This window comes from Aeromicrobium sp., from assembly GCF_049587115.1.
Classification (GTDB): domain Bacteria; phylum Actinomycetota; class Actinomycetes; order Propionibacteriales; family Nocardioidaceae; genus Aeromicrobium.
Genome location: NZ_JBAVDI010000049.1, coordinates 1 through 50,469, shown reverse-complemented (window position 1 = coordinate 50,469; position 50,469 = coordinate 1). Strand labels below are relative to the sequence as shown.

Genomic DNA, 50,469 nt, shown 5'->3' with positions numbered 1-50,469 from the left:
GCGTCGAGCTCGGCATCCGTGAGCAGGTGCGATTCGTGCCGACCGTGGACCAGCGCGGGCTGGCGCAGTGGTACGCCGCTGCTGCGGTGGTGTGCGTGCCCTCCTACAACGAATCGTTCGGCCTGGTCGCGCTGGAGGCGCAGGCCTGCGGCGCGCCGGTCGTCGCGGCCCGCGTGGGCGGACTGCCGACCGCCGTCTCGGACGGGGTCACGGGGGTCCTTGTCGACGGGCACGATCCGGCTGACTACGCCTCGGCGCTGCACCCGTTGCTGACCGATCCTGAGCTGCGCGAGGCGATGAGCCAGAAGGCTGTTCGCCACGCCGAAGGCTTCGGCTGGGACGTCACCGCCGACCGCACGCTACAGGTTTATGACGAAGCGATCGATTCGCACCGCACCGAACAGGAGGCCCAGGCATGACCGATGTGCGCGCCACGATCGTCGACGCCCTCAAGGCGGCGGAGCTCGAGTACACCGAGCACTCGTCCGGGACGTTCGAGATAACGCTGCCGGGGGAGCGCAAGCTGCAGACGACCTGCCGGCTCGAGATCGGCAAGCACGCGCTGGGCGTTCACGCCTTCGTGTGCCGCAATCCCGACGAGAATCACCAGGCGGTGTATCGCTGGCTGCTCGAGCGCAATCTCAAGATGTTCGGTGTGGCGTTCGCGGTCGATTCCGCAGGAGACATCTATCTGGATGGTCGGCTGCCGCTGCATGCCGTGACCGGCGACGAGATCGACCGGGTGCTCGGGGCCGTGCTGACCTACGCCGATGAATCGTTCAACACTCTCCTCGAGCTCGGATTTGCGTCGTCGATCCGCAAGGAGTGGGAGTGGCGGGAGTCGCGGGGCGAGTCGACCCGCAACCTCGACGCCTTCAAGCATCTACGCCCCGAGCGCTGATCTGCCAGCACTCGGTGGGAGCGCGAGTAGCCGGGTCCAGCGGGCGGGGCGAGGAGGAGTCGCTGGCCATCGCCGACATCTTGTCCTGAGTCGATACCGTGGGATGCGATGAGTGCAGATCGCTATCTCCCCGAGCAGCCATGAAGGCGACGATTTTCGTCGACGTCGTCGACCCCTGGGCGTACATCGGAGCCACCCGATTCGAGCGGGCCGCCGCGATGTTCTCGATCCTCACCGGCGAGCCGGTCGAGCTCACCCTGCGGGCGTTCCAGATCGAGCCGGATGCGCCCAGCGACGGCCGGCGGTTGATGGATGCGGCGACGGACGAGCTCGGCGGTCTGGACAAGGCCGAGCTGCTCAACGTCCAGGTGACCGCAGCGGCGCGGATCACCGGCATCGATCTCAACTTCGACGAGGCCGTGCGGGCCAACTCCTTCGACGCGTGGCGATTGCTGACCTGGGCCGACGAGGTCGGTCCCGGCCTGCAGCGTGACCTCGCCCACCAGCTGTGGCGGGCGCACTTCCTGGAAGGTGCCGACATCGGCGATCCGTTCACGCTGGCGACTCGCGCCGCTCTCGTCGGCCTCGAGCTGGAGACCGCCGAAGGATTGCTGGCGAGCACCGAGTACGCCGATGAGGTGCGCACCCAGGTTGCGACCGGTGTCGCGCTCGGGATCACCCAGCTGCCGTACGCCGTGATCGAGCAGCAGTGGACCCTCGCCGGCGTCCACTCGCAGAACGACTACGTGCAGGCACTCACCCAGATCCACCAGGACTGGAAGGCCGCTGGCCCGACCTCCGAGTGAGGCCCTAGGCTCGTGGCCATGAGCACCCTGATCCTGCTGCGTCACGGTCACAGCGAGTGGAACGCCAAGAACCTGTTCACCGGTTGGGTAGACGTCGACCTCAACGAGCAGGGTCTGACCGAGGCCTCCCGCGGCGCAGAGCTGCTGGCGGAGGCAGGGCTCGCGCCCGACGTACTTCACACCTCCTTGCTGCGCCGGGCGATCCGCACGGCCGAGATCGTGCTCAACGGCATCGACCGGCACTGGATCCCCGTGCACCGGTCCTGGCGGCTCAACGAGCGTCACTATGGTGCGTTGCAGGGCAAGGACAAGAAGGCCACGCTCGCGGAGTTCGGCGAGGAGCAGTTCATGATGTGGCGTCGGTCCTACGATGTGCCGCCACCGCCGCTGGACGATGACTCCGAGTTCAGTCAGGCGTCCGATCCGCGCTATGCCGTCCTGCCCGACGAGCTGCGCCCGCGTACGGAGTGTCTGGCCGATGTCCTCGACCGGATGCTCCCCTACTGGTACGACTCGATCGTCCCCGATCTGCTCGACGACCGCGTGGTCCTGGTGACCGCGCACGGCAATTCGCTGCGGGCGCTGGTCAAGCATCTGGACGGTCTCAGCGAGGACGCCGTCGTCGGCCTCAACATCCCTACCGGCATCCCGCTGGTCTACGAGCTCGACGACGACCTCCGGCCGACGGTGGCCGGTGGCACCTATCTGGATCCCCAGGCTGCCGCTGACGCCATCGCGGCCGTGGCCAACCAAGGCCGCTGACCGGAGTCGTCCGCAGGCTCAGGTGTCGTACTTGTAGCCCAGGCCGCGCACGGTCGTCAGCGTGAGGGGGTTGGCCGGGTCGGCCTCGATCTTTGCCCGCAGGCGCTTGACGTGCACGTCCAACGTCTTGGTGTCGCCCACGTAGTCCGCACCCCAGACCCGGTCGATGAGCTGTCCGCGGGTCAGCACTCGGCCGGGATTGCGCAGGAAGTACTCCAACAGCTCGAATTCCTTGAGTGGGAACTTCGTCTCCGTGCCATCGATCGTGACGAGATGCCGGTCGATGTCCATGCGGACACGGCCCAGCTCCAGCGAGGCGTTGTCGTCGACCTCGTCCGCCGTGCCGCGGCGCAGCACCGCCCTGATCCGCGCGACGAGCTCGCGAGGCGAATACGGCTTGGTCACGTAGTCGTCGGCACCAAGCTCCAGTCCGACGACCTTGTCGACCTCGGTGTCCTTGGCGCTGACCATGATGATCGGTACGGAGGAGATCTGACGCAGCGCACGACACACCTCGGTGCCGGACAGGCCCGGCAGCATCAGGTCGAGCAGCACGATGTCGGCGCCGCCCCGGTCGAACTCGGTCAGCGCCTCGGGGCCGGTCTCGGCGATCGCGACCTCGAAGCCTTCCTTGCGAAGCACGTACGACAACGCCTCGCTGTAACTTGTCTCGTCCTCGACAACCAGTACCTTCGTCACGCGTGCTCCTCATCCATGTCGTGTTGGTGGGCTGGCAGCACCAGCGTGAAGGACGAGCCGAGTCCCGGCTCGCTCCAGACCTCGACCGTGCCGCCATTGCTGGCCGCGACGTGCTTGACGATCGACAACCCCAGGCCGGTTCCACCGGTCGCCCGAGCCCGCGCCGGGTCGACGCGATAGAAGCGCTCGAAGATCCGGTCCAGCTCGTCGCCCGGAATGCCGATGCCGTTGTCGGTCACGGTCAGGCGAATGTTCCGGCCGTCGGCCTGCGCCGTGACAGTCACCCGCGAGCCGTCGGGGCTGTAGGTCACCGCGTTCTCGACCAGGTTGCTGACCGCGGCGTGCAGCTGCGCACGGTCGCCATGGACGTACAGATCAGGTTCGACCGAGCTCGCGAGGTGAATCTTCTTGTGCTCGGCCTCGGTGGCCGAGTGTTCTGTGGCCTCCGAGACCAGCTCGCCGATCTTGATCGTCACGGCTTCGTCGCTCAGCGTGTCGTTCTGCAGCCGGGACAGGTCGATGATCTGCTGCACGAGGCGGGTCAACCGCTCGCTCTCAAGGTGCATGCGCCCGGAGAACCGGAGGACGGCCTCGGGATCGTCCTTGGCTTCGCCGACCGCTTCGGCGAGGAGGTTGAGCGCTCCGACGGGAGTCTTGAGCTCGTGGCTGACGTTGGCGACGAAGTCGCGGCGGATCGACTCGACCTGCTGCTCCCGGGTCCGGTCGTCGGCGAGGACCAGGATCAGGCGCGAGGTGAGCGGCGCGACTCGGGCGTGGACGTGCGACGTCGTGCCGCGCCGGGGTTGCAACGAGATGTCGGCCTCGCGGACCTGGCCGTCACGGCGCACCTGGCGCACGAGCTTCATCAGCTCGTCCGGCGCGAGACGGTCATGGTGCACGATGCCCATGGCCACGGCTGGCGCGGATGCCTTGACCACGGTGTCCGAGGAGTCGACCAGGACGGCAGAGGAGGACAGCACGGACAGGACCAGCTCGGCACCCGACGGCACGAGCGGCGCCGGTTCTGGCGCTCCCGCGGCTCGGCGCTCGCTGAAGCGCCAGAGGTACGCGATCATCGCTCCGGCGACGACTCCGATCGCTCCGGCGATCAACATCCCTGCGCTGGTGTCCACACGATTGATCGTAGGGGGCAAGGTGCGGGCGGCGTCCACTGTGGAGGCTGCGACGACGGTGCTTTCGGTTGCTGTTCACGGCGCGTTCACCGTGGGTCGCCCATTATTCACGCCCGCTCACTAGGGTGGGGGCATGCGTGATCAGTATTACGAACAACTTGATGCCATCGTCGACGACCTGGTGAACCTGACCGGGACCGTCCGAAATGCCGTTGCCAATGCGACCAAGGCGCTGCTCGAAGCGGACGCTCAGGTCGCCGAGTCCGTGATCGCCGGCGACCGCGACATCGACGAGGCGACCGAGATCATCGAGGAGCGAACCCTGCTTCTGCTCGCCACTCAGCAGCCGGTCGCAACCGACCTGCGGCAGCTTGTGGCGACCCTCCGCATGCTCACCGACCTGCAGCGCATGGGCGACCTGTCCGTGCACGTGGCCAAGGTCGCTCGGCGCCGCATGCCGGATTCCGCGGTGCCTGCACACCTGCACCCGACGATCGTTTCGATGGCTGCGGTGGCCGACTCCATGATCGAGGCGGCGTCCCGAATCGTGGCCAATCGCAACGTCGACGCAGCGAGCCAGCTCGAGGCCGAGGACGACGAGATGGACCGCCTTCGCAAGGAGCTGCTGCGTGCGTTGCTGGGTGGCGACTGGACCTATGGTGTCGAGCCGGCCGTCGACCTGGCGCTGCTGGCTCGCTACTACGAGCGTATCGGCGACCACGCTGTCTCGATGGCTCGCCGCGTCGTCTACCTGGTGACGGGCCGGATCAACTGACCCGGTGCCACGAACGAAGAACCCCCGCTGCCTGCAGGCAGCGGGGGTTCTGTCTGTTCGGGTTGGGGCTACTCCGAGCCCTCGCCGCTGACGTCGGACGGCGCAAGCCCATCGCTGCCGGCAACCTTGGCGTACTCGGGGGTGCGGGCCACGACGGGCGCCTGGATCGTGACCGGTGCTGCGTCGCTGAATGTCAGGGTGACCCGGACGTACAGGCCGGCAGTGGCGCCGTCCGCGACCTGAAAGCCGCCGGCGTCTGACGCCCCGCCGACCGTGGTCAGGTCGCCCGCCGGGAGCGGAAGCGACATCTTGGCGCTACGTACCGGCAGCGTCTTGCCGTCGAGCGTCGTGACGGCGATCGAGGAGAGGGTCTGGTCGGACTCGGTGTTGTTCGCGATGCCCGCGGACAGGGTGGCGGACTTGTCCTCGTTCATGACGAACAGCGTGCCGAGCACGTCCATCTCGCCACGATGGTTGGCACCGACCGCGGGCTGATAGACCTGATTGGTCTGGGCGTTGAATCCCGTGCCACATCCGCCGAGGGTCAGGGTGGCTGTCACGGCGAGGGCGGTGGCCGCGAGGCGGCGACGTCGTACGGTGCTCACCAGATCACTGCTTTCGGTCGGTGGTCGATGTGTTCGCAGGGGCGCCCACGATCGTATCCGAGGACGGCCGCGGCCTGCCCTTTGACCTGCCGCGACTACGTCTGCTATGGCGCTGAAGGACTGAAACGGCAGGGATGGTTGTCGGCCGCACATGTTATCCTTGTCACCTACGAAGGGTGTTTTCTCTATGACTTTTACTGTCGGCGAAACCGTTGTCTATCCCAATCACGGTGCGGCAGTCATCGAGGACATTGAGACTCGGACGATCAAGGGCGAGGAGCGTGAATACCTTGTCCTGCGGATTGTCTCCCAGAACGATCTGGTCGTGCGTGTCCCCGCGTGCAACCTCGATCTGGTCGGAGTTCGCGATGTTGTCGACGAAGCGGGACTCGAGCGTGTCTTCGGGGTGCTGCGTGCCGAGCACGTCGAGGAGCCGACCAACTGGTCGCGGCGCTACAAGGCCAACCTCGAGAAGCTGCACTCCGGTGACGTGCTGAAGGTCGCCGAGGTCGTTCGCGACCTGTGGCGTCGCGACCACGAGCGCGGACTGTCGGCTGGCGAGAAGCGCATGCTCGCCAAGGCCCGCCAGATCCTGGTCTCCGAGCTCGCGCTGGCCGAGAAGACCAACGAGGACAAGGCCGAGACCCGGCTCGACGAGGTCCTCGCCTCCTGAGCTGATCGACCGAACGCAAGCCCCCGTCTCGACGAGACGGGGGCTTCGTCGTGTTCGGGTGGTTCGCGGGGTCCAGCGAATCAGAAGGTCAGCGGGGCAGGACCAGGGCGGTGGCGATCGCCGCGATGCCCTCGCCGCGGCCCGTGAGCCCGAGGCCGTCCGTGGTGGTCGCCGAGACGCTGACCGGGGCGCCGATCGCGTCGCTGAGGACCCGTTGAGCCTGCTCGCGTCGCCGTCCGATCTTCGGGCTGTTGCCAATCACCTGCACCGATGCGTTACCGACGATCCAGCCGAGCTCACGCAGGCGCCGGGCCGTCTCCTCGAGGAAGTCGATCCCTGAGGCGCCGGCCCATTCGGGGTCGCTCGTACCGAAGTGGCTGCCGATGTCGCCCAGCCCGGCCGCACCAAGCACGGCGTCCACGATCGCGTGCGCCGCGCAGTCGCCGTCGGAATGTCCATCCAACCCGTGCTCCTCATCCGGCCACTCCAGGCCGGCGAGCCACATCGAGCGTCCGGGCACCAGTCGATGGATGTCTGTCCCGATGCCGATGCGCGCGGATGTCACAGGTTGATCATGCCGTACGTCCGGCGGACCCGGGCAGGGCACGGGAGAATGAATGGGTGAGCTCTCGACGAAACACCGCCAGCGGAGTTCTGGCCGCCATCGCCGCGATCGCCGCGAGCGAGGCACTGGCCGCGCTGCTCGATCTGCGAGAGTCCCCGGTGCTTGCAGTGGGCCAGTCGGTCATCCGACTGACGCCCGGCGCACTTGCAGAGGCGATCATCGGCGTCGTGGGGCAAGCCGACAAGCCGCTCGCCATCGGCGGCGTCGTGCTGGCGATCGTGGGTCTTGGTGCCCTGGTGGGCCACTGGTGGTCCGCCCACCGACTCAGGTCGTTCCTGCTGGTGGGCGTGCTGGTCGTGCTGGCCTCGGCCGCCGTCCTGTCCCGCCCCTACGGGACCGCGGCCGGGGTGTTCGCCAGTGTCGCGGCGGGCGTGGTCGTGCTGGGCGTGCTGCAGCTCCTGCTGCGCGACAATTCCGAGGATTCGGCCGATCTGTCTCGCCGGTCGTTCTTGCGCACGTTTGCGGTCCTCACCGTCGCGACGGTCTTCATCGGAGCCGCCGGGCAGGTGCTGGCCTCGAGGCACCGACGTCGTCAGGCGGTCGAACGTGTCCGCGGCTCGCTGCGACTGCCGAAGCGGACGTCATCGGCCCCGGCCGGCGCCGATCTGGAGATAGCCGGGCAGGGTCCGTGGCTGACGTCCAACCGAGACTTCTACCGCATCGACACGGCGTTGTCCCCGCCCCTGATCGATCCCTCGCAGTGGTCGTTGCGCATTCATGGCATGGTCGACAACGAGCTGACCCTGACGTACCAGGACCTGCTCGATCGCGGTCTCGAAGATGCATGGATCACGATCTGCTGCGTCTCCAACCCGGTCGGTGGAGACCTGATCGGCAATACCGTCTGGGGCGGAGTGAGGATCGACGGGATCCTCGAGGAGGCCGGCATTCAGGCCGGCGCGGACGCTCTGCTGTCGACGTCAGACGACGGGTGGACGTGCGGCACCCCACTCTCTGCGCTGACCGATGGCCGGAACGCACTGCTGGCACTGACGATGAACGGTGAGCCGCTGCCGATCGTGCACGGATTTCCGGTTCGCCAGGTCGTCCCCGGCCTGTATGGCTACGTCTCGGCGACCAAATGGGTGGTGGACTGGGAGGTGACCCGCTTTGCGGACTTCGAGGCCTACTGGACGCAGCGGGGGTGGGGAGAACGTGGCCCGGTGAAGACCGAGTCGCGGATCGACGTGCCCAGTGGTGCGCAGCCCATCGAGACCGGGACGACCACGGTCGCCGGAGTCGCCTGGGCGCAGGGAGTGGGCATCGCGGGCGTCGAGGTGCGTGTCGACGAAGGCCCGTGGCAGAAAGCCACTCTCGGAGCGGTCCCGAATGTCGACACGTGGGTGCAGTGGACGTACGACTGGTCGGCGACCCCCGGTGACCACACGATCGAGGCGCGGGCGACGAACGCCGACGGCGAGCCGCAGACCGGCGTACGCGCCGATGTGCTGCCCGATGGCGCGACGGGCTATCCAGGCATCAGCGTGACGGTGGCCTGAGGCTCACCACCGCGCGGTGTCTGCGGGGAGGGCGCGGCTCTTGGGGCGGATGACGTACACGACGCCTCCGCTGCCCTGGAGCCAAGCCTTCTCGAACTGCGCCCGGGAGTAGATCCGACGCACGGTCGAGTTCGTGGAGGCCGCGGGATCGTTGACGATGACGCGGCCGGAGGAGGAGAAGCCGCGGATGACGAGCAGGTGGCCCGGCGTCGAGGAGATCGGCGCCCCGGTCATGCCGCCCTTGGGATACGCGACGGATGCGACCAGCGGGATGCCGGCCTTGATGAATGATTCGGCTTCGCGCAACGAGTACAGCTTGGTCACGAAGGTGTCGAGTGAGTAGCCCGCGGCATACGCCGTGTTGAACGGCCAGTTGCCTGTGCCGTCGTATCGGTCGTCGAAGGTGTAGCGCGCCGCGTGGTCGACGAAGCCGTCCGCGTATCTGGTCCACGCGTAGTCCTTCGCCGTCGGACCGCGGCCGAAGTACCGCATGACCATCGAGGTCGAGGTCGGCGAGCACCACGCCTCACCGCCACCGCCCCACTGTGGGTACTCGCCGCGATGGATCATCTGGGACGAGCGCGGGACCGCGAGATCTCTGGTCGAGGTCATGGTCGTGGTGCTGGTGGCGATGGAGCGGGCCGAGAAGTTCGAGGCGACGCCGTTGACGGCGTACAACGTCGGCTGGTCCGGATCGCCGACGTGCCGCATGAGCATGACGCGGATCTGCCAGCCGTCGAACGTCTTGCCGCTGTTGGCGATGATCGTGTCGGTCGAGAGCCGGGCCAGATCGTCGCTCTGCGCGGACAGGGACGTCCGGCGGATGTCCTGCGTACCCAAGGCGTAGCGCGCCACCGTGTCCCAGCTGCCGATCGTGCTGCCGCTGCGGACCCGCACGTCGATGCGAGCCCAGGTGCCGTCCGGCGTGCCGATGCTCCAGGACGGGATCAGCGTCCGCGCCGAGAAGCCCGTGCTCTTCCACGGCGAGGTCCAGTATCCGCGGTGGTAGTGGCGCGGCCCACCACTGACTCGGGGGTCGTCGTACACAATGACCGAGGTCCCCGGGCCGAGCGTCATGGCACCGGTCTTGGCCGCCAAGCCGACCGAGGTGCCCCGAGCGAAGTCAGAGGTGCTGGTCCACCGGGCGAAGACGGCTCGGTCAGAGGTCGCCGCCGACACCGAGGTGGCAGGCAGGAACGCGACGCCGAGCGCAACCGCGAGCAGAAGCCGGGGAAGAGTGCGCATCGGCCCATGGTAGGTCAGCAGTGGGGCAGGTGGGGCGGATGTGACTGAAGTTCCTCGGCCGCGGGCCCGCTCGATCGCGGGTCTGGAGCCGATAGGGTTGTCCCGTGGCATTCCAGCTCTACGACACTGCGTCCAGGCAGATCAGCGAACTCGTCCCGGTGCATCCCGGACGTGTCTCGATCTACCACTGTGGCCTGACGGTGCAGGGCCCCCCGCACATCGGCCACATCCGCAAGGAGGTCGTCTTCGACGTGCTGCGTCGTTGGCTCGAGCGCTCCGGGCACGAAGTCACGATCGTCGCGAACGTGACCGACATCGACGACAAGATCCTGGCCCGCGCCGCCGAGCAGGACAGGCCGTGGTTCGCGGTGGCCTACGAGAACGAGCGGGCGCTGCATGCGGCGTACGAGGTGCTGGGCTGCGTGCCCCCGACCTATGAGCCTCGGGCGACCGGTGTCGTGCCCGAGATGATCGAGATGATGCTCACGCTGATCGAGCGAGGTCACGCATATCCTGCCGCCGATGGCTCCGGCGACGTCTACTTCGACGTGCGCTCGTGGCCTGAGTATGGCGTGCTGTCCAATCAGCAGATCGATGACATGCAGGCGGCGGAGGATGCGCCGCCCGAGGGCAAACGAGACGCTCGCGACTTCGCGTTGTGGAAGGGCAGCAAGCCCGGTGACCCCGCTTCGGCCTCGTGGCCGACGCCCTGGGGTCGGGGTCGTCCAGGTTGGCACCTGGAGTGCTCGGCCATGGCGTCGAAGTATCTCGGCGACGAGTTCGACATCCACGGTGGTGGGCTGGACCTGCGCTTCCCGCATCACGAGAACGAGCTCGCGCAATCGCGTGGCGCTGGGCAGCGGTTCGCCCGGGTGTGGATGCACAACGCGATGCTCAACCTGTCCGGCGCCAAGATGTCCAAGTCGGTGGGCAACACGTTGATGGTCAGCGAGGTCGTCAAGCGAGCCCGCCCGATCGACCTGCGTTACTACCTTGCGGCTTCCCACTACCGCTCGATCGTCGAATTCTCCGAGGAGTCGCTCGCCGAGGCCGCCACGGCGTTCCAACGGATCGAGGGATTTGTGCGCCGCGCCGCTGATCTGGTGGGGCCCGGCGAGCTGGGCATTCCTTGCGCGGACTTCGTCGCAGCGATGGACGACGACCTGTCCGTACCCACGGCCCTGGCGGCTGTCCAGGCCGTGCTGTCGGAGGGCAACAAGCTCCTGGCCGGGGGCGTGAGCGACACGTTGCGGGGTGTCCTGGGGAGCGTACGGGCGATGCTCGACGTGCTCGGTTTGGATCCGCTGTCCCCGACGTGGGACCGTGGGGGTGACGATGCGGCGTACGCGCAGGTGATCGACTCCCTCGTGGGTGGGCTGCTGGAGCAGCGCCAGGAGGCGCGAGCCAGCAGAGACTTCGCTGCCGCGGACCGGGTCCGTGACCAGCTCACGACCGCCGGCATCGAGATCGAGGACACTCCGCAGGGCGCGAGATGGTCCGTGAAGGGCGACAACTGACATGCCAGGCAACAGCAAGCGCAAGGGCGCGATCAAGAAGACCGGCAAGGGCAACCCCACGGCCGGATCGGGTGGACGCCGCCGCCAGGGTCTTGAGGGCAAGGGTCCGACCCCGCGGGCGGAGGATCGTCCGAACCACAAGATCTACAAGATGAAGAACGCGACCCAGAAGCGTGAGGCCGCACGGCCCAAGCGCAAGCAGGGCGATGCTGCCGAGTGGGTTGCCGGTCGCAACTCGGTGCTCGAGCTGCTCAAGGCGACCGTGCCGGTGCACGCGCTGTATGTCGCCGAGGGCACCGACCGCGACGAGAAGGTCCGCGAGATCTTCAAGCTCGCCGCCGAGCAGCACGTCAGCCTGCTCGAGATCGGTCGGATCGAGCTCGACAAGCTCACCGGTGGTGCGGTGCACCAGGGGATCGCGGCGAAGCTCAATGCGTACGAGTACGCCAATCCTCAGGATCTGCTCGACTTCGCGGCCGAGCGCAACGAACCCGCGCTCATCGTGGTGCTCGACGGCGTGACCGACCCCCGCAACCTCGGCGCGATCATCCGCTCCGCCTCGGGCTTCGGGGCCCATGGCGTCGTGATCCCCGAGCGGCGGGCAGCTCAGATCACCGCAGCGGCGTGGAAGACCTCGGCCGGGGCAGCTGCCCGGGTGCCGGTGGCTCGCGTCACCAATCTGACCCGCACCCTCAAGCAGTTCCAGGAACAGGGCTGCATGGTCATCGGCCTGGCCGCTGACGGCACGGTCGACGTGGCGCAGTCGCAGATGGTCGACGGTCCGGTCGTCGTCGTCATCGGTAGCGAGGGCAAGGGACTGTCCAGGCTGGTCGGCGAGACGTGCGACGAGATCGTGTCGATCCCGATGAGCACGGGCTTGGAGTCGCTGAACGCGGGCGTCGCCGCCGGTATCGCCCTGTACGCGATCGCCCAGGTTCGCGGCTGACCGAGTTGATCTGCGCGGCGGGTCAGCCCAGCACGCGGTCCAGGTAGGCGTTGCTGAAGGTGCGCTCGGGGTCCAGCTCGTCGCGAACCTGCACGAAGTCGTCGAACCGGGAGTATGCCTGCGCAAAGTAGCTGGCCCCGAGCGAGTGGATCTTGCCCCAGTGCGGACGTCCTCCGTGCGCTGTGAAGATGTCCTGTGCCGCCGCGAAGTACGAGCGGTAGTCGGTGCGCCAGTACTGATGTACGGCGACGTAGCAGTTGTCACGCTCGTGACCGGTCGACATCCACACGTCGTCCGCGGCGGTGAACCGCACCTCGATCGGGAAGGAGACCTTCTCGTGGCCCGCTTCGAACCACTGGCCGAGCTCGCGCAGGACCGATGGCAGGGCTTCGCGCGGCAACGCGAACTCCGACTCGCGAAATCGGACCGTGCGCGGTGACACGAACACGTTGTAGGAGTCGTCGACGTACTCACGAGCGCTCAGCGCCGAGCCCGCGATCGCGTTGACGCGGGGGATCCACGAGCGCTTGCGGGCCACGACTCGGTTGATTCCCTCAAAGGCGGTGTTGCTGAGGAACTCGTCGTCCAGCCAGTGCCGGAAACGGCTGACCGGCCGACGGGGTGTGCCGTCTGCGACCCGGTTGTTGCACTTGGTCAGCGCCTTCTCCGTGTGTGGGAACCAGTAGAACTCGAAGTGGTCGTTCTCCGCGACCAGCGAGTCGACCCGCTGAAGCACCTCCGGTAGCGCCATCGGCGCTTCGCGTGCGTGCAGCAGGAAGGCCGGTACGCACTGCAGCGTCACCTCGGTAACGATGCCGAGCGCACCGAGGCTGACTCGGGAGGCGCCGAACCAGCGGTGGTTCTCGTCGATCTCGAGCACCTCGCCGTCGGCGGTCACCAGCTGTACGCCGACGACTGCGGCGGAGATGCCGAACAGCCTCGCTCCGGTGCCGTGGGTTCCGGTCGAGACTGCCCCGGCGACCGACTGCGGGTCGACGTCACCGAGATTCGGCAGGGCCAGACCGAGGACCTTGAGCTTGGGGTTGAGCTCGTGCAGGGAGATGCCTGCCTCGACGCGAACGCGGCGGCTGTCCGAGTCGTGCGCGAGGATGCGGTTCATCCGCCCGAGCCGCAGGAGTATTCCGTCGGTCGCGCCGATTGCGGTGAAGGAGTGACTCGCCCCGACCGCCTTGATCGTCAGCCCGGCAGTGGTGGCCTCGCGCACGAGTCCCACAACCTCGGCGGTCGAGGCGGGATGGACGATGCGTACGGGGTGGGTCTGCTCACTGCGACTCCAGTTGGTCCAGGTCTGGGTCATCCGAAGTTCTTGCCCTCTCCGCGATAGGTGGGTGTGCGCGTTGTTCCGCCCCCTGGCGAGACGACTGCGACCTCGTCGAAGCGCTCGCACATCTCGCCGGCCTTGGCGTGCCGCATCACGACCCGATCACCGATGTGCAGGCGGCGCGCTGCGTCGCCCTTGACCGGACTCTGCACCTCGCCGGCGCCCTCGGTGCTGATCTGCTTGAGTCCGGCCGGCCAGACCGGTGTCGGTTGACGGTTCTTGTTGGTCGGCCCGGACGCGATGTAGCCACCGCCGGACAGCGTCGCGATGTCCGGCGACGGCTTGCGGGCCACCGAGAGCACGAAGTATGCCGCGGGGTGCGATTCGAAGGCGTCGTAGTTGTCGAACAGCGTCGGCGCGAACAGGCCGGAACCGGCGGTCAGCTCGGTGATCGCGGGATCTGCGCCGGTGACCTCGAGGCTGCCGGTGCCGCCGGCGTTGACGAGCTGGAGCGTGGCGTGCTCTGACACTGCGGTCACGACACGGGACCGGCGCTCGAGCAGGTCGGCGGCTGAGCGCTTCTTCACCAGGCGGATCGCGGCCGACGAGTCCGGCAGACCAGCGATCTGTGCGTCGTAGAACATGATGCCGACCAGATCGAATCCCGGCCGTCGTGCTGTCGCTGCGGCCAGCGCACCGGCCTGCTCTGCGCTGTGGACGGGGGAGCGACGTACGCCCAGGTGCGCCGGCCCGATCTTGAGGCTGGCGTCGACGTCGATGCACACGCGGATGGTGGGGTGGTGGCTGCCGAGCAGGCTGTCGATGTGGTCCAGCGACTCGGTGCTGTCGATCATGAGCGTGATCTGGGCCAGTCGACGCTCGTCCGCAACCAGATACTCCAGTGCAGGGCCACTGGTTGTCGGGTAGGCCAGCAGGATGTCGTCGACCCCGTTGTCCACGAGCCAGTTCGACTCCGACAGCGAGTAGGCCATCACCCCGGCAAAGCCGTCCCGTGCCAGCGCCGCGGTGATGATGGAGCGGACGCGCACCGACTTACTGGCGACGCGGATCGGCACGCCGTGGGCGCGGCGCACCAGATCGTCGGCGTTGGCCCGGAGCGACTGCTCGTCGATCACCGCGAACGGTGTGTCCAGTTCGCGAGTCGCCATGAGCAACCGTGCATAGGGTTCATTGCCGGAGTCTGCTGCCACGTCGTCAGTATGTCGCACCGTCGCGGAGCCAGCCGATCACCGATACTGGGCGGATGCGCGGGCTCACGGCACTCCTCCTGACAGCAGTCGTCTGCGTCGGATGCGCCAACGGCTCCCCTCCGCAGGCGAGCCCGACAACGGGGAAGGCAGCGATCAGCCTGGAGTCGCTCGGTGTGGACTGGCCCGCCGCGGGCGACGAGGTCGACCCGCCGAAGCTGCCCGCGGTTCCCGGCGGAATCAGCGAGGAGCTGATCGGGCGCATGGCGGGGATCCTGACGACGTGGGCCACGGCCGCGGCCCTCGACGACGGGGTGTGGCACGGCGCCGATCCGCTCGCGACAGTGAGCGCGGCCCTGCCCAAGACCGCGAGCGCGATGTTGCGCAAGCAGGTCAAGGGCGAGGTGTCGCCGCACCTCGCGGTCGCCAACGTCTTCGCGTCCGACGTGACGATCGTCGGCGTTCCGCGGATCACCTCGGCCTGGAAGTTGAGCAAGGCGAAGGACGATTCGGGCAGGCCCTACGCGCGCTTGGAGCTGCAGACCCGCACGGCGTACGAGGTACGGCTCGGCAGCGAGCCGTCTCGCGTCATCGGCCTGCTGCGGGTCCACGGCCTGACGGCCTATCCCGACACCACCGACGACTTCGGTGTGGCGGGAGGCTGGCAGGAGTTCGGCGCCGGTGACTGCTCGCTGGCGCTCGACGACGCCCTGCGGCCCGACAGCGACCTTGACCAGGCGGCCGAGGATCTCGCGACGTTCGTGAAGGTCGGAGACTCGGCGAAGCTTCGGATGCCTCCGTTGGGTGTGCAGGAGCAGGTGGACGCTGAGTACCTCAAGCGTTGCCGCGAGGGTCAGGTCTGACCTGAAGCGGTCGACCGGTTGTGCGAGCGCGGGGGTCTGGGACCCTCAAGTCGTCACCCACTACGATGGTGGCCGGGCCTCGGCCCGTACGCCTCTGTAGCTCAGTTGGTAGAGCGCCTCACTTGTAATGAGGATGTCGCGGGTTCGAATCCTGTCGGAGGCTCAGACTCTTCATCACGCTGGCTGCGGGCGGGTGATGACTCCTCGAACACCAGCAGGGTGCGGGTGCTGAGGACGCCCGGTATCGATTGGATCTCGTCGAGCACCAACCTGCGCAGGTCCGCATTGTCGCGTGCCCGCACCAGCATCACGACATCGAATTCTCCGCCCACGAGCGCGACGTGCTCGATGCCGGGCAGTGCTCGCAGCTCGTTGTGGATCTCGCGCCAGTTGGTCTGCCGCACATTCATCGTGAGGTATGCCGAGGTGCCCAGTCCGCGCGCGACCGGATCGATGATCGCGGTGTAGCCGGTGATGACGCCCGAACGGGTGAGCCGTTCGACCCGGGAGTAGGCATTGGCTCGGGAGATGTGTACCTGCTCGGCGAGCTGGCGCATCGAGAGTCGACCATCGGACTCGAGGGCCCCGATGATCTGCCTGTCGATGTCGTCGATCGGGGCTGCGGCCATCTGTCTCTCACTCCCGGTGTGACGTGCGTCATGGTGGATGTATGGCACGTTACAGGGCCGCCTGTCGAGACATCTTCTCGACTATGCGGGGGCGGTTGCATTCGCTTGGTATCCAAGCGCAAGGTTCTGTGAACACTAGTCTGCATCGAGAGGTGGTTCGCGTGTCGCATCGCGACCTCTTGCCGTCCGACCGGCCGGTCCAATTACTCACTCCCGACGGGGAGCGGATCGAGGACGGGGCGCACGCGTTCCCGGCCGACGACGACATGCTGCGGGCCCACGCGGCACTTGTCGTGGGTCGCCGCATCAACGATCAGGCGTATGCCCTGGTGCGGCAGGGCCGACTGGCGGTCTACCCGTCGTCGCACGGACAGGAGGCCTGCGAGGTGGCCGCAGCACTGGTCCTCGGCGAGCAGGACTGGCTCTTCCCGACCTATCGCGACACCGTCTCGATCGTTGCTCGCGGAGTCGACCCGGTCGGAGCGCTCGTGCTGCTCAAGGGTGACTGGCACTCCGGCTACGACCCCGTCAGCACGCGCGTCGCCCCGCAAGCCACTCCATTGGCGACGCAGCTCGTCCACGCGGTCGGAGTCGCGCATGCCGCCACGCTTCGCGGTGAGGACACCGTCGTCATGGCGATGTGCGGGGACGGCGCCACGAGCGAGGGCGACTTCCACGAGGCGCTCAACTTCGCCGCGGTGTTCAAGGCACCGGTCGTGTTCTTCGTGCAGAACAACGAGTACGCCATCTCCGTGCCGCTGGCTCGTCAGAGTGTCGCGCCATCGCTCGCTCACAAGGGCATCGGGTACGGCATCCCGGGGGAGCGCGTCGACGGCAACGACGTCGCGGCCCTGCTCGCGGTTCTGCGTGAGTCGGTCGAGTCGGCGCGGGCCGGAGGCGGTCCACGGCTCGTGGAGGCGCACACCTACCGGATGCAGGCCCACACCAATGCCGACGACGCGACCCGATACCGCCCGGACTCCGACGTCGCAGCGTGGCAGGACCGTGACCCGTTGCTGCGCAGCAAGGCCTATCTCATGAAGCGCGACCTCCTGAGCGATGCGCGGATGGCCGAGTTCGCCGACAAGGCCGAGCAGGTCGCCACCTCGATGCGCAAAGGCCTGATGACCGATGTCGAGCCGAATCCGGACGACCTGTTCGCCCACGTCTATGCGACGCCGACCCCACAGCTCATGGAACAGGCAGCGTTCCTCGCCGAAGAGCTGACCCGGGAGGAGGCTCGCTGATGGCCGAGCACACGAAGATGACGATGGCCCAGGCGCTCAACCAGGCGCTACGCGACGCGATGGAGGCCGATGACTCGGTTCTGATGTTCGGCGAGGACGTGGGCGCGCTCGGCGGAGTGTTCCGGATCACCGACGGCCTGACCGAGCAGTTCGGCGAAACGCGGTGCTTCGACACCCCGCTCGCGGAGGCCGGGATCATGGGCATGGCCGTCGGGCTGGCCATGAACGGCATGCGTCCGGTCGTCGAGATGCAGTTCGACGCCTTCGCCTACCCCGCCTTCGAGCAGATCGTGAGCCACGTCGCGAAGATGCGTAACCGCACCCGCGGCGCGGTCGGGATGCCGATCACTATTCGCATCCCGTACGCCGGTGGGATCGGCGGCGTCGAGCACCACTGTGACTCCTCCGAGGCCTACTACGTGCACACCCCGGGCCTGACGGTCGTTGCGCCCGCGACGGTCGCCGACGCCTACACGCTGATGCGCGAGGCGATCGCGTCTCCCGACCCCGTCGTGGTGCTCGAGCCGAAGAAGCTCTACTTCAGCAAGGACGAGGTCGATCTCGACGAGCCGCAGCCCGGCATCGGCCGCGCGGTCATACGGCGCGATGGCACTGACGCGACCCTGATCGCCTACGGCACCTCGGTACCGATCGCGCTCGATGCCGCCGACGCCGCAGCGGCCGAGGGGCGCAGCCTGCAGGTTGTCGACGTCCGGTCGCTCGTGCCGTTCGACGACGACACGGTGTGTGCCGCAGTGCGATCGACCGGCCGTGCTGTCGTCGTCGCCGAGGCTGCGGGCTTCGCAAGCGTGTCGTCGGAGATCGTCGCGCGCGTCACCGAGCGTTGCTTCCACCACCTGGCGGCGCCGTTGCGCCGGGTCACGGGATTCGACATCCCCTTCCCGCCGCCGAAGCTCGAGCACTTCCAGCTGCCCAGCGTCGACCGGATCCTGGACGCCGTCGACACCCTGCAGTGGGACGACCGATGAGCACCCAGACCTTCACCCTGCCCGACCTGGGCGAGGGACTGACCGAGGCCGAGGTCGTCCACTGGCTCGTTGCGGTCGGAGACGTCGTCGTCGTCGACCAACCGGTCGTCGAGGTCGAGACCGCCAAGTCGATCGTCGAGGTCCCGTCACCGTATGCGGGTCGGGTCAGCACGCTGCACGGGCAGGAGGGTGGCACGATCGACGTGGGACGACCGTTGATCTCGTTCCAGACGTCCGGGGACGAACCTTTGGTCCCTGCCGAGGTGGGCGAGCAGTACCGCGAGGAGGAGCAGGCCGGGTCAGGCAACGTGCTGATCGGCTACGGCACTCCTGAGAGCGCTGGCAGCGGACGGCGTCGCCGTCCCCGGGCCACCGAGTCCAACCCACCCGCTGCCGTGCCGCAGGGGGGCGCGGCCACGGGTGCGCAGTCCGTCCCGCGGGTCACCTCGCCGCTGGTGCGCCGACTGGCTCGCGAGGCGGGGCTCTCCGTTCGGCACATCACCGGGACGGGCATCGACGGTCTGGTCACCCGGCGTGACGTGCAGAAAGCGATCGATCAGGTCGATGGCGCGGAAACGGCTGTGGAGCAAGCCTCGGGCACCGGCGGCCGCACGGGGCTGGCCGTCGCGCGCCGCATCCCGCTGAGCGGATTCCGCAAGGCCGTCTCGACGGCCCTGTCGCGCAGCCGCAGCGAGATTCCGGAGGCGACGGTGTGGGTCGACGTCGACTTCACCGAGCTGTTCGCCATCCGTGCAGCGGCGCAGGCCGCCGGGAAGCCGGTGCCGGGCCTGCTGGCTTATCTCGCCCGGTTCACGGTCGCCGGTCTCCGAGCCCACCCCGAGCTCAATGGTGAGGTCGACACCGTGAAGGACGAGCTCGTGCAGTACGCCGGGATCAACCTGGGCCTCGCGGTCCAGACGGATCGCGGCCTGCTCGCACCATCGGTGCTCGACGCACACCTGCTGACCACGATGGAGCTCGACGTCGAGATCTGCCGGCTCACCGCGGCGGCTCGGGATGGGCGGGCGACGCAGGCTGAGCTCACTGGCGGCACCTTCACCCTCAACAACTACGGCGGGTTCAACGTCGACGGCAGCGCGGCGATCATCAACCATCCGCAGGTCGCGATCCTCGGTTTCGGCCGGGTCATCGACCGTGCCTGGGTCGTCGACGGAGAGCTCGCGGTCCGCAAGATCGCGCAGATGTCGTTCGTGTTCGACCACCGGGTGTGTGACGGCGGAACCGCAGCCGGCTTCATGCGGGTCGTCGCCGACGCAATCGAGTCCCCCGCCTCGGCCATCGCGAACCTCTGAAAGGAATGCCACGTGACCGTCGATGTCCTCGCCTCCTGGGACGGCGCGCTCTGCTCCACGCGGTACGACCGACGATGCGCGGTGGCGGCGGATCTTGTCGATCCATGCGGAGAACCTCGCTACGCTCAACGGCAGCTATTGGATTGGCCCCGACGTGGGCATGACCTCGGCTGACGCGACCCTCGACGACGTCTTCGGGTCCGCCCGGGCCCGCGGGATCAGCAGCGAGCAGGCTGCGCTCGACCTTGCCGCCGCGCGCCGCGGCGCCGCCCAACCGACCCGCTGAGCGGGTGACCTCAGCTGTCGAGGGTCTTGGCGACGAGGGTCAGCACGTCGTAGGTCGCGACGGGCTTGCCGTCGGCGTTGGCGACGACAGCGTCCCAGCGGACCTCGCCGTACTCGGCACTGTTGCGTGGGGTGATCTGCTTGACGGTGAGTGTCACGTCGATCGTGTCGTCAGCCTTGACCGGGGTCAGGAACCGGAGGTGGTCGACGCCGAAGTTGGCCAGGACCGGGCCGGGTTTGGGTTCGACGAACAGTCCCGCGGCGATCGAGACCACGAGGTAGCCGTGCGCGACGATCCCACCGAAGAGCGGGTTGGCAGTCGCCGCCTCGGCGTCCGTGTGGGCGTAGAACGCGTCGCCGGTGAATTCCGCGAAGTGCTCGATGTCGGCCAGGGTGATCTGCCGGGATGCCGACCGGATCGTGTCGCCGACCCGCAACTCGGCCAGGCTCTTGCGGAACGGGTGCTCGTCGTCGATGCGCTGCACCGAGCCCTTGATCCACTGCCCGGTGATCGCGGTGAGCATGTCAGGGGATGCCTGGATCGCCGTGCGCTGCATGTGGTGCAGGACGCCGCGAATGCCACCGAGCTCCTCGCCGCCGCCGGCGCGCCCGGGACCGCCGTGCACCAGCACCGGTAGTGGCGATCCGTGGCCGGTGGACTCAGGAGCGGCGTCGCGGTCGAGCACCAGGATGCGGCCGTGCCACGGGGCGAGCCCGAGCGTGACGGTGCGGGCGACCTCAGGGTCGCGTGTGATCAGCGATCCGGCGAGTGATCCCTGTCCGCGGGCGGCCAGTGCGATGGCTTCGTCGAGCGTCTCGTAGGTCAGCACGGTGCTGACCGGTCCGAACGGCTCGACGTCATGGGGCTCGGACGCGCCGGGCGCGGCCCGGAGCAGGATCGGCGACATGAACGCTCCGGTCTCTGCGTCGGCGTCTGCGACGTCCACGTGATCGGGATCGCCGAACACGATCTCGGCGGAGCCGCGCAGGGTCTGCACGGCCTTGCGCACCTCATCCCGCTGACCGAGGCTGGCGAGCGCGCCCATGCGAACGCCCTCGTTGGCAGGGTTGCCGACGGTGATCTTGGCCAGCTTGGCAATGATGGCGGCAACGACCTCGTCGGCCATCGCAGCCGGCACGATCGTGCGCCGGATCGCGGTGCACTTCTGTCCGGCCTTGACCGTCATCTCGGCGACCACGCCCTTGACGAACAGGTCGAGCTCCGCATCGTCGCCCGTGACGTCCGGGCCGAGGATCGAGCAGTTGAGCGAGTCGGCCTCGACGCCGAGCTGTACGCCGCCATGCAGCACCGCAGGGTGCTGGCGCAGCGTGGCGCCGGTGCTCGCTGAGCCGGTGAACGCGACCGAGTCCTGGGCGCCGAGCTGGTTGAGCAAGCCCTCCGGGTTGCCGCACAGCAGCTGCAACGAACCCTCGGGCATCAGCCCCGACTCGATGATGTGTCGCACGGTGAGCTCGGTGAGGTAGGCAGTCTGGCTGGCCGGCTTGACGATCGTGGGGAGCCCCGCGAGGAAGGCTGGCGCGAGCTTCTCCAGCATCCCCCACACCGGGAAGTTGAACGCGTTGATCTGTACCGCGACACCGGGACGCGAGGTCCACACGTGCTGGCCGACGAATAGCCCGGTCCTGCCGAGCTGCTCGGTGCCCCCGTCGAGGATCACGGTGTCATTGGGCAGCTCGCGGGTGCCCTTGCCGGCATAGCTGAACACCGTGCTGATGCCGCCGTCGATGTCGACCTGCGAGTCGCGCAGCGTCGCTCCGGTACGGGCAGACAGGGCGTAGAGCTCCTCCTTGTGCTCGCCCAGGTGCTTGGCGACGGCCTTGAGGATGGAGGCGCGCTGGTGGAACGTCAGTGCACGGACCGCTGGACCGCCGACCGTGCGCGCGTGGTCCACCATGGCTGCGAGGTCGAGCCCACTGGCCGAGATGCGCGCGACCTCGTCGCCGGTGGTGGCGTCGAGCAGGGGTGTGCCGTCATCGGTGGCGCGGAACCACGATCCGGCCGCGTAGCTCTCGAGCAGTGCACTCATGGGTCGTGAACCTTCCGTTGCGCGATCAGGATGCCGCGTGCAAGACTATTACAGACCGTTCGGTCAGTAAATGGTTGCGGACAAGAAAGCGGGAGGCGAGATGACCCTGGCACCCGTGATGGACCAGAGTGCGCTGCAGGCGTCGTTCGAGTCCACGATCGAGCAGCACGATCGCATCGAGCCGCGCGACTGGATGCCGGAGGCCTACCGCAAGACCGTGGTCCGCCAGGTCGCCCAGCACGCACACTCCGAGATCATCGGCATGCAGCCCGAGGGCGGCTGGATCACCCGCGCACCGTCGCTGCGTCGCAAGGCAATCCTGCTGGCCAAGGTGCAGGACGAGGCTGGTCACGGGCTCTACCTCTACTCCGCTTGCGAGACGCTCGGCGTCTCGCGCAACGAGCTGACCGAGATGCTGATCTCCGGGCGGCAGAAGTACTCGTCGATATTCAACTATCCGGCGCTCTCGTACGCCGACGTCGGCACGATCGGTTGGCTCGTCGACGGTGCCGCGATCTGTAACCAGGTTCCGCTGTGTCGCACCTCCTACGGGCCTTACGGTCGCGCGATGATCCGGGTATGCAAGGAGGAGTCGTTCCATCAGCGGCAGGGCTACGAGCTGTTGGCGACGATGATGCGCGGCACCGATGAGCAGCGGGCCATGGTGCAGGAGTCGGTCGATCGGTTCTGGTGGCCCGCGCTGATGATGTTCGGCCCGCCCGACGACGACTCACCCAACACAGCTCAGTCGATGGCATGGGGCATCAAGCGCAACACCAATGACGATCTGCGCCAGCGCATGGTCGACATGACCGTGCCGCAGGCCAAGGCACTCGGCGTCACCCTGCCCGACCCCGAGCTTCGGTGGAACCAGGAGCGTCAGTCCCACGACTTCGGCCAACCGGACTGGGAAGAGTTCAAGGACGTCATCAGCGGGAACGGGCCCTGCAACATCCAACGCATCGCGCATCGCAAGAAGGCCTGGGACGACGGCGCGTGGGTGCGCGAGGCCGCAACAGTGTTCGCAGCCCGGACCGAAGGAGTGCGCGGATGAGCGAGGAAGTTCAGGCCGAGTGGCCGCTGTACGAGGTGTTCGTCCGCGGCAAGCGCGGACTCAACCACGTGCACGTCGGTTCGCTGCACGCCGCCGATGACGACATGGCCGTGCGCCACGCACGTGACGTCTACACCCGTCGTAACGAGGGTGTCAGCATCTGGGTCGTGCGATCCGATGCCGTCACGGCCTCGAGTCCGGACGAGAAGGACCCACTGTTCGCGCCGAGCGGCGACAAGGTCTATCGCCACCCGACGTTCTACGACATCCCCGACGACGTCCCTCACATGTGATCGGGAGCTGACCATGAATCAGACCCCGGACCCGAGCCACGTGCCCGAGCATGACTCCGTCTATGACGGTCTGCTCGTCGGCGACGACTCGCAGTGGGCCTTCGGCACCGACTTCGAGGATCCTCTGGCCGGCGTCGACACGACCCCGCCGGACGGTGTCGACCTGCACGATCTGGCGGTCTACTGCCTGATGCTGGCCGACGACGCGCTGGTGATGTCGCAGCGACTGTCGCAGTGGTGCAGCAATGCGCCCGATCTTGAGGAGGACATCGCGCTGGCCAATATCGCGCTCGACCTGCTGGGTCAGGCCCGGCTTCTGCTGGCCCGCGCTGCGGCGGCTGACGAGACGATCGTCCCGATCCTGCCCGAGGGATCGCCGGTGCCGCCGGAGGATGCACTGGCCTACTTCCGCAGTGACCGTGACTTCCGCAACGTGCGGATGGTCGAGGCCGACAATGGTGACTTCGCGATGACGATGGCACGACTCCTGCTGTTCTCGACCTGGCGGCTCGCACTGTTCGAACGGCTCGCCACCAGCCGGGACCAGGTGCTCTCTGCCGTCGCGGTCAAGGGCGTCAAGGAGATGACCTATCACCGTGACTACGCCGCGCGCTGGTTCCTGACGCTGGCACAGGGCACCGCCGAGTCACGGCGCCGGCTGGTCGACGGTCTGGTCGCCACCTGGCCGTTGCAGACCGAGCTCTTCACGACTCATCCGGTCGAACGCTCCGTCGCTGCGGCGGGTGTCGGCGTGGACCCGGTGAGTGTCATGGACGAGGTCGACGTGCTGCTCAATCAGGTCTTTTCGGCCAGTGGCGTCGATCGCCCCGAGGTCGGTCCACTCGCTGGCGTCCGCGGCGAGACCGGACGCGACGGGCTGCACACCGAGGCATTCAGTCGGTTGCTCGCCGAGCTGCAGGTCGTGGCGCGGGCGCACCCGATGGGGGCCTGGTGATCGGTATGGTCGCAATGTCCTCACCCCCTCGCGGGACCGAGTCGATGCACATCGGTTCGACCGTCGCGCGTCGCGTCGTCGCGTCCGTGACCGATCCCGAGATGCCGATGCTGACCCTGGAGGACCTCGGGGTGCTCCGCGACGTCGAGGTGGTCGGCGACCGCGTCGTCGTGACGATCACGCCTACCTACTCGGGCTGTCCTGCGATGGCCACGATGCGGGACGACCTGGTGCACGCGCTGCACGACCACGGCTTCGACCAGGTCGAGGTGCGCGTGAGCCTGCACCCAGCCTGGTCGAGCGACTGGATCACCGAGCGCGGACGGCAGGCACTCACCGATCACGGCCTGTCGGCACCCGGCCCGGCCCCACGCCACGTCGGTCCGGTGCTGCTGTCGCTGCGGCCGACCCGTCGCACCCTGGTCTGCCCGCGTTGCGCATCGTCCGACGTCGAGCTGACCTCGGAGTTCGGCCCCACGGCCTGCAAGGCCCTCTATCGCTGCTCGGCGTGCCTCGAGCCGTTCGAGCACGTCAAGGAGATCTGATGACCTCGACCGGCACGACCACCGAGGAGACAGCCCCGGCGGGGGTGAGACCGCGAGCAGCTTTCCACACGCTCACGGTCACCTCGGTCGAGCGGCTCACAGATGACTCGGCGGCCATCACCTTCGATGTCCCCAGCGAGCTTCGACCCGTCTTCGACTTTCGTGCCGGTCAGTCGCTGACCCTGCGGCGCATGATCGAAGGTGCCGAGCAGCGTCGGTCGTACTCGATCTGCGCTGCGGTCGGCGCATCCCCGCGCATCGGGGTGCGCGAGATCCCCGACGGGTTGTTCTCGTCGTGGCTCGTGGGCGACGTGCGCCCGGGCGACCGGATCGACGTGCAGACCCCGACCGGCAGCTTCCGCGCGGATCCCGACGACGGCGGGCGCCACTTGTGCATCGCTGCCGGATCGGGCATCACGCCGATGATCTCGATCGCGTCGTCGGTGCTCGCGCACCCCGACGCCGAGGTGACGATGCTGTACGGCAACCGCACCAGCGGCTCGGTGATGTTCGCCGAGGAGCTCGCCGATCTCAAGAACCGGCACGGCTCGCGATTCGAGCTCGTGCACGTGCTCTCCCGCGAACCCCGGGACGTCGAGCTGTTCTCCGGTCGGCTCGAGGCGGATCGACTGCGCCGCCTGCTGACCGCGCTGGTGCCGATGGAGGCGCTTGACCACGTGTGGCTGTGTGGTCCGCTCGGGATGATCTCCGACGCCCGCGACGTGCTGGCCGAGCTGGGGGTGGCCCCCGAGCGGGTCCACTTCGAGCTGTTCTACGTCGACGAGCCGCCCCCGGAGCTGCATCGAGCCGATCAGGTGGTCTCGGGGATCACGAGCGACGTCACGATCGTGCTCGACGGACGCGCGACCACCGCACCGATGCCGCGCGACGAGAGTGTGCTCGACGGGGCCGCAGCGACCCGCAATGACCTGCCGTTCGCCTGCAAGGGCGGCGTGTGCGGCACGTGCCGCGCCCGGGTCACCTCCGGCGAGGTCGAGATGCGCCGCAACTATGCCTTGGAGGACGCCGAGGTCGAGGCCGGATACGTCCTGACCTGTCAGAGCCATCCCGTCAGCGAGAGCGTCACGGTCGACTTCGACGCGTGAGCACCCCCGAATCGAGGAGACGCAGATGAACCCACACGCGCTCGCCCGAGCCAGTGCCGAGCGGATGTGGGCCGGGGACCAGGCCAGTCGGCTGCTCGGCATGCAGGTCATCGATGTCGGACCAGGCTCGGCGCAGGTCTCGATGGACGTGCGTGCCGACATGGTCAACGGCTGGGAGGTCTGCCACGGCGGATTCGTCGCCTCACTCGCCGACACGGCGTTCGCTCTGGCCTGCAACTCCCATGGAGAGGTCACGGTGGCCTCCGGCTTCGACATCACCTTTCTGGAATCGGCTCATGCCGGCGACACCCTGCTGGCGACGGCAACCGAGCGCGCCTCCCGCGGCCGCACCGGGATCTATGACGTGACGGTCAGCCGGATCGCGGGTGACACCTCGCCGATGATCGCGGAGTTTCGCGGCCGGAGCCGCTCACTCGGACGCAACATCGCGGACCTCTAGGGCGACTCGCGCAGGCCCAACCCGTCGAACGCCAGCGTGGCGATCGACGTGGCCAGCACGTCCGTATCGACCGGACCGCCGGGGCGATACCACTCCACGAGGGAGTTGACGGTGCCGAACAGCAGACGGCTGATCAGGTCGGGCGGGATGTCGGCGCGCAAGGCGCCCTCGTCGACGGCAGCCTGGACCAGGCTCGCAAGCCGCTCGTCGATTCGACGTCGACGCTTCAGCGCGGCGAGCTCGACCTCGCTGTTGCCGTGCACTCGAAGCAGCAGGGTCACCGCCGGAAGGTGCGCGACCAGGATCTCGACCGACTCGTGCACGACGGTGCGCAGCCGATCGTAGGCGCTGGTGCCCGGGGCGGCCGCTGCGGCGGTGTCGACCGCGGCCGACAGGCCGTCAAGGGCTTCGTCGAGTGCCGCCGAGAGCAGGTGTTCCTTGCTCGGCACGTGGTGGTAGATCGCTGACTTGGTCAGGCCCAGCTCCTTGGCCAGATCGCCCATGCTGGTGCCGTCGTAGCCCTGCCGGTTGAACAGATCGATGGCACGCCGCAGCACAGTCTGCTGGTCGTACCCGGGTCGGCCGCGGCGCGGCGCTCCCGCTGGGTCCACCGACTCAGTCATGGCTCCAGCGTCTCACGAGGATGCTGTGACCTAGGCGAACGCCGACAGGCCGGTCAGCTCACGTCCGATGGTCAGCTGGTGGATTTCGGCGGTGCCCTCGTACGTCAGCACGGACTCCAGGTTGTTCGCGTGCCGCATGACGGCGTACTCGCCGGATATCCCGTTGGCCCCGAGGATCGTACGGGCCGTTCGGGCGATGTCGATCGCGACCCGGGTGTTGTTGAGCTTGCCGGCGCTGACCTGGGCCGGGGTGATGGTGCCGGCCTCCTTCAAGCGCCCGAGATGGACGCTGAGCAGCAGCGCGGTGCCGTGCGCCACGCTCATGTCGGCGAGCTTGGCCTGGGTCAGCTGGAAGGCGCCGATCGGCTTGTCGAACTGGATGCGGGTCGTCGCGTAGTCGATCGCCGCCTCGAGGCAGGATCGGGCCGCGCCGGTCGAACCGAAGATGATGCCGAACCGGGCCTCGTTGAGGGCGCTGAGCGGCCCGCGAAGACCTGTCACCCCGGGCAGCACCGCGTCGCCCGGCAGACGAACGTCCTCCAGCGTGATCTCGCTCGTCACCGAGGCGCGCATCGACATCTTGTGCTTGATCGCCCGACCCGAGAATCCGGGAGTGTCCGTCGGCACGACGAAGCCGCGGATCTTGTCGTCGGTCTGGGCCCAGATCACGACGACGTCGGCCACGCTGCCGTTGGTGATCCACATCTTCGAGCCGTTGAGCACCCAGTCGTCGCCGTCGCGCCGGGCACGGGTGCGCATGCCGTTGGGGTTGGATCCGTGATCGGGCTCGGTCAGTCCGAACGCGCCGATGAAGTCGCCGGCTGCCATGCCCGGCAGCCACTGCTGCTTGTGCTCCTCTGAACCGTAGGCGTGGATCGAGTACATCGCGAGCGAGCCCTGCACCGAGAACAGCGAACGCAGGCCACTGTCGATCGCCTCGAGCTCGGCGCTGGCGAGGCCGTACGCAGTGGGGCCGACGCCGGCGCAGCCGTATCCCGTCAGGTGCATCCCCAGCAGGCCGGTCGAGCCCATCTGCTTGGCGATGTCGCGCACCGGGAGCTCGCCGGACTCCGACCATTCCATGACGTGCGGAGCGAGCGCGTCGTGGGCGAATCGACGAGCCGTGTCGCGGATGGCTCGCTCTTCTTCGGTCAGCAGGTGGTCGACGTTGAGCAGGTCGTGACGAGAGTCCATGGGTTCACCTTCTCAGAGGCACTGACGCGGCGTCGGCCGGCTAGAGCTGGCGGCCGGCCCACGACCACGCGTAGACCCCGTCATCGGCCGCGAGCCCGCCCTCGCCGAGCTCCAGCGGGCGGAACGTGTCAACCATGACGGCGAGCTCGTCGAATGCCTCGACGCCGAGGCTCGCCTCGATCGCGCTGGGTTGCGGGCCGTGTGCGTACCCGCCCGGGTGCAGCGAGATCGAGCCGATCGCGATGCCTGAGCCCTTGCGCGCCTCGTAGTCGCCGTCGACGTAGAACATGACCTCGTCGGAGTCGACGTTGGAGTGGAAGTACGGCACCGGAACGGCGAGCGGGTGGTAGTCGACCTTGCGCGGGACAAAGTTGCAGATCACGAAGTTCTGGCCCTCGAAGACCTGGTGCACCGGCGGTGGCTGATGGATTCGTCCGGTGATCGGCTCGAAGTCCGCGACATTGAACGTGTAGGGGTAGAGGCAGCCGTCCCAGCCGACGACATCGAACGGATGGGTGTCGTAGGTCAGCGTGCTGCCGACGATGCCGCCCGGGCCGGAACCTCGATGCTTCACCAGCACCTCGACATCGCGGCCCTGCTGGACCAGCGGTGCGGTCGGGCCGTGCAGATCTCGCTCGCAGTACGGCGCGTGCTCGAGGAGCTGGCCGTAGCGGGACAGGTAGCGCTTGGGCGGTGCGACATGACTGTTGGACTCGATCGCGTAGGCCAGTACGACGCCGTCGGGGACCCAGCGGTGCGTCGTGGCGCGTGGGATCACGACGTAGTCACCGGGCCTGAAGGTGAGGCTGCCGAAGACCGTCTCGACCGTGCCGAAGCCGGACTCGATGAAGACGCACTCGTCTCCGATCGCGTTGCGGTACAACGCCGACGGCGCGCTGCCCACCGCGTAGGCGATGCGGACGTCGCCATTGCCGAGCACGAGCCGGCGGCCGGTCACCAGGTCGATGGTGGAGTGGTCGCTGCCAGCGAACAGCTCGGGCAGGCGAAGGTGGCGCGGCTTGAGCGGGTGGTTCGCGGTGGTCGTCTGGTCCGGGAGCTCCCAGACCTCCGAGGCGACGAGGGCGGACGGTACGCCGAGGTGGTAGAGCAGGGAGGAGTCGCTGGAGAAGCCCTCCTCGCCCATGAGCTCCTCGTGGTGGAGTGCACCTTCGGCGGTGCGGAACTGGGTGTGGCGCTTGGGCGGGATCGTGCCCACGCTGCAGTAGTAGGTCACGAGTCACTCCTGAAACCGAATAACGGATGAGAGTATCCGATAAACACACATTGCGATATCCTCCGAAGGGTGTCAACCCATCGCTGCTTCAACCGGCTGATCGACGATGCCGCGATCTTCCCGCCCGGCAATGCACCACTGGCCACCGCCGTCGCCGATCACCACGAGCATCGGGGCAGCGCGCATGCGTGGCTGGTCGGGCCACTGCTGGTGCGTGACCGCGACATCGCGGAGCTGGAGGAGCTGAATCACCAGCCGCTGCAGATCGGCGTCATCGCGACCTCCGGACCGGCCGAGCTCCACGAGGCCGTGCGCCGAGCCGCCAGTTCGCGTCACCTCACGGTGATCTACGTCGAGATCGCAGTTCCAGCCCACCCCGAGCTTCGTGCTGCGACGATCGACCTGCTTGGCGAGCTCGCGTGGGCGAAGGAGGGTCCCGTCGTCTCGATCGAGCTGCCCTTGCCCGGGGCCGAGGTGACAGCAGCATGGACCGCCGCAGTCGACGCGATTGGTGCAGCGGGACATCAGGTCAAGCTCCGGACCGGGGGAACGTCCGCCGAGGCACACCCCGGCGAGGCCGACCTCGCCACGGCGCTCGCGGTGCTGGTCGGTCGCAGACGCAGGTTCAAGCTGACCGCCGGCCTGCACCGGGCGGTCCGCAACACCCAGACCGGCACGGGCTTCGAGCAGCACGGATTCCTCAATGTGCTCGTCGCGGTGCGCGCGCTGCTGTCCGGGGCGAGCTCGGAGGAGGCCTCCGTGATCCTGACCGAGCGCGACCAAGGGGTGCTGGCTGCGATCGTGGCAGCGTGGGACGCTGATCAGATGGACGCCGTGCGAGAGATCTTCAGGGGCTTCGGAAGCTGCAGTGTCGGTGAGCCGTACGGCGAGCTCGTCGCCCTGGGGTTGGCCGAGTGAGCGCTGGATTCGGGCTGGCGCACCTGCCGTACGCGGCCGTCTCGCATGCTGGCCGTGAGTTCGTCGCCGTACGCCTGGGTGACGACGTCATCGATCTGGCCGCGCTGGCCGTGATCTCACCGCCACCGGCGGGCGTCGACGTATCAGTGCTGGCCGCTCCCGACCTCGGCGCGCTGATGGCGGCCGGCCCCGACACGTGGGCCGGGGTACGCGCGTGGCTGCAGGGCTCGCTCCTCTCCGGTCCGACGGCCGCGAGCATCCCGTTGGCCGACGTCGAGCCACGGATGCCGTTCGCGGTGGCCGACTTCGTCGACTTCTACGCCTCGCGGGAGCACGCGTCCAACCTCGGCCGGATCTTCCGTCCCGACGCAGAGCCGCTGCTGCCCAACTGGCGTCATCTGCCGGTCGGCTACCACGGGCGGGCCGGGACAGTCGTGCCGTCGGGCACGCCGGTCGCGCGTCCGAGCGGTCAGCAGCGTCCGGGCCCGGACGGCCGCCCCGGCTTCGGTCCATCACGAGCCCTCGACATCGAGGCCGAGCTGGGATTCGTGGTGGGCGCACCGAGTGTTCCGGGTCGACCGGTGGGCACGGGGGACTTCGACCAGCACGTCTTCGGCGTGACATTGCTGAATGACTGGTCGGCGCGCGACATCCAGGCGTGGGAGTACGTTCCGCTCGGACCGTTTCTCGGCAAGTCGTTCGCGACGTCGATCTCGCCATGGATCACGCCGCTCGCGGCCCTGCAGTCGGCGCGCGTCCCACTGCCGGGGCAGGACCCGGAGCCGCTGGACTATCTCATGGTCGAGGAGCCGGCCGGCTACGCGATCGACCTGGAGGTCGATCTCAACGGCACGGTGGTGTCGCGCCCGCCCTATGCGGCGATGTACTGGTCGCCGGCACAGATGCTCGCCCACATGACCGTCAACGGCGCCTCCCTGCGCACGGGCGACCTCTACGGCTCAGGGACGATCTCCGGTGCCGAACCAACCCGACGTGGGTCGTTGCTCGAGCTGTCGTGGGGCGGCGCTGAGTCATTCACGCTGGACGACGGCAGCACGCGCACGTATCTGGAGGACGGTGACACCGTGACGCTGCGCGCCACAGCAAGAGGTGCTGACGGCGAGCTGCTGACCCTCGGCGAGGTCACGGGCACGGTCATCGGCTAGCTGCCCGGGTGGCGAGGACTCTTCAGCATCAGCCGGACGTCAGGGCCTCGGACACGGCCTGCGCGGCTTTGAGCACCATCGGCTCGACGGCTGCGTCAATAGGGTGCAGGCTGACGATCCCGATCGACGCCTCGAGGCCGGGCACCCCCAGTATCGGAGCGGCCAGGCCCTCCGCGCCCGGTTGCAGCTCGCCGGAGGTGCTCGCCAGCGGAGAGGGGTCACCAGAATGCTGGCGTCCCAGCAGGATCGCCTTGCCCGCCGCCCCGGTGTCCAGCCGGTGCCGGGCGCCGACACGATAGGCCACGTGCAGGTCGCTGTGCCCGGGTTCGACCACCAGTAGTGCCACGGCGTCGTCGCCGTCGGCGATCGTCAGATGAGCAGTGGCTCGGCTCGCATCGGCCAGTCGGACCAGCTCCGCGTGTGCTCGCGACTTGAGCTCGGGGAGATACGCATGGCGAAATGCCATCATGCCGAACCCCGCCCCGAGCCGCCCCTGCTCGTCCCGCTGCAGCAGGTCGTGGTCCTCCAGCGTCACGATCAGTCGGTAGGCCACCGTGCGGCTGAAGCCGAGCGACTCGGCAATCTCGTTGATCGTGAAGCGGGAGCTCGATCCCGCGACGAGCGCCAGGATGCGCAGCCCGCGGTCCAGCGTCTGTGCCGTCTCGACCGCCATCGGGTCCTCCTTGGTCGTCAGGTGAGTGGGTGGCAGTGAGGAGCTGGATGGCTGCCATGTCGAGGCCTCGGGGAGCGGCACGTCGCGGGCCCGGTGCGGATCGAGTCGGAAGTCATGTCAGCGTCAGTCGTCGAGGGTCTCTGCGGCTTTGGAGTCGACCTTGGGCGCGAGGACGGAAACCGAGTCGTCGATGTGCTCGTTGGTGTAGCGAAGGATCTCCGCAATCGTGGCGGTGACCGGAACAGCCAGGAATGCGCCGGTGATGCCGAACAGCGTGCCTCCGGCCGTGACGGACATCAGCACCACCCCGGCATGGAGGTTCATGTTCTTGCCCTGCAACCAGGGCGACAGGACGTTGCCCTCGAGCTGTTGCACTCCGATGACGATGATGAGTGCGATCAGCGCGTCCTTGGGGTCATTGGTCACCAGGGTGACGAGGACCGCCAGGGCTCCGCTGACGAACGCACCGATGATCGGGATGTACCCACCGAAGAACGTGACGACTGCCAGCGGGATGGCCAGCGGAGATCCGAGGATGGCCAGGCCCACCCCGATGATGACGGCATCGATGAAGGCCACGAGGGTCTGGGTGCGGATGAAGCCGCCGAGGGTGTTCCACGAGCGGTTCAGCACCTCGGCCACGTGGGAGCCCGTGCGCGCACCGCCGAGCGTCGTGACCCATGGCAGGAACTTGTGGCCGTCCTTGATGAAGAAGAACGTCAACATCAGGATCAGGATCAGGTTGACGATCACCGAGGTCGCGGTGCCGATCGTCGAGAACACGCCTGAGCTGATCGCGCTGGCGCTGGATGCGACCTTCTCCTGCACGGCTTCGATCGCTCGGGTGATCTGGCCGTCGGACAGGTTGAGCGGCTCGCCGGTGACCCAGTCACGGATCTTTTGCAGACCGTCGGTGGCACCGGCGGCGACCTCGCCAGACTTGTCGGCGACCTGGGGGGTCAGGATCGCGACGATCCCCACGACGACCCCGATGAAGCTGAGCATGACCATCGCCGCGGCGAGCGCCGTCGGGACGCTGCGCGCACGCAGCCAGACCACCGGGGGAGCCAGGACGGTCGCCAGGATCAGCGCGAGAGACACCGGATACAGCACCATCCAGCTGTGGCCGATGATCCAGCCGATGACCCAGGCGGCCGCAGCGATGACGATGATGCGCAGTCCCCAACGCTGCATCCCCGCGAATCCCGCATCGATCACGACGCCACGGTCACGAATCTTCTCTTGTTCATTCACCTCCCCAGCCTAGTGGTCCAGCGACCAGTCGACTGGTTGCGCGCCCTGTTCGGCAAGCAGCTCGTTGGCGCGGCTGAAGGGGCGGGAACCGAAGAAGCCACGCGACGCGGACAGGGGACTCGGGTGGGCCGACTCGATTCGGGGCACGTCGCCCAGCAGCGGCGCCAAGCCTTGGGCCTGCCGGCCCCACAAGATGGCGACCAAGGGGGTGCCCCGGGCGGCGAGCGCGCGGATCGCCTGCTCGGTGACACCCTCCCAGCCCTTGCCGCGGTGGCTCCCGGCCGCACCGGGACGCACTGTCAGCACGCGATTCAGCAGGAGGACTCCCTGCCGCGACCACGGTGTCAGGTCGCCGTTCGCGGAGCGGGGGATCGCCAGGTCGGACTCGAGCTCGCTGAAGATGTTGCCCAGGCTGCGCGGCAGGGGTCGCACCTCCGGCGCGACCGAGAACGACAGGCCCATCGGGTGACCCGGGGTCGGGTAAGGGTCCTGCCCGACGATCAACACCCGCACCTCGCCCATGGGCTCGGCGAACGCCCGCAGGATGTCATCGGCGGCCGGGAGGTATGGACGGCCGGCGGTCGTTTCCGCCTCGAGAAACCGGCCCATCGCGGCGATCTGGTCCGCGGCCGGCTCGAGCGCGCGGGCCCAGTCCGGTGCCATGAGCTCGTCCAAGGGCCGGTTCACGTGTCCACCCTGCGCAGCGCCGACGGAGCCAGCAGCCCAGCAAGGAGGCAGCCGATGACAGGCACCGCGAAGGCGGTGGTCAGTGTCACCCAGTGGGTCAGGATCCCGATGATCGCCGGGCCCGCCAGCAACCCGAGGTAGCCGATGCCCGTGACGCGGGCGAGGTACGTGCCGGCTGCGGCCGGATCGATGTTGCCCGCCGCGCTGAAGAACTGGGGTACGCAGCCGGCCAGGCCGATGCCGAACACCGACCAGCCCACGATTGCGATGCCGGGATCCGGAGCCGCTGCCGCGCCGAGCAGCCCGGCCGCACCGAGGAAGGCGGCGCGCTGGACGTATGCGGCGGAGCCGATCCGTGCGACGATGCGGTCAGCGACGAGCCGCACCAGCGTCATGGTGACCGAGAACGCGCCGAATGCCCACGCCGCGACGGTCTTGCTGGCGCCGAGCGAGTCGTGCAGGTGCACCGTGCTCCAGTCGTAGGCGACTCCCTCGGCCAGCAGCAGCATGAACGCGAGCAGCGCCAGGACCGCGACGCGCAGGTTCCACGGCGAGCGCACCCGCGCGACGCCCGCGGCCCGGGTCGTTGCCTCGGTCGGAGCGAGCAGTGAGCGGCGGGCGGCGAGCACCACTGCGATGCCGACGATTCCGACCCCGGCAAAGCTCCACCGGACATCGGCGCCCGCGGCGATCAGTCCACCGCCAACCAGTGCCGCAAGCAGCCCGCCGAAGGAGAAGAAGGCGTGAAACGCGCTGATGATCGGCCTGGCGTAGCCCCGCTCGACCTCGACCGCCTGGGCGTTCTGGGCAACGTCGATCGCGCCGTTGAAGATGCCCAGGATCGCGAGGGCCACTGCGAGGTCCGTAACGCTCCTGGCGAAGGCGGGACCGACCAAGGTGACACTCAACGCGAGCCCGGCGACGACCGTGACGACTCGGCTGCCGAATCGGTCGATCAGCCGTCCGCACACCTGCATGCCGACCAGTGCGGTGCCGCCGAACAGGAGCAGCAGATAGCCCAGCACGACGGTGCTGGCACCGGTTCGTTCACGGATCTCGGGGATGTTCACGACCCACATCCCGAGCAGGAAACCGTTCAGCGCGAAGACCGCGAAGGTGGAGCGGCGTGCGCGGGACAGCAGCATGGGCCAACCCTATCGACGGGCGCTAGACTGCCCGGGCTGTGTCAGCCATCGCCGCTTATCGCGCTCTCCTGCGGATCGTCGGGCCCGCCTACATCCTCGTAGCCTTCCTCGGGCGAATCCCGCTTGCCATGAGCCAGCTCGGTGTCCTGGTGCTGGTGAGCTCCGAGCTCGACAGCTATGGCTCCGGTGGCGCTGCTGCGGGCATCCTTGCGATCGCGAACGCCGTCGGATCGCCGATCGCCGGCAGCCTGGCGGACCGGGTGGGTCAGCGGCCCGTCGTCCTGGTGCAGTCGATCGTCGGCGCGCTCGGACTGGCGGCGATCGTCCTGGTGACCGCCCCCGACGTTCCGCGCACGCTGATCTTCGCAGTGGCAGCCGTCACGGGCTTCGCCATGCCGCAGGTCGGACCGCTGGCACGAGTGCGCTGGCGGCCGATCACGCAGGATGCCGGCGACCAGCGCCGGCTCGTCGATGCTGCGTTCTCCTACGAGGGCGCTGCCGACGAGGCGTCATTCGTCCTGGGCCCGGCGATGATCGGGCTGTTGGCGATCATCGCCGAGCCGGCTGGCGCGCTGCTCGCCGCGGCCGTGATCCTCGCGGTGTTCGGCTCCTGGTTCGCGGTCCACCCGACCTCGGCCCTGGTGGCGAAGCGCTCGATGATCGGTGGGCCGGGTTCCGCGGCGTTGTGGTCGGTGGCCTTCGCAGTGCTCGTCGTCGCCCAGCTGTGCATCGGCACGATCTTCGGCAGCGTGCAGACGGGGACCGCGGTGCTGGCCCGGGCCGAGGGACATGCCGGAGTGGCCGGGCTGATCCACGCCGTGCTGGGCATCGGGAGCGTCACCGCGGGCCTGGCGATCACTGCGCTGCCCGAACGCATCCTCTACTCAACCCGCATGCTGGTTGCTGCCGTCGGTCTGTTGGTGCTCGCGTTGCCGCTCCTGCTGGTCGACTCGATCGGCGCGCTGATCGGAGTCATCGCGCTGCTGGGATTCGCGGTCGCGCCCTACATGATCAGCAACTTCGCCCTCGCGGGAATTCTGGTGCCGGTCCACCGGGTTGGCGCAGCGATGACGCTCCTCGCGGGTGCCACCGGCATCGGCTACGCATTGGGGGCGTCGGTCGCCGGCCGACTCGCCGACGCCGGGGGGCACACCCCGGCGTTCGCGGTCACGGTGGGTGCGGCGGGTGTGGCGGTGCTGCTGGCCGCGGTCGCCAACGGTGCACTGCGGCGCGCCCGTCCCTACTCCACCTGAGTCGGTGACGTCAGTGCCGCTGGTGCGTGCGCTTCCAGACCCCGATGGCGAGGGCGAGCGCGGCACGAGCTGCTGCCAACAGCGTGCCGAGCCACAGCAAGAACGTCAGCGACAGGGCGACGGGTGACTGGAGTCCCGACGACAGATCGGCGAAGAACCATCCGATCACGGCCGCGATCGTGGCGCGGCGCGCGATAGCGAGCTCCGCTCCACCGGGCCGACCCGCTGATCCCAGACTCATCGACACAGTCAACCGCGATCCGCGCGGATCGGCAGCGCGACTGGACGTGCCCGAGGATCAGAGGGCGTCGAGCGGGGTGACCTCCAGGCCGAGGGCTTCGCCGACCGGACTGTTGACGAGGTGCCCGTCGTGCGTGCTGAGTCCGCCAGCGAGGGCAGCGTCGCCCCGCACGGCTTGCTCCCAACCCTTGTTCGCCAGCGCCACGGCGTACGGGAGCGTGACGTTGGTCAATGCGTAGGTCGAGGTTCGCGGCACTGACCCGGGCATGTTCGCCACGCAGTAGAAGATCGAGTCGTGGACCTTGAAGGTCGGGTCGTCGTGGGTCGTGGGACGCGAGCTCTCGAAGCAGCCACCCTGGTCGATCGCAATGTCGACCAGCACCGATCCCGGCCGCATGGTCGCTACGAGGTCGTCGCTGATGAGCTTGGGGGCCTTCGCACCGGGGACCAGAACGGCACCGATCACCAGGTCCGCCTCGCGGACGGCCTTTTCGATCGCGAAGGAGCTGGACGCGACTGTCGTGATCATCCCGGCGAACCGCGCGTCTACCTGACGCAGCTTGCTGACGTCGAGATCGAGGATCTCGACCCTCGCGCCCATGCCGCGCGCCACCTCGGCCGCATTGACGCCCGACACGCCGGCGCCGATGACCACGACATCGGCAGGGTGGACGCCCGGTACACCGCCGGGCAGGACGCCGCGGCCCCCGTTGCTCGCCATCAAGTGCTGGAATCCGACCTGGGGAGCCAGCCGACCCGCGACCTCCGACATCGGGGCGAGCAGCGGCAGGGAGCGATCGGCCAGCTGCACGGTCTCGTAGGCGATCGATGTCGTGCCGGAGGCCAGAAGGGCATCCGTGCACTCCCGACTCGCAGCCAGGTGCAGGTAGGTGAAGAGGGTCTGCCCGCGGCGCATGCGGCCATACTCCGCAGCGATCGGCTCCTTGACCTTGAGCACGAGCTCGGCGGAGTCCCACACGCTGTCGGCGGTGTCGAACATCTTCGCGCCAGCGGCGACGTACTCGGCGTCGCTGATCGCCGAACCGAGACCAGCGCCACTCTCGATGACGACGTCGTGCCCGTGCCGGGTCAGCTCGTGCACGCCAGCGGGCGTGATGGCGACGCGGTACTCGTGGTTCTTGATCTCGCGGGGGACACCGACCAGCATGACTGCTCCTTGACGTGAAATGTGTCTTCATCGTGAAGTAAGTGCGGAATGCTTCGCAACTGTGCGAAGATGATTCGCCATCAAGATGATCTGACGTTGATCACGCTGAAATCCCGATCTCCGGAGTACTGATGCCGAATGATGTTCGCGGGCTCGATGAGGTCGACCAGGCGATCGTTGCGGCGCTGCGCAGCCACGGCCGCATGCCGAACAATGCCTTGGCCGAGCGGGTGGGGGTCGCAGCATCGACCTGCCTCACCCGGCTGCGCAGCCTCATCGACCGCGGTGTGATCGCGGGCTTCCACGCCGAGGTCGATCCGGCCTGGTTGGGGCGTCCGATCCAGGCCATGATCGCGGTGCGACTGCGCGGCGATGCCCGAGGCTCGATCAACGAGTTCTCAGATCGGCTGGCGGCCATGCCCGAGGTGCTCAACGTCTTCTTCCTCGCCGGCGCTGACGACTTTCATGTGCACGTCGCAGCCCGCGATCCTGATGACCTGCGCGCTTTCGTGGTCGACCACCTGAGCTCGGCACCCGAGGTGGCGCTGACCGAGACCAACCTGATCTTCGAGCACAAGCGGGGAGGCCTCGCCGACTGAGCCCGCGCAGCGCATTTCAGCGGCATGCAGTCGGCGGCCGTCGGCACGGTCAATCTGTCAGCTGGATGTCCTTGAACCAGGAATCGGTCGCGTAGTCGGTCTTCCACCCGAGCGCGAGATACAGCTGATCCGCCTTGGTGGGGGAGTCGTCGTCAACCTCGAGCCCGACCCGGTCCCGTCCGCGAGCTGCGGCGTCGGCGATAACGGTGCCGAGCAGGGCCTTGGCGACGCCTCGGCCGCGAGCCTCGCGGTTGACACCGATGTACTCGACGTAGGACCCCTCGACGCCGCCCTCCGGTGCGGCGAGCACCGAGCACACGACGGTGCCAGCGGCCACCGGCTCGCCGCCGTCCTCGACATCGACGTACGCCAGCCACCAGTGGTCCCACCGATGACCGGGCTCCTCGCGCAGTCGATGAAGGAACTCCGGGAAGCTCTCCCGGTAGGAGTTGAAGTGGTCCTCGAACGAGGACTCGAGCATCTGATGGACGATCTGCAGGTCCGCCGCGACGGGGAATCCGTTCTCGTGCCGTTCCACGGGCCGCACCGTGACGCCGGCCCGCGGCTCGAGGTCGGCATCCTCGGCAACCACCGGGCGGTTCATGTGCAGCCACGTGCGCCGTTTCGAGTAGCCCGCCCCCGCGAGCCAGTCGGCTTGGCGGGTGTCCTCGGCGAATGGGCTCTCGTCGAGTCGGGTCTCGACGACTCCGCGCATGCGCGCCATCGCGACCGCAGACTCCTCGGCCCAGGCGTAGAACTCAGCGGCGATCGTGTCGATCTCTGCGACGTCACGGTCGAAGTAACCCCAGATGAGCGCGCGACCCGCTGCTCGGTCGTGCACCGTTATCCAGGCTCGCGGGACGTCGTCTGCTCCGACGGCGACGAGCTGGCGGCGCGTCCATGATGCCTGTCCGGCAACCTCGGACTCGATCCCGGCGGGATCAATGTGTGCCTCGCCGGTCCCCTGGAGCTCATCGAGGTGTCGCAGATCGACCAGCGCGGCGATGTCGTCGTAGACCGGTGTGCGGGCCTGCCAGGGTGCGGGCAGCTCGGGCAGGTCGTGGGTGTGGTCGGCGCTCGTGGTGTCGGTCATCGTCCCCATTGTCTCCTGATGCGCGATCGGATCCGCTCAGTGGTCCGGCCGGGCCAGCAGCGCACCACGGGCTGCAGGCCATTCGGCATCGACCATCGAGAACAGCACGGTGTCACGCCAGGACCCGTCACGCCGGATGCGGTGCTTGCGCAGCACGCCTTCACGAACCCCGCCGATCCGGGCGACCGCGACCTGCGAGCGCTCGTTGAGGATGTCGACGTGCCACACGACGCGGGCGCAGCCCAGGTCGTCGAAGGCGCGGCGCAAGAGCAGTGCCTTGACCTCGGTGTTGATCCCGGTCCGCCAGAAGCGGCGGCCGAGCCACGTCGAGCCGATCGCGACGGTGCGGCCCAGAACTGCTCCGTCGTCTCGGTCATCTCGGGTACAGCACCCGGAACCGTTCGAGCACGACCGGCATGCTTGCGGAAAATCCGCGGTCATGGGCGGCGTGGGTCGAGAAGAACTGCTCGTGGCCTGCTCGCCAGAACGCCAGGGATCGGTCGCCCTCTCCCTCAAGGTGGGCATGCTCGGCGTCGACCTCGTCGAACGGCTTGACGTCGACGTGGGTCGTCTCGATCAGCCCGCGTGGATGTCCGGCACCGTCGAGCACGATGCTGAGGTCACCGACCCGTGGAACCTGCTCGTCGTCGTGCTCGTAGTCCCACAAGGCGCTGGCCGAGGCTGTCTTGGTTCCGTCGAGCACCAGCGCGAGCAGCTCGTCGGCCTGCTCGGGTGAGCCTCCGAATGCCCAGGCCGGCGGTGCCACCGCCTCGGCGGAGTACGTTCCCAGATAGCCGGGGACGGGATTGATGCGCGTCTGGTGCCGCGCCGCTGCCCAGAACTGGTCGAGCTCGTCACCGCTGGTCATCAGTGGGACGGCCGATCGAGCCGTGCGCTGATGGTTTCGATGGCGCCGGGCTGCAAGCGAGTCGGCTGCAAGCGAGTCGGGTCGAGCACGCGGGTCAGACCGGACGGGGGTGCTTGACGTGTGGATCGCGACTGGCGGTGAGCTCGCGCAGGAAGTTGGACGCCCACAGCTCGATGTCGTTCTCCATGACCTGCTTGCGCATCGCCTTCATTCGCCGAGCGTTTTCCCGCGGGCTGGCGTTGATCGCCTCGAGCATCTTGCTCTTCATCCCGTTGATGTCGTGCGGGTTGACCTGATAGGCCGACTTGAGCTCGGAGGCAGCACCCGCGAACTCGCTCAGCACCAACGCGCCCCGGTCGTCGTAGCGGCACGCGACGTACTCCTTGGCGACCAAGTTCATGCCGTCGCGCAGCGGCGTCACCACCATGACGTCGGCGGCACGGTAGAGCGCGGCCATCTCGGCGCGCGGGTACGAGGCGTGGAGGTAGGTGACCGGCTGCTGGCCGATACGCGCGACGTCGCCGTTGATGCGGCCGACGAGGCGGTTGATGTCGTCGCGCAGGATCTTGTACTGATCGACGCGCTCGCGCGAAGGAGTCGCGACCTGGACGAACACGGCGTCGTCGACATGCAGCGATCCTTCGCTGATGAGCTCGCCGAAGGCGCGCAGGCGCTGACGCAGGCCCTTGGTGTAGTCGAGCCGGTCGATGCCCAACAGCATCGTCTTGGGGTTGCCGAGGCTCTCGCGGATCTCTGCGGCTCGTGCGATGACCTCGGGCGTACGGGCAAGCTCCTCGAAGCCTGCAGCGTCGATCGAGATGGGGTAGGCCTGGGCCAGCACGGTACGGCCGTCTGGCAGGTAGATCATGTCGCGGTGTGTCTTGTGCCCGACCCGCTGACGAACCAGACGGACGAAGTTCTGCGAGGCCCCCGGCATCTGGAAACCGACCAGGTCGGCGCCGAGCAGTCCTTCGAGGATCTGCCGACGCCATGGAAGCTGCTGGAACAGCTCGGCCGGTGGGAACGGGATGTGCAGGAAGAAGCCGATGCGGAGGTCGGGCCGGAGCTCGCGCAGCATGCGTGGCACGAGCTGGAGCTGGTAGTCCTGCACCCACACGACCGCGTCGGGCTTGGCGATCTTCGCTGCCCGCTCGGCGAAGCGCTGGTTGACCTGGACGTAGGAGTCCCACCACTCGCGGTGATACGAAGGTGGAGCCACGACGTCGTGGTACAACGGCCAGAGCGTCGAGTTGGAGAAGCCCTCGTAGTACTCGCCGACCTCCTGCTCGCTCAGTGGCACCGGGACGAGCTGTAGACCGTTGTGGACAAAGGGCTTGAGCTTCTCGTCAGCGGCGCCGTGCCAGCCGATCCAGGCGCCACCGTTGCGGCGCATGACCGGCTCGAGCGCGGTGACGAGCCCGCCGGGGGAGGTCCGCCACATCGTGCTGCCGTCCGGGCCGGCCACCCGGTCCACGGGCAGACGGTTGGCGATCACCACGAAGTCTGCGGTGCCGACGGCCATGCCCGCAGCCTAGCCCGATGCGCAGCGCGTCACCGCTCAGCGATACCGATCTGACGGAGGATCTCATCGATCTGCTCCATGATCGCCACCGTGTCGTCCAGCGGCAAAAGGGCCGATTCGGTCGTGCCGGCACGCAGACACGCGGCGACCTCCGCGATTTCGTGGGCGTAGCCGCGTCCGACGACCGGTTCGCGGATCGTGTCGGTGTGGTCGTCATGGGTGTGATTGATCTCGGTCGGGTGATGGAATCGCGCCGGAATCTCGATCCGGCCCCGGTCGCCCGCGATCGAGGCGCGGTTGTCGCTGTGGGCCACCTGGGTCCACGCGATGCTCGCGACCGCCCCACTCGCGTAGGTCAGTGTCGCCCCACCGTTGACGTCGATCCCGCGGTCGGACCGCACGCCGGCAGCCACGATGCTGATCGGCTCGCCCAGAACCAGGTGAGCGAAGGTCAGTGGATAGATGCCGATGTCCAGCAGGGCACCCGCTCCGAGGGCAGGATCCCAGAGCCGGGCCTTGTCGGGCGGAGCGACGAATCCGAGCTCGGCGCGCACCTGGCCGAGATCGCCCAGCAGCCCGTCGGCGGCCAGCTCGACGGCCCGGCGAATGTTCGGATTGGTTCGCATCCACATCGCCTCGGCAAAAAACAGCTCGCGACGACGCGCCTCGTCGACCAGCGCGCGCGTGTCCGTGGCGTTCATCGTCAGGGCCTTTTCGCACAGCACGGCCTTGCCGGCCTCGAAGCAGGTCATGACGTCGTCCAGATGTCGGCTGTGCGGAGTCGCGACGTAGATGACGTCGACTTCCGGGTCTGCGGCCAGCTCGGAGTAGGACCCGTACGAGCGGGCCGCGCCATGGCGATCGGCGAACGCGCTGGCCGAATCTGAGCTGCGGGACCCGACCGCCGCCAGCTCGTTGCCCTCGGTCAGGGCCAGGTCGGTTGCGAACGACTCGGCGATGTGGCCGGTGGCGAGGATGCCCCAGCGAACGGCTCGATCTGCCGCAAATTCAATGGCCATGACTTCATCATGGCAAATGACACAGCTGTAGTTCGTGATCTAGGATCAGGGCATGAGCGCCGTGGAGAAGTCGAACGCCGGAAGCCCGGCCGTTGCCGAGACGCTGTCCGACCGCGATCGGGAGATCCTGGCGCTCGAGCGCCTGTGGTGGCAGTACGCCGGCGCCAAGGAGCAGGCGATCCGTGACAAGTTCGACATGTCGTCCACCCGTTACTACCAGGTGCTCAATGCGTTGATCGACCGCGAGGACTCGCTCGCATTCGATCCGCTGTTGGTCAAGCGCCTGCGTCGCCTGCGAGCGCAGCGCCAGCGCAGCCGCTCGGCCAGGCGTCTGGGCATCGACCTCTGAAGGTCCCGATGGATCATCGCCGGACGCCGAGCCGCAAGGCGTACGTACCTGCCAGCTGGTTCATCGTGCTGACTGTGCTGTTGTGCGTCGGCGCGGCCGGCTGGCTGGGTTGGCTGCTGGTCGGTTCGGCCGACGACTCGCCGACGGCCGAACCGGTCGCCACCATGCCGACGACTCCGGCGACACAGCCGCCAACCACGGCGACCACCGAGCCGACACCGACACCGACTCCGACCTCGACCACCGAGACGTCCGTCGAGCGCTCGGCACCGGTCTCGGTCCTCAACAACACCACGATCCGCGGTCTCGCCGAGACTTTCTCGGTCAAGGTCCGGGAGGCCGGCTGGGAGGTCGCGGGCGTCGGCAACTGGCGCGGCTCCATCCCCGGCAACACGGTGTACTACCCGGCAGGACTCGGCGAGCAGGGCCGCCAGCTGGGCGATGACCTCGGCATCGAGCGAATCCTCCCGAGCGTCTCGCCGATGCGGACGGACCGGCTGACGATCATCCTGTCCGGCCCGCAACAATAGGGCCATGCCCGAGTCGACCCGCGCCGCAGTGATCGCTGATCCTGCGGGCACACTGCTTGCGCTGGACTTCGACGGCACGCTGGCCCACATCGTGGACGACCCGACGCAGGCGTACGCCCACGCGAACTCGGTCGAGGCACTTGCGCACCTGGGCCGCGTCCTCGGTCAGGTTGCGATTGTGACCGGCCGTCCAGTGCGGCAGGCACTGGAGCTCGGCGGGTTCATCGGCGTCGAGGGTCTCGAGCGGCTCATCATCTGCGGCCAGTACGGTGCCGAGCGGTGGGACGCCGCGACGGGAGTCACGATCGAGCCAGAACGTCCCGCATCGATCAAGCAGCTGGCCGAGTCGCTGCCGGACTGGCTCGAGCAGCGTGGAGCGCACCACGTCCGGGTCGAGGACAAGGGTCTCGCCATCGCGGTGCACACGCGCGGCATCGACCCCGGACTGTTGCACGATCTCGCCGAGCCGCTTGCGGAGCTCGCTGCCGGTCTGGGCCTTGCGGTCGAGCCGGGCCGGCAGGTGATCGAGCTGCGGGCACCGGGTACCGACAAGGGCGACGTGGTCCGGGCGCTGGTGGCCGAGCTCGGCGCTCGTCAGGTGATCTTCGCGGGCGACGACCTGGGTGACCTGCCGGCTTTCGATGCGGTCGATGAGCTGCGTGCCTCTGGCTTACGCGGCCTGCTGATCTGCTCGGCGTCGACCGAGCAGGACGCATTGGTGGCGCGGGCAGACGTGGTCCTTGACGGTCCGGATGCGGTGGCGGGCTGGCTCGAAGAGCTGGCTGATGACATCTGAGCCGTTGCCCGTGCTGCCGGTCTCGCGAAGCGATCGTCCCGCTGCGGCGGGATCGTCGTGCTTCCGCCGTGTCGCTCGAAGCCACGAGATGACCGCTACGTGGTGAGGAGCTGACCCATGGATTCTGAGTCGAACGCCATGGCTGAGCTGCCCGAGACCGGGTGGACCCGGTCGCGAGCGATGCTCAACTGGATCAATCTCAGCACCCCGCTCGGCCTCCTGGTGGCGAGGATCGGCGGAGCCGCGACTGTGCGTCATGACCGCGGAACGTATCTCGCAACGGGCTACCGTCATGGCTTTCCGGGCGCGAGTGCCTTCACGATCGGCAGCGTCATCATCAGCCGGCACGATCTCGCCTACTTCGAGGATCGGCCCGCGCTGCTGCGGCACGAGGACCGACACTGCACCCAGTACGCCTTCGCCCTTGGCGTGGCGATGTTGCCGATGTATCTCGTGTGCGCAGGGATGTCCTACGTGATCGCGGGGGACCACTCGTCGTACAACCCGTTCGAGCGACTCGCGAATCTCGCCGACGGCAACTATCCGCCACCTGCAACCCGACTCTCCCGTCGATCCTGAAGAGCCGGTAGCTGTCACGACGCACGTCTCGACATGTGGACGAAGTGGACACATCGTGAGACGAGGTCGTACATTGGAGCAACTCATCATGAGGGGTAGAGGGACACGGCCCTGCGACACCCCAGCAACCAGTCGGTCAGCGACCAGGTGCTCATTCCGTCCCGGTCGACAGTCGATTCGGGAAAGATGACCAGGAGGATCGCGTGACTGCTACCGCTGAGACGTCCACCCGCCCCCCGATTCGCGACCGCGCCTTCGGCAATGCGACGCAGCTCGTCTGCCGCGAGTGCGGCGCACGCGAGGAGCTCGGCCCGCACTACGTGTGTCGTGAGTGCTTCGGACCCCTGGAGATTCACTACGACTTCCCGGTCATCACGCGGGAGCAGATCGAGGCCGGGCCGAGCAACATCTGGCGGTACAAGGCGCTGCTGCCGGTGCCCGACGACATCGAGCTCAGTCCGAATCTGGAGCCCGGATACACCCGGCTGCTGCGCGCGGACAACCTCGCCGCCGAGCTCGGGTTGAGCAGCCTGTGGGTCAAGGACGACAGCACCAACCCGACCAACTCGTTCAAGGACCGAGTCGTCGCGTGCGCTCTGAGTGCCGCGCGCGAGCTCGGCAGCACGGTCTTCGCCTGTCCGTCGACCGGCAATCTGGCCAACGCGGTCGCCGCGGCCGGTGCGCGGGCCGGCATCAAGACGGTCGTGTTCATCCCCAGTGACCTCGAGACGCCCAAGCAGGTCAACTCCGCGATCTACACCGAGAATCTCGTCGCGGTCGATGGCAACTACGACGACGTCAACAAGCTGGCCAGCGAGATCGCGGGTGAGCAGGATGGCTGGGCCTTCGTCAACGTCAATGTTCGACCGTTCTACGCCGAGGGCTCCAAGACCCTCGGCTACGAGATCGCCGAGCAGCTGGGTTGGCGCCTGCCGGACCAGATCGTCATCCCGGTGGCTTCCGGCTCGCAGCTCACCAAGGTCCACAAGGCGTTCCAGGAGCTCATCAGCCTGGGCCTGGTCGAGGCCAAGCCTTACCGGGTCTTCGGCGCCCAGGCCAGCGGGTGCTCGCCGGTGTCGGAGGCGTTCCGCGAGGGGTGGGACGTCGTCCGGCCCACCCGGCCGGACACGATCGCCAAGTCGCTGGCGATCGGCAATCCCGCCGACGGGGTGTACGTCCTGGACATCTGCCGGGAGACCGGTGGCGCCGTCGCGGACGTCTCCGACGACGAGGTGCGGGACGCCATCGTGCTGCTCGCCCGCACGGAGGGCATCTTCACCGAGACCGCCGGTGGCACCACGGTCGGAGTGCTGAAAAAGCTGACCGAGACTGGCCTGCTCGACCCAGCTCTGGAGACCGTCGTCATCAACACGGGACACGGCCTCAAGACGCTCGATGCAGTCGCCGGCCGAGTCGGCCCCGCAGCCACCATCGCCCCCACCTACGAGGCTTTCGTGGCCTCCGGCATCGCCTGATTTCCAGCACACCGTCAAGGAGCACCGTGAGCATCAACGTCCGCATTCCCACGATCCTGCGCAGCTACACCGGGGACCAGTCCCAGGTGACCGCCGAAGGCGAGTCGCTGACCGAGGTCCTCGACTCGCTCGAGGGCAGCTTTCCCGGAATTCGGTCACGGGTCGTCGACGAGCAGGGCAGGCTGCGCCGCTTCGTGAACATCTACGTGGCCGAGGAGGACGTCCGGTTCGCCCAGGGACTCGACACCCCCACGCCTGCCGGCACCCAAGTCTCGATAATCCCGGCCGTGGCCGGTGGCTGCTGACCTCGGGCGAGCTGGGAGCCCGGCAGAATGCCGACGTGGCCGGTGGCTGCCAAGCCTTGTAGGCTCTGCGCATGAGCCCCTCGGCAGGTGGGGTTCGTCGGGTAACAGGTGGGAGTGGCGGCATGGTGCAAGGCACCGTCAAGTGGTTCAACGCTGACAAGGGCTACGGCTTCATCGAGGTCGAGGGCCAGGACGATGTCTTCGTCCACTGGTCGAAGATCGCGTCAGACGGCTACAAGACTCTTGAAGACGGCCAGAAGGTCGAGTTCGAGGTGGTCGACGGACCCAAGGGCCGAGAGGCGCACGAGGTCATCGGGCACTGAGTCCAACGAGAGAACCCGGTCCGGGGGACCGGGTTCTTTCATGTCCGTGCAAGGCCGTGACCTATGTGACACTTGCCATGTCATATCAACGCTGACATACTCCCGGTATGTTCATCTCCGCGTCCACCCCGACCACCGCACCGGTCGGCGGTGCAGAGCTCGGCCAGGTCGTCGGCCTGTCCATCGCCGCAGTGCTCGTCACCTCCGTGCTGCTCGTCATCGCGTGGGCGCACCGCACCCATCGCATCGAGTGGTTCGACCGATTCGGCCGGCTGCTGGGCCGTCGTACCGGTGAGCCGGGGTGGTCCACGATCCCGTCGCTGTTCGTCGCGACCTCGTTGATCGTCGCGCTCCTGGGCTTCATGTGGGACGTCAGCCTGCACGCCGGGCGCGGCCGGGACGCCGGTCCGCTGGCCAACCCCGCCCACTACCTGATCCTGTACGGCCTTTTCGCCCTGTTCATCGCGGGGATGTCGGCGGTCGTCTACCCCCGGGACGGGGAGAAGCCCGGCATCGCATCGGTGCGCATCACCCGCCACTGGTACGCGCCCGTCAGCGGCATCTTCATCGCGGCGTGCGGTCTGTACGCCCTGATCGGCTTCCCGCTCGACGACGTGTGGCACCGGCTGTTCGGCCAGGACGTCACGCTCTGGGGCCCGACCCACCTCATGCTGATCGGTGGCGCCGGACTCGCGACGGCGGGCATCATCCTGCTCAACCGCGAGACCGAGATCGCCATGCGGCTCAAGGGCCGTGAGCTGCCGGTCTGGCTGCGCACCGTGATGGTGTCGACCGCCTTCGGGTCACTGCTGATCGGGCTGTCCGTGTTCCAGGCCGAATTCGACTTCGGGATCGCGCAGTTCCGCATGGTGTTCGCGCCGCTGATGATTGCCGCCGCCGCCAGCCTGGCCCTGGTCGCCGCACGGCTCTACGTTGGTCCGGGCGCCGCCATCGCCGCGGCCGTGTTCTTCCTGGTGATGCGCGGGATCATCTCGTTCGTGGTGACTGACGTGATGGGCCAGGCTCACCACGTGTTCCCGCTCTACCTCGGAAGCGCCGTGCTGATCGAGCTGCTGGCTCTGTCGAGGCTGAAGGACAAGCCGCTGTGGTTCGGCGCAGTGGGGGGCCTGTTGATCGCCAGTGTCGGCAGTGTGATCGAGAAGTTCTGGAACGACGAGGTCTACCAGTTCCCATGGCCGCGTGACATCTGGGCGGAGGGACTCGCCATGACGGTGCCCGTCGGGATCGCCGCCGGACTGTGCGGAGCGCTGTTCGCGCTGGGCCTGCAAGGGCGTCTGCCGGCAAGGAACGTCGGCCGGATCATCGTCACCGCCTCGGTGCTGGTCACCGGGCTGGCTGTCGCGAATGGGCTGCACGCGACTGTGCCCTCGAATGCGTCGGCTGATGTCGTGCTGACCCAGGTCGGCACGTCCGACAGCCCCCAGGTCACCGCGAAGCTTGCGCTCGCTCCCGCTGACCTCGTCGATGAGCACCCGACGTGGGTGCAGATCACGGCCTGGCAGGGAGGCGGAGCAGGAGTCGTGACCGATCGGCTACGTCGAACCGGACTGAACACCTGGGAGTCGACCAAGCCGGTACCAGTGGGTGGCAACTGGAAGACGTTGCTCCGGGTGCAGGACGGCCGGACCCTCGCTGCAGTGCCGATCTTCCTGCCGGCGGACGCGCCGCTGGATGTCCAGGAGGTCCCGGCATCCGCGAGCTTCACCCGGGAGTTCGTGCCCGAGATCGACATCCTGCAGCGTGAACGCAATGGTGACAGTCCGGCCTGGATGTGGGCAGCGGCGAACATGGTCGTCCTGCTGTGCAGCCTGGCGATCATCCTGGGCATCTCGTTGGCGGTGTCGAGGGTGGCCCGCAAGCTCGAGGAGCACGAAGCGTCCGCACAGGCTGACCAGACCCCTTCGCTGACCGCATGACGCCGGCCGGAGACCAGCTGCTCGCGCACCATGCGGCACTGCTGGCGATCCCGGCCCTGGTGCCGGCCGTCGTCGTCGTGGGTGTGGTGCTCTACATCGCCCGCAAGGATCGTCAGGATGAGCGGGCCGAACACGATCTGATCGATCGCGCCTTCGACAGCGACGAGAACGAGTGAAGCTCATGTCAGCCCTGGGCGCCTGCATCCTGATTCTTGCGGGATGTAGCGGCGCGGATTCCGCCGACGAGGGGCCGGCGAGAGCCGGTGCGACGGTTGCACCCGAGGCGAGGACCACGTCTCCGGCCTCGACCGACGACGGCGTGACGGTCGACATCGTGTTCGAGGGTGGCGAAGTCGTGCCTCGGGCCAAGCGGATCGACGTACGGGTGGGACAACAGGTCACGTTGCACGTCACGAGCGACGCTGGGGACGAGATCCACATCCACTCCGACCCGGAGCAGGTGTACGAGGTTGCTGTCGGCGACGACGAGTCGCACACCTTCGCGATCGACACCCCCGGCCAGGTCGCGGTCGAGGCGCACCACCTCGACGTGACGATCGTGCAGCTAGTCGTCCGCCCGTGATCCAGACTCACGGTCTCGGAGGGTCGACAGACCTCCCGATCCCGCTCGTCTACGCCATGGTGGGGGCCTCGTGGGCGCTGACCGTCTCGTTCGCGGTCCTGGCGCTGGCATGGAAGAAGCCGAAGTTCTCCGAGGAGCCGGCATCCGTAGCAGTGCCGCCACGCCGCCGGTGGCTTGCCGCCGTCGGGCTGCTGGGTGCCGCGTGGATCATGGTGGCGCTCTTTGCCGGACCGCCGGACTCAGGCAACGGTGGGGTCGGCGCGCTCTACATCTTTGTGTGGGTCGGGTTGGTCCCGTTGGCGCTCGTCGCCGGCCACGTCTGGCGCGACCTCTCGCCGTGGCGAACTCTGACCGGTCGGTGGCCCGGTCTGATTGCCTACCCGGAACGACTCGGCTACTGGCCTGCGGTCGTCGGGTTGTTCGCGTTCGTGTGGCTCGAGCTGGCTTCGCCCGACCCCGGCAGCGTCGCCGCG

The 50,469-nt window shown here is 67.9% G+C and carries 56 protein-coding genes, 1 tRNA gene, 2 pseudogenes and 1 riboswitch; of the genes and pseudogenes, 36 read left to right on the top strand and 23 right to left on the bottom strand.

The window, feature by feature from the left end:
• From WB461_RS05110 to WB461_RS05095, 4 genes are all read left to right on the top strand, one after another.
• The coding region (locus WB461_RS05110) for a glycosyltransferase (RefSeq protein WP_423851638.1) at positions 1-419 on the top strand (419 nt) is incomplete at its 5' end.
• Entirely contained in the window at positions 416-901 is a 486-nt protein-coding gene (locus tag WB461_RS05105) for a YbjN domain-containing protein (protein ID WP_423851637.1), read from the top strand. The genes WB461_RS05110 and WB461_RS05105, both read left to right, overlap by 4 nt.
• A 140-nt stretch (positions 902-1,041) precedes the next feature.
• Positions 1,042-1,707 (top strand): DsbA family oxidoreductase, encoded by a 666-nt coding sequence (locus tag WB461_RS05100; RefSeq protein ID WP_423851636.1) that lies wholly within the window; start codon positions 1,042-1,044, stop codon positions 1,705-1,707.
• Between the two features lie 18 nt (positions 1,708-1,725).
• Positions 1,726-2,469 (top strand): phosphoglyceromutase, encoded by a 744-nt coding sequence (locus WB461_RS05095; RefSeq protein WP_423851635.1) that lies wholly within the window; start codon positions 1,726-1,728, stop codon positions 2,467-2,469.
• Positions 2,470-2,487: 18 nt separating this feature from the next.
• On the opposite strand, the gene WB461_RS05090 is transcribed toward WB461_RS05095, so the two are convergent.
• Together WB461_RS05090 and WB461_RS05085 are read right to left on the bottom strand one after the other, a co-directional pair.
• Positions 2,488-3,168, bottom strand: a complete 681-nt coding sequence (locus WB461_RS05090) for a response regulator (RefSeq protein ID WP_423851634.1) — start codon at positions 3,166-3,168, stop codon at positions 2,488-2,490.
• Positions 3,165-4,301, bottom strand: a complete 1,137-nt coding sequence (locus WB461_RS05085) for a sensor histidine kinase (RefSeq protein WP_423851633.1) — start codon at positions 4,299-4,301, stop codon at positions 3,165-3,167. Before WB461_RS05085 ends, WB461_RS05090 begins: the two co-directional genes overlap by 4 nt.
• A 133-nt stretch (positions 4,302-4,434) precedes the next feature.
• Here WB461_RS05085 and phoU point away from each other — a divergent pair, with 133 nt between their 5' ends.
• Positions 4,435-5,076: a phosphate signaling complex protein PhoU gene (gene phoU, locus WB461_RS05080; protein ID WP_423851632.1), complete on the top strand. Its 642-nt coding sequence runs from the start codon at positions 4,435-4,437 to the stop codon at positions 5,074-5,076.
• 68 nt (positions 5,077-5,144) lie between these two features.
• Here phoU and WB461_RS05075 read toward each other — a convergent pair whose 3' ends face one another.
• Positions 5,145-5,681 carry a hypothetical protein gene (locus tag WB461_RS05075; RefSeq protein ID WP_423851631.1) on the bottom strand — a complete coding sequence of 179 codons (537 nt, stop codon included), beginning with the start codon at positions 5,679-5,681 and terminating at the stop codon, positions 5,145-5,147.
• A gap of 187 nt (positions 5,682-5,868) precedes the next feature.
• Here WB461_RS05075 and WB461_RS05070 point away from each other — a divergent pair, with 187 nt between their 5' ends.
• Entirely contained in the window at positions 5,869-6,354 is a 486-nt protein-coding gene (locus WB461_RS05070) for a CarD family transcriptional regulator (RefSeq protein ID WP_423851630.1), read from the top strand.
• Positions 6,355-6,442: 88 nt separating this feature from the next.
• On the opposite strand, the gene ispF is transcribed toward WB461_RS05070, so the two are convergent.
• Positions 6,443-6,919 (bottom strand): 2-C-methyl-D-erythritol 2,4-cyclodiphosphate synthase, encoded by a 477-nt coding sequence (gene ispF / locus WB461_RS05065; protein ID WP_423851629.1) that lies wholly within the window; start codon positions 6,917-6,919, stop codon positions 6,443-6,445.
• 56 nt (positions 6,920-6,975) lie between these two features.
• Between ispF and WB461_RS05060 the strand changes: the two genes are divergently transcribed.
• Complete coding sequence (locus WB461_RS05060) at positions 6,976-8,478, top strand: molybdopterin-dependent oxidoreductase (RefSeq protein ID WP_423851628.1); 1,503 nt, start codon at positions 6,976-6,978, stop codon at positions 8,476-8,478.
• Between the two features lie 3 nt (positions 8,479-8,481).
• On the opposite strand, the gene WB461_RS05055 is transcribed toward WB461_RS05060, so the two are convergent.
• Positions 8,482-9,723 (bottom strand): peptidase C39 family protein, encoded by a 1,242-nt coding sequence (locus tag WB461_RS05055; RefSeq protein ID WP_423851627.1) that lies wholly within the window; start codon positions 9,721-9,723, stop codon positions 8,482-8,484.
• Positions 9,724-9,827: 104 nt separating this feature from the next.
• Between WB461_RS05055 and cysS the strand changes: the two genes are divergently transcribed.
• Both cysS and rlmB read left to right on the top strand, forming a co-directional pair.
• Complete coding sequence (cysS, locus tag WB461_RS05050; RefSeq protein WP_423851626.1) at positions 9,828-11,240, top strand: cysteine--tRNA ligase; 1,413 nt, start codon at positions 9,828-9,830, stop codon at positions 11,238-11,240.
• A 1-nt stretch (position 11,241) separates the two neighbouring features.
• Positions 11,242-12,186 (top strand): 23S rRNA (guanosine(2251)-2'-O)-methyltransferase RlmB, encoded by a 945-nt coding sequence (gene rlmB, locus WB461_RS05045; protein WP_423851625.1) that lies wholly within the window; start codon positions 11,242-11,244, stop codon positions 12,184-12,186.
• Positions 12,187-12,208: 22 nt separating this feature from the next.
• Here the strand turns inward: rlmB and WB461_RS05040 are convergent, their stop codons facing one another.
• Entirely contained in the window at positions 12,209-13,504 is a 1,296-nt protein-coding gene (locus tag WB461_RS05040; protein WP_423851624.1) for a D-arabinono-1,4-lactone oxidase, read from the bottom strand.
• Positions 13,501-14,637 carry an amino acid deaminase/aldolase gene (locus WB461_RS05035; RefSeq protein ID WP_423851623.1) on the bottom strand — a complete coding sequence of 379 codons (1,137 nt, stop codon included), beginning with the start codon at positions 14,635-14,637 and terminating at the stop codon, positions 13,501-13,503. The genes WB461_RS05040 and WB461_RS05035 overlap by 4 nt, the downstream gene beginning before the upstream one ends.
• A gap of 95 nt (positions 14,638-14,732) precedes the next feature.
• Between WB461_RS05035 and WB461_RS05030 the strand changes: the two genes are divergently transcribed.
• Positions 14,733-15,539: a hypothetical protein gene (locus WB461_RS05030; RefSeq protein WP_423851622.1), complete on the top strand. Its 807-nt coding sequence runs from the start codon at positions 14,733-14,735 to the stop codon at positions 15,537-15,539.
• A gap of 90 nt (positions 15,540-15,629) precedes the next feature.
• A tRNA-Thr gene (locus tag WB461_RS05025) sits at positions 15,630-15,702 on the top strand.
• A gap of 97 nt (positions 15,703-15,799) precedes the next feature.
• Here WB461_RS05025 and WB461_RS05020 read toward each other — a convergent pair.
• A pseudogene (locus WB461_RS05020) lies at positions 15,800-16,096 on the bottom strand (Lrp/AsnC family transcriptional regulator); the annotation flags it as partial.
• A gap of 233 nt (positions 16,097-16,329) precedes the next feature.
• Between WB461_RS05020 and WB461_RS05015 the strand changes: the two are divergent.
• From WB461_RS05015 to WB461_RS05000, 4 genes are read left to right on the top strand one after another with little or no spacing between them, the layout of a single operon-like run.
• Entirely contained in the window at positions 16,330-17,415 is a 1,086-nt protein-coding gene (locus tag WB461_RS05015) for a thiamine pyrophosphate-dependent dehydrogenase E1 component subunit alpha (RefSeq protein WP_423851621.1), read from the top strand.
• On the top strand, positions 17,415-18,404 hold the full coding sequence (locus WB461_RS05010) for an alpha-ketoacid dehydrogenase subunit beta (RefSeq protein WP_423851620.1): 990 nt from the start codon (positions 17,415-17,417) through the stop codon (positions 18,402-18,404). Before WB461_RS05015 ends, WB461_RS05010 begins: the two co-directional genes overlap by 1 nt.
• Positions 18,401-19,717: a dihydrolipoamide acetyltransferase family protein gene (locus WB461_RS05005; protein WP_423851619.1), complete on the top strand. Its 1,317-nt coding sequence runs from the start codon at positions 18,401-18,403 to the stop codon at positions 19,715-19,717. The genes WB461_RS05010 and WB461_RS05005 overlap by 4 nt, the downstream gene beginning before the upstream one ends.
• Positions 19,718-19,739: 22 nt before the next feature.
• Positions 19,740-20,003, top strand: a complete 264-nt coding sequence (locus WB461_RS05000; protein WP_423851618.1) for a hypothetical protein — start codon at positions 19,740-19,742, stop codon at positions 20,001-20,003.
• Between the two features lie 10 nt (positions 20,004-20,013).
• Here WB461_RS05000 and paaZ read toward each other — a convergent pair whose 3' ends face one another.
• The gene (gene paaZ, locus WB461_RS04995) at positions 20,014-22,050 is read right to left on the bottom strand and encodes a phenylacetic acid degradation bifunctional protein PaaZ (protein ID WP_423851617.1); all 2,037 of its coding nucleotides are present in this window, start codon (positions 22,048-22,050) and stop codon (positions 20,014-20,016) included.
• A gap of 100 nt (positions 22,051-22,150) precedes the next feature.
• Here paaZ and paaA point away from each other — a divergent pair, with 100 nt between their 5' ends.
• The 6 genes from paaA to paaI are packed head-to-tail and all read left to right on the top strand — an operon-like array spanning position 22,151 to position 26,463.
• On the top strand, positions 22,151-23,104 hold the full coding sequence (paaA, locus tag WB461_RS04990) for a 1,2-phenylacetyl-CoA epoxidase subunit PaaA (protein WP_423851616.1): 954 nt from the start codon (positions 22,151-22,153) through the stop codon (positions 23,102-23,104).
• Entirely contained in the window at positions 23,101-23,397 is a 297-nt protein-coding gene (gene paaB / locus WB461_RS04985) for a 1,2-phenylacetyl-CoA epoxidase subunit PaaB (RefSeq protein ID WP_423851615.1), read from the top strand. Before paaA ends, paaB begins: the two co-directional genes overlap by 4 nt.
• Positions 23,398-23,410: 13 nt before the next feature.
• Positions 23,411-24,352: a 1,2-phenylacetyl-CoA epoxidase subunit PaaC gene (paaC, locus tag WB461_RS04980; RefSeq protein WP_423851614.1), complete on the top strand. Its 942-nt coding sequence runs from the start codon at positions 23,411-23,413 to the stop codon at positions 24,350-24,352.
• A 14-nt stretch (positions 24,353-24,366) separates the two neighbouring features.
• Complete coding sequence (paaD, locus tag WB461_RS04975; protein WP_423851613.1) at positions 24,367-24,897, top strand: 1,2-phenylacetyl-CoA epoxidase subunit PaaD; 531 nt, start codon at positions 24,367-24,369, stop codon at positions 24,895-24,897.
• The gene (gene paaE / locus WB461_RS04970; RefSeq protein ID WP_423851612.1) at positions 24,897-26,003 is read left to right on the top strand and encodes a 1,2-phenylacetyl-CoA epoxidase subunit PaaE; all 1,107 of its coding nucleotides are present in this window, start codon (positions 24,897-24,899) and stop codon (positions 26,001-26,003) included. The genes paaD and paaE overlap by 1 nt, the downstream gene beginning before the upstream one ends.
• A gap of 25 nt (positions 26,004-26,028) precedes the next feature.
• A complete protein-coding gene (paaI, locus tag WB461_RS04965; RefSeq protein WP_423851611.1) occupies positions 26,029-26,463 on the top strand; it encodes a hydroxyphenylacetyl-CoA thioesterase PaaI in 435 nt (144 codons plus the stop codon).
• Here paaI and WB461_RS04960 read toward each other — a convergent pair.
• From WB461_RS04960 to WB461_RS04950, 3 genes are read right to left on the bottom strand one after another with little or no spacing between them, the layout of a single operon-like run.
• Positions 26,460-27,086: a TetR/AcrR family transcriptional regulator gene (locus WB461_RS04960; protein WP_423851610.1), complete on the bottom strand. Its 627-nt coding sequence runs from the start codon at positions 27,084-27,086 to the stop codon at positions 26,460-26,462. The genes paaI and WB461_RS04960 overlap by 4 nt on opposite strands.
• 30 nt (positions 27,087-27,116) lie before the next feature.
• A complete protein-coding gene (locus WB461_RS04955) occupies positions 27,117-28,280 on the bottom strand; it encodes an acyl-CoA dehydrogenase family protein (RefSeq protein WP_423851609.1) in 1,164 nt (387 codons plus the stop codon).
• 40 nt (positions 28,281-28,320) lie between these two features.
• Positions 28,321-29,514, bottom strand: a complete 1,194-nt coding sequence (locus WB461_RS04950; protein WP_423851608.1) for a homogentisate 1,2-dioxygenase — start codon at positions 29,512-29,514, stop codon at positions 28,321-28,323.
• Between the two features lie 69 nt (positions 29,515-29,583).
• On the opposite strand from WB461_RS04950, the gene WB461_RS04945 reads away from it, so the two are divergent.
• Together WB461_RS04945 and fahA are read left to right on the top strand one after the other, a co-directional pair.
• On the top strand, positions 29,584-30,432 hold the full coding sequence (locus tag WB461_RS04945) for a hypothetical protein (RefSeq protein ID WP_423851607.1): 849 nt from the start codon (positions 29,584-29,586) through the stop codon (positions 30,430-30,432).
• A complete protein-coding gene (gene fahA, locus WB461_RS04940) occupies positions 30,429-31,598 on the top strand; it encodes a fumarylacetoacetase (protein WP_423851606.1) in 1,170 nt (389 codons plus the stop codon). Before WB461_RS04945 ends, fahA begins: the two co-directional genes overlap by 4 nt.
• A 28-nt stretch (positions 31,599-31,626) precedes the next feature.
• On the opposite strand, the gene WB461_RS04935 is transcribed toward fahA, so the two are convergent.
• From WB461_RS04935 to WB461_RS04920, 4 genes are all read right to left on the bottom strand, one after another.
• Complete coding sequence (locus WB461_RS04935; RefSeq protein ID WP_423851605.1) at positions 31,627-32,271, bottom strand: IclR family transcriptional regulator; 645 nt, start codon at positions 32,269-32,271, stop codon at positions 31,627-31,629.
• 123 nt (positions 32,272-32,394) lie between these two features.
• Positions 32,395-33,525 (bottom strand): AI-2E family transporter, encoded by a 1,131-nt coding sequence (locus WB461_RS04930; protein ID WP_423851604.1) that lies wholly within the window; start codon positions 33,523-33,525, stop codon positions 32,395-32,397.
• 9 nt (positions 33,526-33,534) lie between these two features.
• On the bottom strand, positions 33,535-34,212 hold the full coding sequence (locus WB461_RS04925; RefSeq protein WP_423851603.1) for a uracil-DNA glycosylase: 678 nt from the start codon (positions 34,210-34,212) through the stop codon (positions 33,535-33,537).
• Positions 34,209-35,357 (bottom strand): MFS transporter, encoded by a 1,149-nt coding sequence (locus tag WB461_RS04920; RefSeq protein ID WP_423851602.1) that lies wholly within the window; start codon positions 35,355-35,357, stop codon positions 34,209-34,211. The genes WB461_RS04925 and WB461_RS04920 overlap by 4 nt, the downstream gene beginning before the upstream one ends.
• 38 nt (positions 35,358-35,395) lie before the next feature.
• On the opposite strand from WB461_RS04920, the gene WB461_RS04915 reads away from it, so the two are divergent.
• A complete protein-coding gene (locus WB461_RS04915) occupies positions 35,396-36,610 on the top strand; it encodes an MFS transporter (RefSeq protein ID WP_423851601.1) in 1,215 nt (404 codons plus the stop codon).
• Between the two features lie 10 nt (positions 36,611-36,620).
• On the opposite strand, the gene WB461_RS04910 is transcribed toward WB461_RS04915, so the two are convergent.
• Positions 36,621-36,851 carry a hypothetical protein gene (locus tag WB461_RS04910; RefSeq protein ID WP_423851600.1) on the bottom strand — a complete coding sequence of 77 codons (231 nt, stop codon included), beginning with the start codon at positions 36,849-36,851 and terminating at the stop codon, positions 36,621-36,623.
• 57 nt (positions 36,852-36,908) lie between these two features.
• Positions 36,909-38,018 (bottom strand): alanine dehydrogenase, encoded by a 1,110-nt coding sequence (gene ald, locus WB461_RS04905; protein ID WP_423851599.1) that lies wholly within the window; start codon positions 38,016-38,018, stop codon positions 36,909-36,911.
• Between the two features lie 131 nt (positions 38,019-38,149).
• Here ald and WB461_RS04900 point away from each other — a divergent pair, with 131 nt between their 5' ends.
• Positions 38,150-38,617, top strand: coding sequence for an Lrp/AsnC family transcriptional regulator (locus WB461_RS04900; RefSeq protein ID WP_423851598.1), 468 nt, complete (start codon positions 38,150-38,152; stop codon positions 38,615-38,617).
• Between the two features lie 49 nt (positions 38,618-38,666).
• On the opposite strand, the gene WB461_RS04895 is transcribed toward WB461_RS04900, so the two are convergent.
• From WB461_RS04895 to WB461_RS04875, 5 genes are all read right to left on the bottom strand, one after another.
• Positions 38,667-39,710, bottom strand: coding sequence for a GNAT family N-acetyltransferase (locus WB461_RS04895; protein ID WP_423851597.1), 1,044 nt, complete (start codon positions 39,708-39,710; stop codon positions 38,667-38,669).
• A 36-nt stretch (positions 39,711-39,746) separates the two neighbouring features.
• Entirely contained in the window at positions 39,747-40,151 is a 405-nt protein-coding gene (locus tag WB461_RS04890) for a GNAT family N-acetyltransferase (RefSeq protein ID WP_423851596.1), read from the bottom strand.
• Positions 40,084-40,578: an ASCH domain-containing protein gene (locus WB461_RS04885; RefSeq protein WP_423851595.1), complete on the bottom strand. Its 495-nt coding sequence runs from the start codon at positions 40,576-40,578 to the stop codon at positions 40,084-40,086. The genes WB461_RS04890 and WB461_RS04885 overlap by 68 nt, the downstream gene beginning before the upstream one ends.
• A 94-nt stretch (positions 40,579-40,672) precedes the next feature.
• Complete coding sequence (locus WB461_RS04880; RefSeq protein WP_423851594.1) at positions 40,673-42,100, bottom strand: alpha,alpha-trehalose-phosphate synthase (UDP-forming); 1,428 nt, start codon at positions 42,098-42,100, stop codon at positions 40,673-40,675.
• A gap of 29 nt (positions 42,101-42,129) precedes the next feature.
• Positions 42,130-43,119, bottom strand: coding sequence for a Gfo/Idh/MocA family protein (locus tag WB461_RS04875; RefSeq protein WP_423851593.1), 990 nt, complete (start codon positions 43,117-43,119; stop codon positions 42,130-42,132).
• A 52-nt stretch (positions 43,120-43,171) separates the two neighbouring features.
• On the opposite strand from WB461_RS04875, the gene WB461_RS04870 reads away from it, so the two are divergent.
• The 11 genes and pseudogenes from WB461_RS04870 to WB461_RS04820 all read left to right on the top strand — a co-directional run.
• Positions 43,172-43,468, top strand: a complete 297-nt coding sequence (locus WB461_RS04870; RefSeq protein ID WP_423851592.1) for a DUF3263 domain-containing protein — start codon at positions 43,172-43,174, stop codon at positions 43,466-43,468.
• A gap of 8 nt (positions 43,469-43,476) precedes the next feature.
• Complete coding sequence (locus WB461_RS04865; RefSeq protein WP_423851591.1) at positions 43,477-43,998, top strand: LytR C-terminal domain-containing protein; 522 nt, start codon at positions 43,477-43,479, stop codon at positions 43,996-43,998.
• Positions 43,999-44,002: 4 nt separating this feature from the next.
• Positions 44,003-44,794: a trehalose-phosphatase gene (otsB, locus tag WB461_RS04860; protein ID WP_423851590.1), complete on the top strand. Its 792-nt coding sequence runs from the start codon at positions 44,003-44,005 to the stop codon at positions 44,792-44,794.
• Between the two features lie 117 nt (positions 44,795-44,911).
• The gene (locus WB461_RS04855) at positions 44,912-45,373 is read left to right on the top strand and encodes a hypothetical protein (protein ID WP_423851589.1); all 462 of its coding nucleotides are present in this window, start codon (positions 44,912-44,914) and stop codon (positions 45,371-45,373) included.
• A gap of 80 nt (positions 45,374-45,453) precedes the next feature.
• Positions 45,454-45,566, top strand: a riboswitch (SAM riboswitch).
• A 10-nt stretch (positions 45,567-45,576) separates the two neighbouring features.
• Positions 45,577-46,848, top strand: a complete 1,272-nt coding sequence (gene thrC / locus WB461_RS04850; RefSeq protein WP_423851588.1) for a threonine synthase — start codon at positions 45,577-45,579, stop codon at positions 46,846-46,848.
• Positions 46,849-46,874: 26 nt separating this feature from the next.
• Positions 46,875-47,153: a MoaD/ThiS family protein gene (locus WB461_RS04845; protein WP_423851587.1), complete on the top strand. Its 279-nt coding sequence runs from the start codon at positions 46,875-46,877 to the stop codon at positions 47,151-47,153.
• 122 nt (positions 47,154-47,275) lie between these two features.
• Complete coding sequence (locus WB461_RS04840) at positions 47,276-47,476, top strand: cold-shock protein (RefSeq protein WP_056211909.1); 201 nt, start codon at positions 47,276-47,278, stop codon at positions 47,474-47,476.
• 107 nt (positions 47,477-47,583) lie between these two features.
• Positions 47,584-49,413, top strand: coding sequence for a hypothetical protein (locus WB461_RS04835; RefSeq protein WP_423851586.1), 1,830 nt, complete (start codon positions 47,584-47,586; stop codon positions 49,411-49,413).
• Positions 49,410-49,589 (top strand): hypothetical protein, encoded by a 180-nt coding sequence (locus WB461_RS04830; protein ID WP_423851585.1) that lies wholly within the window; start codon positions 49,410-49,412, stop codon positions 49,587-49,589. Before WB461_RS04835 ends, WB461_RS04830 begins: the two co-directional genes overlap by 4 nt.
• The gene (locus tag WB461_RS04825) at positions 49,586-49,996 is read left to right on the top strand and encodes a hypothetical protein (protein ID WP_423851584.1); all 411 of its coding nucleotides are present in this window, start codon (positions 49,586-49,588) and stop codon (positions 49,994-49,996) included. The genes WB461_RS04830 and WB461_RS04825 overlap by 4 nt, the downstream gene beginning before the upstream one ends.
• A pseudogene (locus WB461_RS04820) lies at positions 49,993-50,469 on the top strand (hypothetical protein); the annotation flags it as partial. The gene WB461_RS04825 and the pseudogene WB461_RS04820, both read left to right, overlap by 4 nt.

What these genes read in the sequence shown, in the direction of transcription:
- WB461_RS04920 (WP_423851602.1), bottom strand. Translation starts at nt 35,357, where the DNA reads ATGCTGCTGTCCCGCGCACGCCGCTCCACCTTCGCGGTCTTCGCGCTG.
- WB461_RS05105 (WP_423851637.1), top strand. Translation starts at nt 416, where the DNA reads ATGACCGATGTGCGCGCCACGATCGTCGACGCCCTCAAGGCGGCGGAG.
- phoU (WP_423851632.1), top strand. Translation starts at nt 4,435, where the DNA reads ATGCGTGATCAGTATTACGAACAACTTGATGCCATCGTCGACGACCTG.
- otsB (WP_423851590.1), top strand. Translation starts at nt 44,003, where the DNA reads ATGCCCGAGTCGACCCGCGCCGCAGTGATCGCTGATCCTGCGGGCACA.
- WB461_RS05005 (WP_423851619.1), top strand. Translation starts at nt 18,401, where the DNA reads ATGAGCACCCAGACCTTCACCCTGCCCGACCTGGGCGAGGGACTGACC.
- WB461_RS05035 (WP_423851623.1), bottom strand. Translation starts at nt 14,637, where the DNA reads ATGGCGACTCGCGAACTGGACACACCGTTCGCGGTGATCGACGAGCAG.
- rlmB (WP_423851625.1), top strand. Translation starts at nt 11,242, where the DNA reads ATGCCAGGCAACAGCAAGCGCAAGGGCGCGATCAAGAAGACCGGCAAG.
- WB461_RS05070 (WP_423851630.1), top strand. Translation starts at nt 5,869, where the DNA reads ATGACTTTTACTGTCGGCGAAACCGTTGTCTATCCCAATCACGGTGCG.
- WB461_RS04840 (WP_056211909.1), top strand. Translation starts at nt 47,276, where the DNA reads ATGGTGCAAGGCACCGTCAAGTGGTTCAACGCTGACAAGGGCTACGGC.
- WB461_RS04830 (WP_423851585.1), top strand. Translation starts at nt 49,410, where the DNA reads ATGACGCCGGCCGGAGACCAGCTGCTCGCGCACCATGCGGCACTGCTG.
- WB461_RS04910 (WP_423851600.1), bottom strand. Translation starts at nt 36,851, where the DNA reads ATGAGTCTGGGATCAGCGGGTCGGCCCGGTGGAGCGGAGCTCGCTATC.
- WB461_RS05030 (WP_423851622.1), top strand. Translation starts at nt 14,733, where the DNA reads ATGCGCGGGCTCACGGCACTCCTCCTGACAGCAGTCGTCTGCGTCGGA.
- paaB (WP_423851615.1), top strand. Translation starts at nt 23,101, where the DNA reads ATGAGCGAGGAAGTTCAGGCCGAGTGGCCGCTGTACGAGGTGTTCGTC.
- WB461_RS04890 (WP_423851596.1), bottom strand. Translation starts at nt 40,151, where the DNA reads ATGACCGCGGATTTTCCGCAAGCATGCCGGTCGTGCTCGAACGGTTCC.
- WB461_RS04880 (WP_423851594.1), bottom strand. Translation starts at nt 42,100, where the DNA reads ATGGCCGTCGGCACCGCAGACTTCGTGGTGATCGCCAACCGTCTGCCC.
- WB461_RS04900 (WP_423851598.1), top strand. Translation starts at nt 38,150, where the DNA reads ATGCCGAATGATGTTCGCGGGCTCGATGAGGTCGACCAGGCGATCGTT.
- WB461_RS05095 (WP_423851635.1), top strand. Translation starts at nt 1,726, where the DNA reads ATGAGCACCCTGATCCTGCTGCGTCACGGTCACAGCGAGTGGAACGCC.
- WB461_RS04960 (WP_423851610.1), bottom strand. Translation starts at nt 27,086, where the DNA reads ATGACTGAGTCGGTGGACCCAGCGGGAGCGCCGCGCCGCGGCCGACCC.
- WB461_RS04895 (WP_423851597.1), bottom strand. Translation starts at nt 39,710, where the DNA reads ATGACCGACACCACGAGCGCCGACCACACCCACGACCTGCCCGAGCTG.
- paaI (WP_423851611.1), top strand. Translation starts at nt 26,029, where the DNA reads ATGAACCCACACGCGCTCGCCCGAGCCAGTGCCGAGCGGATGTGGGCC.
- WB461_RS04955 (WP_423851609.1), bottom strand. Translation starts at nt 28,280, where the DNA reads ATGGACTCTCGTCACGACCTGCTCAACGTCGACCACCTGCTGACCGAA.
- WB461_RS04865 (WP_423851591.1), top strand. Translation starts at nt 43,477, where the DNA reads ATGGATCATCGCCGGACGCCGAGCCGCAAGGCGTACGTACCTGCCAGC.
- WB461_RS04935 (WP_423851605.1), bottom strand. Translation starts at nt 32,271, where the DNA reads ATGGCGGTCGAGACGGCACAGACGCTGGACCGCGGGCTGCGCATCCTG.
- WB461_RS04835 (WP_423851586.1), top strand. Translation starts at nt 47,584, where the DNA reads ATGTTCATCTCCGCGTCCACCCCGACCACCGCACCGGTCGGCGGTGCA.
- WB461_RS05100 (WP_423851636.1), top strand. Translation starts at nt 1,042, where the DNA reads ATGAAGGCGACGATTTTCGTCGACGTCGTCGACCCCTGGGCGTACATC.
- WB461_RS05040 (WP_423851624.1), bottom strand. Translation starts at nt 13,504, where the DNA reads ATGACCCAGACCTGGACCAACTGGAGTCGCAGTGAGCAGACCCACCCC.
- WB461_RS04855 (WP_423851589.1), top strand. Translation starts at nt 44,912, where the DNA reads ATGGATTCTGAGTCGAACGCCATGGCTGAGCTGCCCGAGACCGGGTGG.
- WB461_RS04875 (WP_423851593.1), bottom strand. Translation starts at nt 43,119, where the DNA reads ATGGCCATTGAATTTGCGGCAGATCGAGCCGTTCGCTGGGGCATCCTC.
- WB461_RS04870 (WP_423851592.1), top strand. Translation starts at nt 43,172, where the DNA reads ATGAGCGCCGTGGAGAAGTCGAACGCCGGAAGCCCGGCCGTTGCCGAG.
- WB461_RS05000 (WP_423851618.1), top strand. Translation starts at nt 19,740, where the DNA reads ATGTCCTCGCCTCCTGGGACGGCGCGCTCTGCTCCACGCGGTACGACC.
- WB461_RS05055 (WP_423851627.1), bottom strand. Translation starts at nt 9,723, where the DNA reads ATGCGCACTCTTCCCCGGCTTCTGCTCGCGGTTGCGCTCGGCGTCGCG.
- ald (WP_423851599.1), bottom strand. Translation starts at nt 38,018, where the DNA reads ATGCTGGTCGGTGTCCCCCGCGAGATCAAGAACCACGAGTACCGCGTC.
- paaD (WP_423851613.1), top strand. Translation starts at nt 24,367, where the DNA reads ATGTCCTCACCCCCTCGCGGGACCGAGTCGATGCACATCGGTTCGACC.
- paaA (WP_423851616.1), top strand. Translation starts at nt 22,151, where the DNA reads ATGACCCTGGCACCCGTGATGGACCAGAGTGCGCTGCAGGCGTCGTTC.
- WB461_RS04885 (WP_423851595.1), bottom strand. Translation starts at nt 40,578, where the DNA reads ATGACCAGCGGTGACGAGCTCGACCAGTTCTGGGCAGCGGCGCGGCAC.
- paaZ (WP_423851617.1), bottom strand. Translation starts at nt 22,050, where the DNA reads ATGAGTGCACTGCTCGAGAGCTACGCGGCCGGATCGTGGTTCCGCGCC.
- WB461_RS05010 (WP_423851620.1), top strand. Translation starts at nt 17,415, where the DNA reads ATGGCCGAGCACACGAAGATGACGATGGCCCAGGCGCTCAACCAGGCG.
- paaE (WP_423851612.1), top strand. Translation starts at nt 24,897, where the DNA reads ATGACCTCGACCGGCACGACCACCGAGGAGACAGCCCCGGCGGGGGTG.
- paaC (WP_423851614.1), top strand. Translation starts at nt 23,411, where the DNA reads ATGAATCAGACCCCGGACCCGAGCCACGTGCCCGAGCATGACTCCGTC.